Annotated in this window: 54 protein-coding genes (2 of these 54 only partly in view); 30 read left to right on the top strand and 24 right to left on the bottom strand. The window is 70.0% G+C overall.

Translation table 11 applies throughout. The annotated features are described in order from the left end of the window. Together FKR81_RS07160 and FKR81_RS07155 are read right to left on the bottom strand one after the other, a co-directional pair. Positions 1 to 99, bottom strand: partial view of a hypothetical protein gene (locus FKR81_RS07160; RefSeq protein ID WP_146350140.1) — the 5' portion only. 633 nt of this gene lie to the left of the window's left edge; only the first 99 of its 732 coding nucleotides appear in the window; it begins with the start codon at positions 97 to 99; the stop codon falls past the left edge of the window. A gap of 175 nt (positions 100 to 274) precedes the next feature. Continuing rightward, positions 275 to 2,452, bottom strand: coding sequence for a translocation/assembly module TamB domain-containing protein (locus tag FKR81_RS07155; protein ID WP_146350139.1), 2,178 nt, complete (start codon positions 2,450 to 2,452; stop codon positions 275 to 277). An 80-nt stretch (positions 2,453 to 2,532) separates the two neighbouring features. Between FKR81_RS07155 and FKR81_RS07150 the strand changes: the two genes are divergently transcribed. Then, entirely contained in the window at positions 2,533 to 3,714 is a 1,182-nt protein-coding gene (locus FKR81_RS07150) for an AI-2E family transporter (RefSeq protein WP_146350138.1), read from the top strand. Positions 3,715 to 3,717: 3 nt separating this feature from the next. On the opposite strand, the gene FKR81_RS07145 is transcribed toward FKR81_RS07150, so the two are convergent. After that, complete coding sequence (locus FKR81_RS07145) at positions 3,718 to 4,914, bottom strand: GGDEF domain-containing protein (protein ID WP_146350137.1); 1,197 nt, start codon at positions 4,912 to 4,914, stop codon at positions 3,718 to 3,720. Between the two features lie 137 nt (positions 4,915 to 5,051). On the opposite strand from FKR81_RS07145, the gene macS (FKR81_RS07140) reads away from it, so the two are divergent. The 8 genes from macS (FKR81_RS07140) to FKR81_RS07105 are packed head-to-tail and all read left to right on the top strand — an operon-like array spanning position 5,052 to position 13,066. Beyond that, the gene (macS, locus tag FKR81_RS07140; protein ID WP_235921359.1) at positions 5,052 to 6,212 is read left to right on the top strand and encodes a MacS family sensor histidine kinase; all 1,161 of its coding nucleotides are present in this window, start codon (positions 5,052 to 5,054) and stop codon (positions 6,210 to 6,212) included. Then, on the top strand, positions 6,209 to 7,207 hold the full coding sequence (gene macS, locus FKR81_RS07135; protein WP_146350136.1) for a MacS family sensor histidine kinase: 999 nt from the start codon (positions 6,209 to 6,211) through the stop codon (positions 7,205 to 7,207). The genes macS (FKR81_RS07140) and macS (FKR81_RS07135) overlap by 4 nt, the downstream gene beginning before the upstream one ends. An 11-nt stretch (positions 7,208 to 7,218) precedes the next feature. After that, positions 7,219 to 7,866, top strand: a complete 648-nt coding sequence (locus FKR81_RS07130) for a response regulator (RefSeq protein WP_146350394.1) — start codon at positions 7,219 to 7,221, stop codon at positions 7,864 to 7,866. Then, entirely contained in the window at positions 7,863 to 8,429 is a 567-nt protein-coding gene (locus FKR81_RS07125) for a DUF1707 SHOCT-like domain-containing protein (RefSeq protein WP_146350135.1), read from the top strand. The genes FKR81_RS07130 and FKR81_RS07125 overlap by 4 nt, the downstream gene beginning before the upstream one ends. 36 nt (positions 8,430 to 8,465) lie before the next feature. Continuing rightward, entirely contained in the window at positions 8,466 to 9,923 is a 1,458-nt protein-coding gene (locus tag FKR81_RS07120) for an SDR family oxidoreductase (protein WP_146350134.1), read from the top strand. A 36-nt stretch (positions 9,924 to 9,959) separates the two neighbouring features. Then, entirely contained in the window at positions 9,960 to 10,991 is a 1,032-nt protein-coding gene (gene tdh / locus FKR81_RS07115; protein WP_146350133.1) for an L-threonine 3-dehydrogenase, read from the top strand. Next, positions 10,991 to 12,169 (top strand): glycine C-acetyltransferase, encoded by a 1,179-nt coding sequence (locus FKR81_RS07110; RefSeq protein ID WP_146350132.1) that lies wholly within the window; start codon positions 10,991 to 10,993, stop codon positions 12,167 to 12,169. The genes tdh and FKR81_RS07110 overlap by 1 nt, the downstream gene beginning before the upstream one ends. A gap of 12 nt (positions 12,170 to 12,181) precedes the next feature. Beyond that, entirely contained in the window at positions 12,182 to 13,066 is an 885-nt protein-coding gene (locus FKR81_RS07105) for a LysR family transcriptional regulator (RefSeq protein ID WP_146350131.1), read from the top strand. A 621-nt stretch (positions 13,067 to 13,687) separates the two neighbouring features. Here FKR81_RS07105 and ptsP read toward each other — a convergent pair. Continuing rightward, positions 13,688 to 15,319, bottom strand: coding sequence for a phosphoenolpyruvate--protein phosphotransferase (ptsP, locus tag FKR81_RS07100; RefSeq protein WP_146350130.1), 1,632 nt, complete (start codon positions 15,317 to 15,319; stop codon positions 13,688 to 13,690). 47 nt (positions 15,320 to 15,366) lie between these two features. Then, entirely contained in the window at positions 15,367 to 16,215 is an 849-nt protein-coding gene (locus tag FKR81_RS07095; RefSeq protein WP_146350129.1) for a Dyp-type peroxidase, read from the bottom strand. Between the two features lie 76 nt (positions 16,216 to 16,291). Here FKR81_RS07095 and FKR81_RS07090 point away from each other — a divergent pair, with 76 nt between their 5' ends. Together FKR81_RS07090 and FKR81_RS07085 are read left to right on the top strand one after the other, a co-directional pair. Beyond that, positions 16,292 to 17,506, top strand: coding sequence for a right-handed parallel beta-helix repeat-containing protein (locus FKR81_RS07090; protein ID WP_146350128.1), 1,215 nt, complete (start codon positions 16,292 to 16,294; stop codon positions 17,504 to 17,506). After that, on the top strand, positions 17,503 to 18,180 hold the full coding sequence (locus FKR81_RS07085) for a hypothetical protein (RefSeq protein ID WP_146350127.1): 678 nt from the start codon (positions 17,503 to 17,505) through the stop codon (positions 18,178 to 18,180). Before FKR81_RS07090 ends, FKR81_RS07085 begins: the two co-directional genes overlap by 4 nt. On the opposite strand, the gene FKR81_RS07080 is transcribed toward FKR81_RS07085, so the two are convergent. Continuing rightward, positions 18,172 to 19,026 (bottom strand): ribokinase, encoded by an 855-nt coding sequence (locus tag FKR81_RS07080; RefSeq protein WP_235921358.1) that lies wholly within the window; start codon positions 19,024 to 19,026, stop codon positions 18,172 to 18,174. The genes FKR81_RS07085 and FKR81_RS07080 overlap by 9 nt on opposite strands. Positions 19,027 to 19,067: 41 nt before the next feature. After that, the gene (locus FKR81_RS07075) at positions 19,068 to 20,027 is read right to left on the bottom strand and encodes a LacI family DNA-binding transcriptional regulator (protein WP_235921393.1); all 960 of its coding nucleotides are present in this window, start codon (positions 20,025 to 20,027) and stop codon (positions 19,068 to 19,070) included. A 102-nt stretch (positions 20,028 to 20,129) separates the two neighbouring features. On the opposite strand from FKR81_RS07075, the gene FKR81_RS07070 reads away from it, so the two are divergent. Further along, the gene (locus FKR81_RS07070; protein ID WP_146350125.1) at positions 20,130 to 21,908 is read left to right on the top strand and encodes a DUF2339 domain-containing protein; all 1,779 of its coding nucleotides are present in this window, start codon (positions 20,130 to 20,132) and stop codon (positions 21,906 to 21,908) included. Between the two features lie 215 nt (positions 21,909 to 22,123). Next, the gene (locus FKR81_RS07065) at positions 22,124 to 23,146 is read left to right on the top strand and encodes a YVTN family beta-propeller repeat protein (RefSeq protein WP_146350124.1); all 1,023 of its coding nucleotides are present in this window, start codon (positions 22,124 to 22,126) and stop codon (positions 23,144 to 23,146) included. Here the strand turns inward: FKR81_RS07065 and FKR81_RS07060 are convergent. Then, the gene (locus FKR81_RS07060; protein ID WP_146350123.1) at positions 23,143 to 25,269 is read right to left on the bottom strand and encodes an MMPL family transporter; all 2,127 of its coding nucleotides are present in this window, start codon (positions 25,267 to 25,269) and stop codon (positions 23,143 to 23,145) included. The genes FKR81_RS07065 and FKR81_RS07060 overlap by 4 nt on opposite strands. Positions 25,270 to 25,376: 107 nt before the next feature. On the opposite strand from FKR81_RS07060, the gene FKR81_RS07055 reads away from it, so the two are divergent. Then, the gene (locus FKR81_RS07055; protein WP_146350122.1) at positions 25,377 to 26,090 is read left to right on the top strand and encodes a TetR/AcrR family transcriptional regulator; all 714 of its coding nucleotides are present in this window, start codon (positions 25,377 to 25,379) and stop codon (positions 26,088 to 26,090) included. A gap of 3 nt (positions 26,091 to 26,093) precedes the next feature. Here the strand turns inward: FKR81_RS07055 and leuS are convergent, their stop codons facing one another. Continuing rightward, a complete protein-coding gene (gene leuS / locus FKR81_RS07050; RefSeq protein WP_146350121.1) occupies positions 26,094 to 28,886 on the bottom strand; it encodes a leucine--tRNA ligase in 2,793 nt (930 codons plus the stop codon). 250 nt (positions 28,887 to 29,136) lie between these two features. Between leuS and FKR81_RS07045 the strand changes: the two genes are divergently transcribed. Beyond that, entirely contained in the window at positions 29,137 to 29,541 is a 405-nt protein-coding gene (locus FKR81_RS07045) for an SdpI family protein (protein ID WP_235921357.1), read from the top strand. Here the strand turns inward: FKR81_RS07045 and FKR81_RS07040 are convergent. Genes FKR81_RS07040 through FKR81_RS07025 form a run of 4 tightly spaced genes read right to left on the bottom strand, consistent with a single transcriptional unit; the run spans position 29,538 to position 33,525 of the window. Further along, complete coding sequence (locus FKR81_RS07040; RefSeq protein WP_146350120.1) at positions 29,538 to 30,176, bottom strand: hypothetical protein; 639 nt, start codon at positions 30,174 to 30,176, stop codon at positions 29,538 to 29,540. The genes FKR81_RS07045 and FKR81_RS07040 overlap by 4 nt on opposite strands. 47 nt (positions 30,177 to 30,223) lie before the next feature. Continuing rightward, positions 30,224 to 31,300, bottom strand: coding sequence for a class I SAM-dependent methyltransferase (locus tag FKR81_RS07035; RefSeq protein ID WP_146350119.1), 1,077 nt, complete (start codon positions 31,298 to 31,300; stop codon positions 30,224 to 30,226). 47 nt (positions 31,301 to 31,347) lie between these two features. Then, entirely contained in the window at positions 31,348 to 32,943 is a 1,596-nt protein-coding gene (locus FKR81_RS07030; protein ID WP_146350118.1) for a LuxR family transcriptional regulator, read from the bottom strand. Between the two features lie 9 nt (positions 32,944 to 32,952). Beyond that, complete coding sequence (locus tag FKR81_RS07025; RefSeq protein ID WP_146350117.1) at positions 32,953 to 33,525, bottom strand: YqgE/AlgH family protein; 573 nt, start codon at positions 33,523 to 33,525, stop codon at positions 32,953 to 32,955. 231 nt (positions 33,526 to 33,756) lie between these two features. Here FKR81_RS07025 and FKR81_RS07020 point away from each other — a divergent pair, with 231 nt between their 5' ends. Continuing rightward, positions 33,757 to 35,094 carry an MFS transporter gene (locus tag FKR81_RS07020; protein WP_146350116.1) on the top strand — a complete coding sequence of 446 codons (1,338 nt, stop codon included), beginning with the start codon at positions 33,757 to 33,759 and terminating at the stop codon, positions 35,092 to 35,094. Here the strand turns inward: FKR81_RS07020 and FKR81_RS07015 are convergent. Next, entirely contained in the window at positions 35,023 to 35,277 is a 255-nt protein-coding gene (locus tag FKR81_RS07015) for a response regulator transcription factor (protein WP_186762817.1), read from the bottom strand. The two genes, FKR81_RS07020 and FKR81_RS07015, sit on opposite strands and share 72 nt — an antisense overlap. Positions 35,278 to 35,382: 105 nt before the next feature. Continuing rightward, the gene (locus FKR81_RS07010) at positions 35,383 to 36,819 is read right to left on the bottom strand and encodes a CCA tRNA nucleotidyltransferase (protein ID WP_146350114.1); all 1,437 of its coding nucleotides are present in this window, start codon (positions 36,817 to 36,819) and stop codon (positions 35,383 to 35,385) included. Positions 36,820 to 36,861: 42 nt separating this feature from the next. Here FKR81_RS07010 and FKR81_RS07005 point away from each other — a divergent pair, with 42 nt between their 5' ends. The 9 genes from FKR81_RS07005 (at position 36,862) to FKR81_RS06965 (ending at position 46,966) form a co-directional block, all read left to right on the top strand. Next, complete coding sequence (locus FKR81_RS07005) at positions 36,862 to 37,377, top strand: NUDIX hydrolase (protein WP_146350113.1); 516 nt, start codon at positions 36,862 to 36,864, stop codon at positions 37,375 to 37,377. Next, on the top strand, positions 37,374 to 39,644 hold the full coding sequence (locus FKR81_RS07000) for a DUF6049 family protein (RefSeq protein ID WP_146350112.1): 2,271 nt from the start codon (positions 37,374 to 37,376) through the stop codon (positions 39,642 to 39,644). The genes FKR81_RS07005 and FKR81_RS07000 overlap by 4 nt, the downstream gene beginning before the upstream one ends. After that, entirely contained in the window at positions 39,641 to 41,266 is a 1,626-nt protein-coding gene (gene murJ / locus FKR81_RS06995; RefSeq protein ID WP_235921356.1) for a murein biosynthesis integral membrane protein MurJ, read from the top strand. Before FKR81_RS07000 ends, murJ begins: the two co-directional genes overlap by 4 nt. 37 nt (positions 41,267 to 41,303) lie before the next feature. Further along, on the top strand, positions 41,304 to 42,818 hold the full coding sequence (locus FKR81_RS06990; protein ID WP_146350111.1) for a protein kinase family protein: 1,515 nt from the start codon (positions 41,304 to 41,306) through the stop codon (positions 42,816 to 42,818). A gap of 29 nt (positions 42,819 to 42,847) precedes the next feature. Further along, positions 42,848 to 43,465, top strand: a complete 618-nt coding sequence (gene sigM, locus FKR81_RS06985; protein ID WP_146350110.1) for an RNA polymerase sigma factor SigM — start codon at positions 42,848 to 42,850, stop codon at positions 43,463 to 43,465. Beyond that, positions 43,462 to 44,217: an anti-sigma factor gene (locus FKR81_RS06980; protein WP_146350109.1), complete on the top strand. Its 756-nt coding sequence runs from the start codon at positions 43,462 to 43,464 to the stop codon at positions 44,215 to 44,217. The genes sigM and FKR81_RS06980 overlap by 4 nt, the downstream gene beginning before the upstream one ends. Positions 44,218 to 44,295: 78 nt before the next feature. After that, positions 44,296 to 45,276: a thioredoxin-disulfide reductase gene (gene trxB, locus FKR81_RS06975; protein ID WP_146350108.1), complete on the top strand. Its 981-nt coding sequence runs from the start codon at positions 44,296 to 44,298 to the stop codon at positions 45,274 to 45,276. A 26-nt stretch (positions 45,277 to 45,302) separates the two neighbouring features. Continuing rightward, the gene (gene trxA, locus FKR81_RS06970) at positions 45,303 to 45,632 is read left to right on the top strand and encodes a thioredoxin (protein ID WP_146350107.1); all 330 of its coding nucleotides are present in this window, start codon (positions 45,303 to 45,305) and stop codon (positions 45,630 to 45,632) included. Positions 45,633 to 45,826: 194 nt separating this feature from the next. Beyond that, the gene (locus FKR81_RS06965; protein ID WP_146350106.1) at positions 45,827 to 46,966 is read left to right on the top strand and encodes an N-acetylmuramoyl-L-alanine amidase; all 1,140 of its coding nucleotides are present in this window, start codon (positions 45,827 to 45,829) and stop codon (positions 46,964 to 46,966) included. 19 nt (positions 46,967 to 46,985) lie between these two features. Here FKR81_RS06965 and FKR81_RS06960 read toward each other — a convergent pair whose 3' ends face one another. Beyond that, the gene (locus FKR81_RS06960) at positions 46,986 to 47,621 is read right to left on the bottom strand and encodes a GNAT family N-acetyltransferase (protein ID WP_146350105.1); all 636 of its coding nucleotides are present in this window, start codon (positions 47,619 to 47,621) and stop codon (positions 46,986 to 46,988) included. A 129-nt stretch (positions 47,622 to 47,750) separates the two neighbouring features. Here FKR81_RS06960 and FKR81_RS06955 point away from each other — a divergent pair, with 129 nt between their 5' ends. Together FKR81_RS06955 and FKR81_RS06950 are read left to right on the top strand one after the other, a co-directional pair. Continuing rightward, on the top strand, positions 47,751 to 49,067 hold the full coding sequence (locus FKR81_RS06955) for an aminotransferase-like domain-containing protein (protein WP_146350104.1): 1,317 nt from the start codon (positions 47,751 to 47,753) through the stop codon (positions 49,065 to 49,067). A gap of 14 nt (positions 49,068 to 49,081) precedes the next feature. Next, complete coding sequence (locus tag FKR81_RS06950; protein WP_146350103.1) at positions 49,082 to 50,026, top strand: D-alanine--D-alanine ligase family protein; 945 nt, start codon at positions 49,082 to 49,084, stop codon at positions 50,024 to 50,026. A gap of 82 nt (positions 50,027 to 50,108) precedes the next feature. Here FKR81_RS06950 and FKR81_RS06945 read toward each other — a convergent pair whose 3' ends face one another. From FKR81_RS06945 to rsmG, 3 genes are all read right to left on the bottom strand, one after another. Further along, positions 50,109 to 51,059: a ParB/RepB/Spo0J family partition protein gene (locus FKR81_RS06945; protein WP_146350102.1), complete on the bottom strand. Its 951-nt coding sequence runs from the start codon at positions 51,057 to 51,059 to the stop codon at positions 50,109 to 50,111. Continuing rightward, positions 51,056 to 51,931 carry a ParA family protein gene (locus FKR81_RS06940; RefSeq protein WP_146350101.1) on the bottom strand — a complete coding sequence of 292 codons (876 nt, stop codon included), beginning with the start codon at positions 51,929 to 51,931 and terminating at the stop codon, positions 51,056 to 51,058. Before FKR81_RS06940 ends, FKR81_RS06945 begins: the two co-directional genes overlap by 4 nt. Before the next feature lie 98 nt (positions 51,932 to 52,029). Beyond that, on the bottom strand, positions 52,030 to 52,686 hold the full coding sequence (gene rsmG / locus FKR81_RS06935; RefSeq protein ID WP_146350100.1) for a 16S rRNA (guanine(527)-N(7))-methyltransferase RsmG: 657 nt from the start codon (positions 52,684 to 52,686) through the stop codon (positions 52,030 to 52,032). A gap of 212 nt (positions 52,687 to 52,898) precedes the next feature. Between rsmG and FKR81_RS06930 the strand changes: the two genes are divergently transcribed. Together FKR81_RS06930 and FKR81_RS06925 are read left to right on the top strand one after the other, a co-directional pair. After that, on the top strand, positions 52,899 to 53,315 hold the full coding sequence (locus FKR81_RS06930) for a protein-tyrosine phosphatase family protein (protein ID WP_222598190.1): 417 nt from the start codon (positions 52,899 to 52,901) through the stop codon (positions 53,313 to 53,315). A 20-nt stretch (positions 53,316 to 53,335) separates the two neighbouring features. Further along, positions 53,336 to 53,650, top strand: coding sequence for a hypothetical protein (locus FKR81_RS06925; protein WP_146350098.1), 315 nt, complete (start codon positions 53,336 to 53,338; stop codon positions 53,648 to 53,650). A gap of 549 nt (positions 53,651 to 54,199) precedes the next feature. On the opposite strand, the gene FKR81_RS06920 is transcribed toward FKR81_RS06925, so the two are convergent. The 5 genes from FKR81_RS06920 to rpmH all read right to left on the bottom strand — a co-directional run bounded on the left by FKR81_RS06920 (position 54,200) and on the right by rpmH (position 56,569). Continuing rightward, a complete protein-coding gene (locus tag FKR81_RS06920; RefSeq protein WP_235921392.1) occupies positions 54,200 to 54,715 on the bottom strand; it encodes a Jag family protein in 516 nt (171 codons plus the stop codon). Positions 54,716 to 54,803: 88 nt separating this feature from the next. Further along, a complete protein-coding gene (gene yidC, locus FKR81_RS06915; protein ID WP_146350097.1) occupies positions 54,804 to 55,799 on the bottom strand; it encodes a membrane protein insertase YidC in 996 nt (331 codons plus the stop codon). A gap of 4 nt (positions 55,800 to 55,803) precedes the next feature. Continuing rightward, on the bottom strand, positions 55,804 to 56,061 hold the full coding sequence (gene yidD / locus FKR81_RS06910) for a membrane protein insertion efficiency factor YidD (protein ID WP_146350096.1): 258 nt from the start codon (positions 56,059 to 56,061) through the stop codon (positions 55,804 to 55,806). Further along, entirely contained in the window at positions 56,058 to 56,402 is a 345-nt protein-coding gene (gene rnpA / locus FKR81_RS06905) for a ribonuclease P protein component (protein WP_146350095.1), read from the bottom strand. Before rnpA ends, yidD begins: the two co-directional genes overlap by 4 nt. A gap of 23 nt (positions 56,403 to 56,425) precedes the next feature. Next, on the bottom strand, positions 56,426 to 56,569 hold the full coding sequence (gene rpmH, locus FKR81_RS06900) for a 50S ribosomal protein L34 (RefSeq protein ID WP_084579815.1): 144 nt from the start codon (positions 56,567 to 56,569) through the stop codon (positions 56,426 to 56,428). A 379-nt stretch (positions 56,570 to 56,948) separates the two neighbouring features. On the opposite strand from rpmH, the gene dnaA reads away from it, so the two are divergent. After that, positions 56,949 to 57,355: the beginning of a chromosomal replication initiator protein DnaA gene (gene dnaA / locus FKR81_RS06895; RefSeq protein ID WP_146350094.1), read on the top strand. The gene runs 1,105 nt beyond the window's last position; the window shows 407 of its 1,512 coding nt (coding positions 1–407); the start codon lies at positions 56,949 to 56,951; the stop codon falls past the right edge of the window.

Raw genomic sequence — 57,355 nt, 5'->3', positions numbered from 1 at the left:
GAGTGCCCAGGCGACGGCCGTTCCGGCCACCGCACCGCCGACGGCGAGGAGCGCACGGCGAGCGAACCGGCGGATGCCGGCCACTCCCGTCACTCGCACGCCGTCAGCGGACAACCTGGGTACCTCCACGATTCGGGGGAAACGCCGACGATCCAAGTGATCAAGTCGACGGCGTGAGCCTGCCAGTCACGCCTCCCCGAATGCACGCCCAACGCACCCGGTTAACTACATCGTGTGACGAACACAGCGTGTAGCTCGATCTCACGATTCGTAATCAGGCCCGCTTGAGGACGCGTGCGGCACCTGCCGCGGCGGTGGACGCGAGGATCCAGCCGACGGCCACGAGCACCGCGGAGATCCACTGGGACGCTCCGGTGAACTGCCACCTGCCGTCGTGCCCGATGCTGATGATGGGGATCAGCAGGTCGAGCGAGAGCAGCCAGGCGTTCCACACCGGGTCCTCGTCGGCGTTCAGCTTCACCATGGGGTGCGCGAGGAACCAGAGCGACCCGCACAGCCAGAAGATGCCGAGCCAGCAGATCGCCAGCCACGGCCGGTAGCCGTAGCCGACCGTCCAGCGCTGGAGGAAGCCCCAGAACCGGCCCGCCCTGCCGAGCTCGGAGTAGCGACGGCGCTGCTTCTCCAGCTGGACGTGCTGGGCCAGCTCCTCCTCGCCGCCCTCGCGGTAGACGGCGGCGAGCTGCTCGTACGGTCCGGGCGCGAAGTCCGGCTGGATCCTGAGCAGCCAGGCGAGCCGGGTGTGCACGCCGACGTCGGGCTCGGCGCTGATGCCCTCGAACGTGAAGTCGTCGACCTCGACGCCGCCGGTCGCCGCCCACAGGCCGGGGCCGTCGGTCACCGACGTCGCCTTGACCCGGCTCAGCGTCACGCGGCCCTGCGGCGCGTGCTCGTCGGAGATGTGCAGGCGGAGCTGGTGCACGGTGAGGCCGTACGCGTTGAGCGCGATCTCGGTGTTCGGCCCGCCGAGCTGCGAGTCGCTGAACGTCGCCATCTTGCCGACCTCGGCCAGCCGGATCCGGACGCCGCCGACGGCCTTGAAGCCGCGGCTGCACAGGAGGTCCTTGCCGATGGTGGCGACGCGCGCGTCGAGCGACGGCTTGAGCGTGCCGTTGGTCCGCAGCCGGGGGAGCAGCAGCTGGGCGCCCGAGCAGTCGAGGGTGGAGCCGATGGTCGCGTTCTGCAGCCGGATCGAGCCCTTGGCGTTCAGGTCGCGCAGGAAGAGGGTGCCGCCGACGTCGATGCGGTCGGCGAACAGGACGTCGATGCCCGGTCCGTGCAGCATCACGCCGGACATGCTGGCGCTGCCCCTGATCCGCGCGTTCGACAGCCGCACCTGGCCGTAGCAGTGCAGCGGCCTCGAGCGCTTGCCGTCGCCGTTGTGCGTGCCGCGCGCCTCCAGGTCGCCGCGGACGTTGAGGCCGTCCGCGTGCAGCGCGACCGGGATGCGGTTGGTGATGTCGCCTGCCAGCTCCTCGGCGATCTCGCGCGGCCCGATCACCGCGCCGGACAGCCGCAGGTAGCCGCCGACCAGCGCGTTGGGCAGCCGGACGGTGCCGGAGCTGGTGAAGCCGTCGTCGAGCTCGACGTTGCCCTCGACCCGGACGCGGTCGGCGACGAGCGTCGCGGCCTCGTCGGCCAGTCCGTGCGGGATGACCAGCACGCGGTTGTCGACCTGGTGGTTGGAGTGCAGCCGGGCGCCGGTGAACTCGAGGTTCCCGCCGACGCGCGCGCCGTCGAGCAGGATCCGGCCGTCGGTGGTGAACCGGCCGCCCTCGGCGTTGCAGAAGAGGTTGCCGGCGACGACGATCCCGGACGCCTCCAGCGCGTCCGCGCCGGGGTTCATCAGCCGGGCACCGCCGAGGTGCACGCTGCCGCCGATGTTCGCGCCGCGCAGCCGGACCTCGCCGTAGGCCCGCATCGCGATGGCCTGGATCGAGCCGGACACGCGCAGCCTCGCGCCGAGCAGCGCGTGCGACGCGTTGCCGCGCAGCACGGAGCCCGCGAGCCGCAGCGTGCCCTCGACGGCGGCGTCGGTGATGTCGACCGTGCCGTCGGACGTGAAGCCGGCTTCGAGCACGAGGTCGCTGGTGACCCGCAGGTTGCGGCCGGACAGGCCGGGCATGCGGCAGCCGCGCAGGCGCAGCCCGACGAGGTTGGCCATCCGCAGGTCGGGGGTCTGCGAGAACACGCAGTGGTAGAGGTCGATGACGTGCGCGACCCGTGCGCCTTCCAGGTCGAACGGGCCGGCGATGCGCGCGTTGCGCAGCTTCATCGACGGCAGTCCGGTCCGCCGCAGCCGGTAGAGACCGGTGAGCAACCCGGTGACGACGACGCCGCGCACGGTGCCGCCGTCGAGGTCCAGCTCGCGGCCCCCGGCGAACGCGACGCACACCTGGCGTTCGAGTTCGGTGAACTCGTCGGGCTTCAGCACTGTCCCTCCCCCTGTGACGCGTCAATCCGATCATTCCGACATCGGGGTTGGCCAGGGGTTGAGCGGTTACGGTGATCCGCGTGAGCGCACAGGATTCGGACATCAGCAATCGGGTTCCGCGGCTGCTGCGCGTCAGTGCCGCGTTGAGCTGGCGTTTCGTGGTCATCATCGCGGCGCTGTACGTGGTCGCCTACGTCTTCGGGTTCCTCGCGACGATAGTGATCCCCGTCGCCATCGCACTGCTGCTCGCGGCGCTGCTGTCGCCCGCGGTGTCGCAGCTCGTGCGGTGGCGGGTGCCGCGGGGCGTCGCGACGACCGTGGTGCTGATCGGTGGGATCGGGGCCGTCGGCGGCGTGCTGACGTTCGTGATCACCGAGTTCACCAGGGGTCTCCCCGAGCTGGAGTCGCAGGTGTCCGCGTCGCTGGACGCGATCAGGAAGTGGCTGCACGACGGCCCGCTCCAGCTGAGCGACCTGCAGCTGCAGAACTACCTCGACCAGGTGGTCAAGACGGTCAAGGAGAACCAGTCGGCGATCACGTCCGGTGCGCTGACGACGGCCGCGACCGTCGGCGAGGTGCTGACCGGGCTGCTGCTGGCGCTGTTCACCCTCATCTTCTTCCTGCACGACGGTGACGGGATCTGGCGGTTCATGACCCGCGCCGTGCCGTCCGACGTGCGCGACCGCGCGGACGTGGCCGGTCGCCGCGGTTTCGCGTCGCTGGTGTCGTACGTGCGGGCGACGGCCGCGGTGGCGGTGGTCGACGCGCTCGGTGTCGGCATCGGCTTGGCCGTGATCGGCGTGCCGCTGGTGGTGCCGCTGTCCGCGCTGGTGTTCCTCGGCGCGTTCATCCCGATCATCGGTGCTGTCGTGACCGGTGTGGTGGCCGTACTCGTCGCGCTGGTGGCGAAGGGCCCGCTGGCCGCGTTGATCGTGCTCGCCGTGCTGATCGGCGTGATGCAGCTGGAGTCGCACGTGCTCCAGCCGATCCTGCTCGGGCGCGCGGTGAAGCTGCACCCGCTGGCCGTCGTGCTGGCGATCACCACCGGGTTGATCGTCGGCGGCATCTCGGGTGCGCTGCTGGCCGTCCCGCTGCTGGCGGTGCTCAACTCCGGCGTGCGGTCGCTGCTGTCGGAGTCGGACGCGGACATCGATCCGAAACAGGTCGACGTGCTCAAACCCCAGGACACGGGCCCTGCCGACGACGACAGCGACCGCGTCGAGGAGCTGGGCGAGGACTCCAAGCCCGAGAAGAAGAAGTAGTACTCAGGCCATCGAGACCAGGTTGCGGCCGTACGCCTTCGCGGAGAGCAGTGCGGCGTCGGCCGCGACCAGCAGGTCGGGCAGCTCGTAGCCGAACCGGCTGGTGGTGGCGACGCCGATGCTGACGGTCAGCCCGTGCAGCTCGTGCGGGTGACCGTCGGTGGCCATCGTGGGCACGCGCAGCGCCGCGACGGCCTTGCGCATGCGTTCCGCGACGGCCTCCGCCACCTCGGGCGTGGCCTCGGGCAGCAGCACGACGAACTCCTCGCCGCCGAACCGCCCGACCAGGTCACCGCCTCGGACGGTGCCGCGCAGCAGCAGCGCGATCGCGCTCAGCGCGGCGTCACCGGCGAGGTGGCCGACCTCGTCGTTGACCCGCTTGAAGTGGTCGAGATCGAGCAGCATGACCGCCGACGACCTCGCCTGCTCGTTCGCCTTCGTGAGCTCGTAGCGGGCGCGGCTGTCCCAGTGCACCGCGTTGGACAGGCCGGTCTTCGCGTCGCGCTGCGCGGACCGGCGCCACTGCGGGAGCTGCGCGGCGCGTTCCAGCAACGCCATCGGCGGGCCCGCGATCAGCGCGTGCACCGGGTTCGCCGCGGCGACGCAACCCATCAGTCCGCCGATGCTGACGGCGACGACGCCGAGCACCGCGTCGATCGGCTCGCCGACGTTCTGCTCGAACGTGGCCTCCGGGCGGCGCAGCTTCAACCCGAGCGCGATCAGTCCGGCGCGGACCACCAGCACGATCGTCGCGCCGAGCACCATCATCGCGATCTCGGACGTCGGGTGGTGCCAGCCGACCAGGTAACGCGTGCCGAAGACGGCCAGCGCGGTGGCGGAGAGCGTGAAGATCCAGCGGTAGGCCTCCGGCCGTTGCGCGAGCACGCAGTGCAGCGCCGGGCCGAACAGGAGCAGCACCAGGAGGTTGGGCGGGAGGGCGCAGATGCCGGCCGTCAGGTAGCAGAGGTGCGCGGCCCACGGGTTGCGCTCGGTCTCGCGGAGGCGGTGACTGTAGATCGAGCTGCCGATGATCACGGCACCCGCGGTGCCCGCGATCGCGGCGAACCTGCCGATCTCGGACGGTGTCGGTGGTGCGGACGACGCGATGACGTAGCTGATCACCGCGAGCGCCAGGGCGTCGATCACGAGCCAGTAGCAGAGCGCGGGTGTGCGCAAGGTCCACAATGGCCAGTCGCGCACTCTCTGCCCTCCCCCGAAACGGGAGCGCTCACCGGACCGCGCAAGCGTCGCACATTCGGCCGTTCGGCAGAAGACGGCCACCTGGGGGTTAGCCAGCCCACGTTCACGCGGCAGGATGGTGGCGAAAGGAGCACACCGTGCGCGCAAAGCCTGCCATTCCGGGGACCAAGGTGATCGAGGATCCCGTCGCGCCGCTGTGGCGCGGGGTGGTGGCGCTACGCATAGTCACATTCCTCTTCGCGACCGGCGCCGTGATCGTCCAGCAGGACGACTACAAACGGGCGTGGCTGGCGTGGACCGTGATCGGCGCGATGGCGCTGTGGTCGGTCGTGACGAGCAGGCTGTACAGCAGCGAGGCGGGCCGCAAGCGCTGGATCGTGCTCGTCGACCTGCTGCTGACGTGCGGGCTGATGTCGTTGTCGCCGTGGATCCTCAGCGACCGGCAGCTGCTGGAGTGGAACACGCCGCTGATCACCACGATCTGGGCGAGCGTGCCCGCGGTCGCCGCGGGTGCGGTCGGAGGCAAGCGGTGGGGTTTCGCCGGTGGCCTCGCGGTCGGGTTGTCGACGTATTTGTCCAAGGGGCAGATGAGCGTCGACCTGATGCGCGACGTCGTGCTGCTCGCGGGTGCGGGCCTGGTCGTCGGCATGGCGGCGACGACGGCGCGGCGCTCGGCGGTCCGGCTGGCGCAGGCGTTGCGCACGGAGGCCGCCACGGCCGAACGCGAACGGCTCGCCCGCTCGATCCACGACAGCGTGCTCCAGGTGCTCGCACGGGTGCGCAAGCGCGGACTCGAGGTGGGCGGCGAGGCCGCTGAGCTCGCGATGCTCGCCGGTGAGCAGGAGGTCGCGTTGCGCGCGCTGGTCGCCGCCGCGCCGACCGAGTCCACCGTGGACGGCGAGGTCGACGTGCGGCCGGGACTGCAACTGCTGGCCACGCCGAGGATCCAGGTGTCGACGCCCGCCACGCAGGTGATGCTGAAGTCCGCCGTCGCGACCGAACTGACGTCGCTGGTGCGCGAGGCGTTGTCCAATGTGGACAAGCACGCCGGTCCGAGCGCGCGGGCGTGGGTGCTGCTGGAGGACCTCGGCGACGAGGTCGTGCTGAGCGTCCGCGACGACGGCCCCGGCATCCCGGACGGCCGCATCGCCGACGCCGAGGCCGAGGGCCGAATGGGGATCGCGAAGTCGATTCGCGGCCGCGTCGCCTCGCTGGGTGGGACCCTTGAGCTGCAGACCGGACCCGGCGAGGGCACCGAGTGGGAGGTCAGGGTGTTCACGAAGGCGCAGCTCGCGTGACCAAGGACCCGGCCACACCGCTGTGGCGCGGCACCGTCGTGGTGCGCGTGTTCACGCTGTGCTTCGCGGTGGTCCACGTGATCGCCGAGTCGGAGGCGTACCAACGGCCGTGGCTGGCCTGGACCATCCTCGGCGCGATGGCCTTCTGGACCGTGTTCACCGGGTTCGCCTACTGGGGCGGGTGGGGCCGGACCAAGCCGGTCGTCGTGGCCGACGTGGCGGTGATCTGCGTGCTGATGGCGTTGTCCCCGCTGACGATGACGGACCTCCAGCTCCAGTACTGGAACGTGCCGCTGACGACGACGGTGTGGGCGAGCGTGCCCGCGCTGGCGGCCGGTGCGCTCGGCGGGCAGCGCTGGGGTCTGCCCGCGGCGCTGGTGATCGGGCTGAGCACGTACCTCACCGAGGGCGCGCTGACCGTCGGGCTGATGCGCGACGTCGTGCTGCTGATGGGCGCGGCGGTGGTCGTCGGGCTGGCGGCGAGCGTCGGCAGGTCCGCGACGATGGCCAGGCAGTCGTCCAGCCGGATGGCGGAGGCGTTGCGCGCGGAAGCGGCGGCGGGCGAACGGGAACGGCTCGCGCGGTCGATCCACGACGGTGTGCTGCAGGTGCTGGCCCGCATCCACAAGCGCGGACTCGAGGTCGGCGGCGAGACGGCCGAGCTCGCCCGGCTCGCCGGCGAGCAGGAGATCGCGTTGCGCGCGCTGCTCGCGGCACCCGGTGAGTCGACCGAGGACGGCGAGGTGGACCTGCGGTCGGCGCTGCGGGTGCTGGCTACGCCCGCCGTGCAGGTGTCGGCGCCCGCCACGCGGGTCCTGCTGGACTCCGCCGTCGCCGACGAGCTGACCGCTCAGGTGCGGGAGTTCCTGTCCGGGGTGACCGGGCGGGCCTGGGTGCTGGTGGAGGACCTCGGCGACGAGGTCGTGATCAGCATCCGGGACGATGGCGACGGGGAACGGGAAGTTCGGGTGCAGAGGAAGGGGGTGCTCACGTGACGGTTTCGGTGATGGTCGTCGACGACCACCCGATGTGGCGCGAAGGCGTGGCGAGGGACCTGGCCGAACGCGGCTTCGAGGTCGTGGCCACGGCCGGTGACGCCGCGTCCGCGATGCGGATCGCCAAGGCGGTGCGGCCGAACGTGGTGCTCATGGACCTCAACCTCGGTGAGCTGTCCGGCGTCGACGCGACGTTGATGATCACCGGCGAGTTGCCGGAGACCAGGGTGCTCGTGCTGTCCGCCAGCGGCGAGCACGACGACGTGCTCCAGGCCGTGAAGGCGGGCGCGTCGGGTTACCTGGTGAAGTCGGCGTCGGCCGAGGAACTGGTCGAGGCCGTGAACCGCACGGCGGCGGGCGACGCGGTGTTCACCGCCGGGCTCGCCGGTCTGGTGCTCGGCGAGTACCGCAGGATGGCCGCCGCACCGGACGACGCGGAGGACAAGCCGCAGCTGACCGATCGCGAGACCGAGGTGCTCCGGTTGGTCGCCAAGGGGCTCACCGCACGACAGATCGCCAACCGCCTGGTGATCTCGCACCGCACCGTGGAGAACCACGTGCAGTCGACATTGCGCAAACTGCAACTGCACAACCGGGTGGAGCTGGCGCGTTATGCAATCGAGCACGGTCTCGACAGCGAACCGGAGGCAGAGAGATGACCGAACCGAGAGACTTACGCGTCTCTGACGCCGAGCGCGAGCACGTCGTCAGTCTGCTGAACAAGGCCGTCGGGCGGGGGCTGATCACCCTCGACGAGTTCACCTCCCGCACGGACACCGCGCTGGCGGCCGTCACCCGCGCCGACCTCAACGCCGTGGTGGTCGACCTGCCGGGGATGGTGAACACCGAGCTGAGGCCGGTCGTGCCCGCGAGCGAGCGGGTCGAGCTGAAGAACACCATGTCGTCCACCAGCCGCAAGGGCCGCTGGGCCGTGCCGCGCGAGCTGGTCATCCACAACAAGCTGGGGTCGACGGACATCGACTTCACCGACGCCGAGATCCCGTACCCGGTGGTGAGCATCGAGCTGGACGTGACGGCCGGGTCGGTGAAGCTCGTGGTGCCGGACGGCGCCACGGTGAACACGGACGCTCTCGAGATGACCATGGGCGACCTGTCGGACAAGATCGGCGACGGGATGGGGCAGCCCCACTTCGTGCTCTCCGGTGCCATCCGGGGTGGGTCGGTGGCGATCCGGCGGAAGAAGCGCGGCCTGTTCCGCTGATCTGCGGGGCCTGCTCGGGGCGCCGAGTATCGATGTATGCGCTGTCTCGTCACCGGATCGACCGGATACCTGGGCGGACGACTCGTTCCCCGGCTGCTCGCGGCCGGGCACGACGTCCGCTGCCTCGTGCGCGATCCCGGCAAGCTGCGCGACGTCCCGTGGGCCGGTGACGTCGAGATCGTGCGCGGCGACGTGCTCGCCGACCTGGGATCCGCGATGCGCGGCATCGAGGTCGTGCACTACCTCGTGCACTCGCTCAACGACGACGACTTCGCCGACGCCGACCGCAGGGCCGCGCGGAACACCGCGCAGGCCGCTCGCGAGGCCGGCGTCGGCCGGATCGTCTACCTGGGCGGGCTGCACCCGCCGGACGTCGAGCTGTCGCCGCACCTCGCGTCGCGCAAGGAGGTCGGCGAGATCTTCCTGGCCTCCGGTGTGCCGTCGGTGGTGCTCCAGGCAGCGGTGATCATCGGCTCGGGCTCGGCCAGCTTCGAGATGCTGCGGTACCTGACCGAGCGCCTGCCGGTCATGGTCACGCCGCGCTGGGTGCACAACAGGATCCAGCCCATCGCGGTGCGGGACGTGCTGCGCTACCTGGTCGACTGCGTGACGCTGCCGCCGGACGCGAACCGGACGTTCGACATCGGCGGGCCGGACGTCCTGACCTACCTGGAGATGATGCTCCGGTACGCCGAGGTCGCCGGCCTGCCCAAGCGCCGGGTGCTGCCGGTGCCGGTGCTGACCCCGAAGCTGTCCTCGCACTGGGTCAACCTGGTGACGCCCGTGCCGAGATCGATCGCGGCACCGTTGATCGAGTCGCTGGTGCACGAGGTGGTGTGCCGGGAGAACGACATCGCTTCGCTGCTGCCGGGGGCGAACATCGGCTACGACCGGGCGGTCGGGCTCGCGCTGACCAAGATCCGCGACGCCGACGTCGAGACGCGCTGGTCGGGTGCCTCGCTCCCCGGCGCGCCGTCGGACCCGCTGCCCACCGACCCGGAGTGGTCGGGCGGCTCGATGTACACCGACGTGCGCGAGCAGCGCACGACCGCGTCTCCCGAACGGCTGTGGGAGGTCGTCGAAGGCATCGGTGGTGAGCGCGGCTGGTACTCGTTCCCGCTGGCCTGGGCGGTGCGCGGCTGGGCCGACCGGCTGGCGGGCGGGGTCGGGCTGCGGCGCGGACGGCGTGATCCCCAGCGCTTGCAGGTCGGTGAAGCGCTGGACTGGTGGCGGGTCGAGGAGCTGGACCGCGGCCGGTTGCTGCGGCTGCGCGCGGAGATGAAGGTGCCCGGCGGGGCGTGGCTGGAGCTCCAGGTGGCGGGCGCCGACGCGGGCGAGTCCACTTACCGGCAACGCGCGGTGTTCGTGCCGCGCGGGCTGGTCGGGCACCTCTACTGGTGGCTCGTCCTGCCGTTCCACGGCATCGTCTTCGGCGGCATGGTCCGCAACATCACCAGTGAAGCGGAGCTAACAAGTGAATTCAGAAAGTCCTGATGGACTGCACAAGCGGGGTGGGGTGACACTTCCCGCATGAAGGCACTGGTCAAGCTCGCGGCAGGGCCGGGACTCGAACTCACCGAGGTTCCCGACCCCACGCCTGGCCCCAACGACGTGGTCGTGCGCGTCCTGCGCACCGGCATCTGCGGCACCGACCTCCACATCGACTCGTGGGACGACTGGGCGGCGCAGAACATCAAGGCGCCGCTCGTGCTCGGGCACGAGTTCGTGGGCGAGGTCGTCGAGACCGGTGCCGCGGCGTCCAACGTGAAGGTCGGTGACCTGGTCAGCGGCGAGGGTCACCTGGTGTGCGGCCACTGCCGCAACTGCAAGGCGGGCAGGCGCCACCTGTGCGCCAACACCAAGGGACTCGGCGTGCACAGCGACGGCGCGTTCGCGCAGTACGTCGTGCTGCCCGAGCAGAACGCGTGGGTGCACCGCACCGAGGTCGACCTGGACGTCGCGGCGATCTTCGATCCGTTCGGCAACGCCGTGCACACCGCGCTGAGCTTCCCGGTCATCGGCGAGGACGTGATCATCACGGGCGCCGGGCCGATCGGGATCATGGCCGCGGCCGTCGCCAAGCACGCGGGTGCGCGCAACGTCGTGATCACCGACATCAGCGAGCACCGGCTGGAGCTGGCGCGCAAGGTCGGCGTCGACCTCGCGTTGAACGTCGCGGGCAAGACGATCGCGGACGCGCAGGCCGAGCTGGGCATGGCCGAGGGCTTCGACGTCGGCATGGAGATGTCCGGCAAGCCGGTCGCGCTGCGCGAGATGATCTCCAACATGGCGCACGGCGGCCGCATCGCGATGCTCGGGCTGCCCGCAGAGGAGTTCCCCGTCGACTGGAGCAGCGTCGTGCTGAAGATGCTGCACATCAAGGGGATCTACGGCCGCGAGATGTTCGAGACCTGGTACTCGATGACCGTGCTGCTGCAGCGCGGGCTCGACCTCACCCCGGTGATCACCCACCGGTACGACTTCACCCAGCACGCGGAGGCGTTCGCCACCGCTCGGGAAGGCAAGTGCGGCAAGGTCATCCTCGACTGGACGGGAGCCTGATGTACGGCGACATGAAGAACGACCTGCGTGCCGGTCTCGAGGAGATCCGCGCGGCCGGCCTGTACAAGGCCGAGCGGGTGATCGGCACGCCGCAGAACGCCGCGGTGCGCGTCGGCTCCGGCGACGAGGTCCTCAACTTCTGCGCCAACAACTACCTCGGGCTCGCCGACCACCCGCGGCTGATCGAGGCGGCGAAGTCCGCGCTCGACCGGTGGGGCTTCGGCATGGCGTCGGTGCGGTTCATCTGCGGCACGCAGGAACCGCACAAGGAGCTGGAGGCCAAGCTCTCCGAGTTCCTCGGCACCGAGGACACGATCCTCTACAGCTCGTGCTTCGACGCCAACGGCGGCCTGTTCGAGACGCTGCTCGGCGCTGAGGACGCGGTGATCTCCGACGAGCTCAACCACGCGTCGATCATCGACGGCGTGCGGCTGTGCAAGGCTCGGCGCTACCGCTACAAGAACCGCGACATGGACGACCTGGAGCGTCAGCTCAAGGACGCGGCCGACGCGCGGTACCGGCTGATCGCCACCGACGGCGTGTTCTCCATGGACGGCTACCTCGCGCCGCTCGACGAGATCTGCGCGCTGGCCGAGCGGTACGACGCGCTGGTGATGGTCGACGACTCGCACGCCGTCGGGTTCACCGGCCCGACCGGTCGCGGCACGCCAGAGCTGTTCGGCGTGCAGGACAAGGTCGACATCGTCACCGGCACGCTCGGCAAGGCGCTCGGCGGCGCGTCCGGCGGGTACACGTCCGGGCGCGCGGAGATCGTCGAGATGCTGCGCCAGCGGTCGCGGCCGTACCTGTTCTCGAACTCGCTCGCGCCGTCGATCACGGCTGCCGCGATCGCCACGCTGGACCTGCTGAGCTCGTCCGGTGAGCTGCTGGACCGGCTGCGGGAGAACACCGCGCTGTTCCGCTCGCGGATGACCGAGGAGGGCTTCGACCTGCTGCCCGGTGAGCACCCGATCATCCCGGTGATGATCGGTGACGCGGCCGAGGCGTCCAAGATGGCCGACCTCCTGCTGGAGCAGGGCATCTACGTGATCGGCTTCTCCTACCCGGTGGTGCCGCACGGCAAGGCGCGCATCCGCACGCAGATGTCGGCCGCGCACTCGCTCGACGACGTCAACCGCGCGGTGGACGCCTTCGTGGCAGCACGCACCAAGATGTGATCACGTAGTCGTGTGATCGATCCTCGACGGCTCCGGGTGCTGCGCGCGCTCGCCGACCACGGCACGGTGACCGCGGCGGCGCACGCGCTGCACCTCACGCCGTCCGCGGTGTCGCAGCAACTCGCCGCGCTGGAGTCCGAGGCGGGCCACAGCCTGCTGCGCCGCCGCGGCCGCCGGGTGTCGCTGACCACCGCGGGCGAGCTGCTGGTCGTGCACGCGAACGCCGTCGCCGCCGAGCTGGAACGCGCTCAGGCGACGCTCGACTCGTTCTCCTCCGGCACGTCCGGCCGGGTCGAGGTCGCCAGCTTCGCGTCGGCGATCACCCAGGTCGTCGCACCGGCGATCGGCGCTCTGCGAACCAGCGCGCCGTCCGTGTCGGTCGTCGTGCGGGACGTCGAGGGGCACGGTTCGGTGCCGCTGCTGCTCGACGGCGAGGTCGACGTGGCGATCACCGAGGAGTACCGCTCGTCGCGCACCGACCGCCGGGTGACCCGGTTCCCGCTGTACACCGAGCCGTTCGACGTCGTGCTGCCGCCGGGGCACCTCTTCGCGGGCCCGGAGGTGGATCTCCGTGCACTCGCCGACGAGGACTGGGTCACCACGCTGCCCGGCAACCCCGTCCGCGACGTCGTCGTGCTGGCCTGCGAGAGCGCCGGGTTCGAGCCGCGGATCACGCACACCTCTGACGACTTCCGGGCCATCGGCGCGCTGGTCGCCGCCGGTGCCGGGGTCGCCCTGGTGCCGCGCAACGCGTTGCCCGGTGTGCCGGTGCGGGGCAACGCTCCGTTGCGGCGGGTGTTCGCCGCTGTCCGGATGGGCAGCGAGGAGCACCCGTTGATCCGCCTGGTGCTCGAGCAGCTGACACGAGCAGCCCCCAGCTCGCACTGGCCGGCTTGAAGCGAGGTTGACGCAGATCGCGAGCCAGGCTCCTGCGGTCCCGCGTGCAGATCTTCGTCGGTGGCCTTGACGTTGTGGCAGCGGCGTACCCGCCCAGCAGCTTTCACGAGATGCCGGTAGCCGGATTCACGCCGTCGTGGTTGCTGGGGCCGAACGGGCTGGTCGCGTCATCGGAAGCGCGCGTGATCGCGTTGGGCCGCGGCCGGCGCGTCGCCTCGGCGGGCTCGACGAATCGGCGGTGCTGCGGATCGAACCTGCCTCCTGCCGGCCGCAACGCCCGCTGTGGCGCATCGATGGCCTGCTCCTAGATCGCGGTGACCAACCGGGTCGCGGCTGCCATCGGGACTGCCGCCAGCGTCAGCATCGACGCCAGCCGGATGTCGCACACCCCGCCAGTCCACAGATCCGACATCCGCCAGAGATAGCCCCGACCACCCGCTGATCCGCCTGGCGCTCAAGCAACTGACACGAGCAGCCCCGAACTCGCACTGGCCGGCTCGAAGCCGCCCCAGGGCAGCCCCCACCCACCTCTGGGGGGGCGTCCCTGCTCCAGCCTACCAACATAACCGCTGGTCAAGGCGCCGCTCAGCGATCTGTGGACAACTAGCGGCCTGTGGACAACTAGTGCGGGGCGCGGGCGGCGAGCTTCGCTGAGCCGGGGTCGTGAGCGGCCAAAGCACCACGTGCCGCGAGCTGGCACAGGTCCATGCTGGAGGTGGCCAGCTTGGCGCCGACATCAGCCAACGCGGTGTGGTTCATCGACAGACTCGTGATGCCCAACCCGATCAGCACGCACGCGAGCAGCGGGTCGGCCGCGGCCTCACCGCAGACACCGACCGGCTTGCCCAAAGCGACACCGGCCTCGCCGACGAGCGCGATCAGCCGGAGCAGCGGCGGCTGCCACGGGTCGTTCAACGCGGCCACGCCACCGAGCTGGCGGTCGGCCGCGAACACGTACTGCGCCAGGTCGTTCGTGCCGATCGACACGAAGTCGACGACCTGCAGGATCTCGCGAGCGGCCAGCGCCGCGGCGGGTACCTCGACCATGACGCCCGCGCGGGCGATGCCTGCGGCGCGAGCTCGTTCGACGAACCAGGCGGCCTCGGACGCGAGCGCCACCATCGGCGCCATCACGGACACGTCGGCACCGGTCTGCGCGGCGGCCGCTGCGATGGCCGCGAGCTGGCGGTCCAGCACCTCCGGCCGGTCGAACGCGACTCGCAGGCCGCGCACGCCCAGCGCCGGGTTGGGCTCGGGGTCCGGGCTGAGGAACGCGAGCGGCTTGTCCGCGCCCGCGTCCAGGGTGCGCACGACGACCGGCTTGCCTGCGAACGGCGCGAGCACGGCCGCGTAGGCGGCGGTCTGCTCCTCCACCGAAGGCTCGTCGGACGCGTCGAGGAAGCAGAACTCGGTGCGGAAGAGGCCGACGCCCTCGGCTCCGGAGGCCGCGGCAGCGGCGGCGTCGGCGGGTGAGCCGACGTTGCCGAGCACCTTCACGCGGTGGCCGTCCTTGAGGATGCCGACGCCGTTCCACGTGGCGCGCTTGGTGGTCGCGGTGGCGCGGACCTTGCCGTCCGACTCGCGCACGACGCCGGTGTCGCCGTCGACCTCGAGGCCTGCGGTCTCCAGGCTCAGCACGCCCTTGCACGCGACGACGGCCGGGATGCCCAGCGAGCGGGCCAGGATCGCGGTGTGCGAGGTGGGGCCGCCCTCCTCGGTGACCAGCGCGAGCACCTTCGACGGGTCGAGTCCGGCGGTGTCGGCGGGTGCCAGGTCGCGGGCGACGAGGACGCTCGGCGAGGCGAGGTCCGGTACTCCGGGCGGGGCGAGCCCGAGCAGTTCGGCGACGACGCGGTCGCGGACGTCCTGCACGTCGCGGGCGCGTTCGGCCATGTAGCCGCCTGCGGCTTCCAGTGCGGTGACGAACTTCTGCGCCGCCTGGTGAACGGCGCGGGCGGCGGGCAGGCCGTCGTCGACCACGAGCTTCTCCGCCGACTTGATCAGCGACGGGTCACCGGCCATCGCGGCGGTCGTCTCCAGCACCGCGCGGGCGTCGCCCTCGACGTGCTTCGCGCGCTCCATCAGGCGCTGCGCGACGATCTCAGTGGCCGGCCTGATCCGCGAGGCCTCGGCCTTGGGATCGTCGGGACGCGGCCCGGCAGGCGGTTCGGGCAGCGACTCCGCCACCCGGACGACAGGACCGGAGGCCCGGCCAGAACTGACACCGACACCGTTCAGCCGCGCGCTCGACATGGTCTAGACCATACCCTTCGATGGAGAACCGGGGACGTCCAGTGTGACTAAGAAACGGGCGGAATGCGGAACGCCGCCGAACTCGTCGTCGTGGCGAACCTCAGCAGAGCATCACCGTCAACCATCCGAAACATGGTGTTGACGAACGTCTTCAGCTCGCGCTGGAACGAGATGAAGAGCAACCCGTCCGCGTAGTTGTACGAACGGCGCAGCATCAGGCCTGATCCGGACGACAACGGGTGCGCCCGGCGGACGTGCGCGTCGACCGGGATGAGGTACTGCCCGTCCGGCGTCTTCGCCATCAGGTTGACCTCGCCGGGACCGGACAGCGGCAGCGCCTCGTCCTTGCTCCTGCCGAAGATCCGCTCCTGCTCCTCGACCGGCAACGCGGTGAACCCGGCGACGTCGAGCCGCATCCGGCGCACCACCGCGATCGTCGACCCGTCCGGCAGCCACACCTCCTGCGCGAACTCGTCCGGCGTCTTCGGCACCACGATGCCGTCGACGAAGCCGAGCGTGTTCCGGTTGTCGTGCCTGCGGAAGCCCTGCTCCCGCCACCGCAGTCCACCCGAGGGGGAGAGCCGGCCGAACGCGTCCTGCACGGCGAGCGGGTCGTCGCCGCAGATCTGCAGCAACGTCCGCCCGCCGCGGTGCTGCGGCGCGACCTGGTCGCCGGGGAACTCGGGCAGCCCGTCGACACCACTCCCGACGGTGACCGTGACGGTTTCGCTGACCTGCGCCTTCGGCACCTCGGCCGCGTCCCACACGGAGATGTCGCAGTGCAGTTGCTGCGGCGTGACGACACCGGGCTGTCGTTGCGCGGGAGTGGCGCAACCGCTGAGTAGTCCGAGCGCCGCAGCACCGTGGAACAAACGGCGGCGCGAGAGTGGGCTCACCGGCCCAGTCTGACAGTCACTCTGGCGGGTGACGGCATGCGGGACTGGGCCGTTCGGCGCAGTAGGTTGACCGGCTGTGCGTTCGTTGACCGCTCTCGCCGTCGTTGTGCTCGCCGCTGGTTGCGCCTCGGCCGGCACCCCCCGCCTCGGCCCGACCGTCCAGGTTCCCCAGGACGTCGGGACGATCCAGGAGGCCGTCGACCGGGCTGCCGACGGTGCCACCGTCGTGGTGTCGCCGGGGGTCTACAAGGAGTCCGTGCAGATCAGGACGCCGAACCTGGTGCTGCGCGGCAAGTCGCGCGGCGAGGTCGTGATCGACGGGGAAGTGCGGCGCGCCAACGGGATCGTGGTCACCGCGCCGAACGTGACCGTGGAGAACCTGACGGTCCGCAACCACACGCTGAACGGTGTGCTGGTCACCGGGCTGTCCGAGAGCGGGGGGATGGGCCGCGGCAGCCAGGGCTACCAGAAGCTCGACCCGCAGAAGTTCCCTCCGCTGCAGGGTTTCCGCGTCGCGTACGTGACGGCCAGCAACAACGCGCTGTACGGCATCTACGCGTTCGACGCGCAGCACGGCGTGATCGAGCAGAGCTACGCGTCCGGCAGCGCGGACTCCGGCTTCTACGTCGGCCAGTGCAAGCCGTGCGACGTCGTCGTGCGGGACAACGTGGCCGAGCGCAACGCCGTCGGGTACGAGGGCACCAACGCGTCCGGGCAGATGTTCGTGCTGGGCAACAGGTTCGTCGGCAACCGCGTCGGCATGACCTCGAACTCGGACTACCAGGAGGCGCTGGTGCCGCAGACGGACGCGACGTTCGTCGGCAACCTGGTCGCCGCGAACGCCGAGGCGATGTCGCCCGCGCAGGCGGACGGCGCGTTCGGGCTCGGCGTCGGCATCGCGGGCGGCACGAAGAACCTGCTGTCCCGCAACCTGATCACCGGCAACCCCGGCATGGGGCTCGCGCTGGGCTCGTCGGAGGACATGCCGCCGGTGGACAACCGGTTCGCGGGCAACGTGATCACCGGCAACGGCACGGACGTCGTGTACGCGGCCTCCACGCGCGCCCCCGGTTCCGGGAACTGCTTCGACGACGGCAAGTGCTTCAGCGGTCCCGGTGTGGTGCTGCCCAGGGCCGCCGCGCCGCGCGGGATCCCGTTCAACCAGGTCGTCGCGCCACCACCGCAACCGGAGATGCCGAGCGGTGAGGCGAAACCGCGTGACCCGCGGGTCGACTCGTACTCCGTGCCGTCCGCGGACCTGCTCGCCGACCGCGCGGCGGTGCAGCTGTGAAGCGGTTCCTGGTCCTGCTGCTGGTGCTGACGGCGTGCGGTTCCGAGCCCGAGCCGCGTTCGCTGACCACGACCGAGGCCGAACGGCTGGCGCTCGTCCGCTTCACCAACTACTCGGCGGGCGTGCAGAAGTTCACCGCCGCGGTGCCGAGCGCGGGCGGCAAGCTCGTGCTCGACGGGCGGGTCGACTTCGTCAACCACCTCGGGTACGCGGGCATGCGGACCGACGGCCGCACGGACGAGTTCTCGCGCGGCCTGCTGATGTGGAACCTGGGGCGGCTGGCGTTCGCGATGAACCCGTCCGCCGTCGCGGTCGACCCGCCGCCGGACGCGGAGTGGCAGGTGCGCGAGCTGCAGGAGAAGGGTTCCGAGTTGGACGGCGCGCTGCGGCTGCTGGTCAACCTCGGCGCCGACCGGCCGGACAACGCGCAGCTGCTGCTGCAGAGCTCCGCCCGCTGGATGCGGTCCGACAAGATCGGTGACACCACCGTCGACGTGCTCGAAGGCCCGCAGCAGGCGGGCAAGAAGGCGTCCGACACCGCGCGGCTGCGCTACTGGGTCGACGCGGACGGCAAGCTGCGACGACTCGAAGCCCGGCTCGGCGACCAGACCGAGTTCGCCGTCTTCGACTTCACCGGATCCGGTGCGCCGCTGCCGAAACCGCCGTCAATCTAGGTCGGCGGCCGTCGGGTAGGACGGCTGCGCGCCCGCCTTGGCGACCGACAGCGCGGCCACCCGCACCGCGTAGGAAGCCGCTTCCTCCAACGCGTCCCCGGCCGCGAGACGTGCCGACAGAGCACCGGCGAACGCGTCACCGGCCCCCGTCGTGTCCACGACCTCGACGGACGGCGCGGCCACCTCGGTCACGCCCGCAGGCGTCACCACGGCCGCGCCGCGCGCGCCCAGCGTGACCACGACCGACTTGGGCCCCAGGTCCAGCAGCGCGGGGAACGAAGGTGCGAGCTGCGCGGCCTCGTGCTCGTTGACCACTAGAGGGTCGAGCACTGCCAGCGTCTCCGCGGGCAGGTCGGCCACCGGCGACAGGTTCAGCACCGGCCGCACACCGGCGGCCGCGGCGGCGGAAACGGCGTGCGCCACCGTCTCCAGCGGCACCTCGAGCGAACACGCCAGCACCCGCACGGACGACCAGTCCACCGCATCCACATCGGACGGTGCGACGGCCGAGTTCGCGCCGGGCGACACCACGATGGAGTTCTCGCCGTCCGGCGTGACCGTGATGTACGCGATGCCGGTCGGCCGCGAGGACGAGATCAGCAGCGACGTGTCGACACCCGACGACGACAGGGAATCCCGCAGCAGCGAGCCGTAGCCATCGGAACCGACGGCGCCGAGCAACGACACCGACGCGCCGATGCGCCCGGCGGCGACGGCCGTGTTGGCACCCTTCCCGCCCGGCATCACGACGGTGTCGCCGCCCAGCACGGTCTCGCCGCCCGCGGGCCGCCGCTCGACGGTGACGACCAGGTCGGCGTTCGCTGATCCCAGTACGAGGAGAGTCACTTCCCGAACTCTGCCACGTCGTTCTCGATCACGACCGGGAATCAGCACGACGCCCGGACGACGAGCCGGGCGCTGAGGTGGACGTCCTCCGGCTGGTCGCCGTTGACGAGCGCGAGCAGGCTGCGCGCCGCGGCACGCCCCATCTCGACGGTCGGCTGGGCGATCACCGTGACCGGCGGGTCGACCAGCGGGAACCACGGCTGGTCGTCGTACACGGCGACCGCCACGTCGTCCGGCACGCGCAGGCCTGCGCGGCGCAGCTCGGCCAGCGCGCCGAGTCCCATCAGGTTGTCCATGGCGACCAGCGCGGTCGCGTTCCGCTCGACCAGCACGGCCGCCGCCTGGCTGCCGCTGTCCTGCCGGAAGTCGCCGTGCACGACGAGGTCCTGGCTGAGCAGCGGGCCGAGCGCGGCCGCGAACGCGTCGAGGCGTTCGCGGCCGGTGCTGGTGTCGGCCGGTCCGGCGATCACGCCGATCCGGGTGTGTCCGGCGCCGACGAGCCGCCGGGCGAGCTGGGTGAGCGCGTCAGCGCCGTCGGCGCGGACCACGGGGCACGTCGCGCCCCGCACGGTCCGGTCGAGCAGCACGAGCGGCACGCCTCCCGCTACGACCTCGCGCACCAGGCTCGGGTCATCGGTGGCGGGGCAGAGCAGGAGCCCGTCCACCCGGCGGTCGAGCAGGGTGCGCACGTAGGTCGCTTCCTGCTCGGCGTTCTCGTCGGCGTTCCCGATCACGACGCAGTAGCCGTGTGACCGGGCTTCGTCCTCGACCGCTCGGGCGATCTCGGCGAAGAACGGGTTGAGCAGGTCGCTGATGACCAGCCCCAGTGTTTTCGTGCTGGTGGTGCGCAACGACCGGGCCAGTGCGTTCGGCCGGTAGCCGAGCTCGTCGATCGCGGCCAGCACGCGGGTGCGGGTCGCCTGCGTCGGCGCGGCGTGGCCGTTGAGCACGCGCGACACGGTGGCCGTGGAGACCCCCGCGTGCTGCGCGACGTCCCTCATGGTCGTCACGAGGGGCTAGTCAATCGATTACACACTCCTTGGTCAAATCGGATGAGTAGCTGTACTGATGCTTTCCACCCCGCCTGGCCTCACAGTGATCCCATGACAGGTCAGGACCGCTTTGCCGACGAGCTCGCCGCCATCGGGCAGCGCCTCGTCGCGATCAGCGCGGAGCTGCGCGTGCCGCTCCCCGCGCCGGCCCCGATGCCCGCGCCCGTGCAGATGCCGGCTCCTCAGCCGGCCTTCCCGCCGCCGCCACAGCCGGTGCCGCAGCCTCAGCAGGCGTTCCCGCCGCAGTGGGCACCGCCGCAGCCGCCACCGCCGCGCGAGTCCGTGCTGGAGAAGCTCGGCAAGGACGGCGCGGGCAGCAAGCTGCTCGCCTGGGTCGGTGGCGCGATCACCGTGCTCGGCGTCGTGATGCTGCTGGTGCTCGCCGTGCAGCGCGGTTACCTCGGCCCGCTGCCTCGGGTGCTCGCGGGCGCGGTCTTCAGCGGCGTCCTGATCGGCATCGGCCTGCGCCTGCACCGGACGCCCGCGTCGCGCACCGGCGCGTTCGCGCTGGTCGCGACCGGTATCGCCGGGATGTACCTGGACGTCATCGCGGCGACCTCGCTGTACGAGTACCTGCCGGGCTGGGCCGGTCTGCTCGTCGGGCTCGCGGTCGCCGGTGGCGGCCTGTGGCTCGCGATGCGCTGGGACTCGCCGGTGCTGGCGACCGGCGTGGTCGCCGCGTGCGCGTTCTGCGCGCCGGTGCTCACCGACGGGTTCACGCCGATGCTCGTGGCGTTCCTGCTGGTGCTGAAGATGGCGAGCACCCCGATCCAGCTGCAGCGCAGCTGGCCGTCGCTGGCGGTCGCCGGTGGCGTGCCGCCGATCATCGCGTCCATCGCGGCGACCGGGACGCACGTCGGCACCCCCGAGGCGTGGGCGACGGCGGGCATGGCCGTGCTCACCGCCGTGCTGGGCGTCGGCGTGGCCATCCTGACCGTGCGGCGCAGGCCGGACGACGTGGTGCCGGTGCTGCTGGTCGCGGGCTCGGCGTTCCCCGCGCTCATCGCGACGTCGCTGCTGGAGAAGCCCGTGGCGAGCGCGCTCGCCGGTGTGGTCGCGGCCGCGCTGCTCGCGCTGTGGATGGTCCCCGACCTGCCGCGCCCGTTCGCGACGTCGGCCGGTGCGGTCGGCATGCTCGCGCTGTTCCAGGCGACCGTGATCGCGCTGGACGGCACGTCGCGCACCGCGGTCGTGCTCGCCGAGGCGGTGCTGCTGGCGTTCGTCGCGGTGAAGCTGGAGCGCAGGAGCGCGCTGCTGGCGTCCGCGGTGTTCGGTGCGATCGGCCTGCTGATGACGCTCGCGGGTGCGGTTCCGCCGCGCTGGCTGCTCGACTCACCGGGTTTCGTCGCCACCGCCGATCTGGTGGCCGGGATGGTGACCGCGCTCGTGCTCGCGGTATTCGCGGGAGTGCTGCCGTGGGCCGCCACGAAGTTGAGCGTCGTTCGCGAGCCCGGAAAGCACCCGGTGCCGTGGTTCGCCTCCGGTGTGGTGTTGCTGTACGGCGCGGCTGGATTCGTCCTGTGCGCCGCATTGCTGTTGTCGCCGGACGAGACCGGCTTCCTGTTCGGTCACTCCGTGGTCACGGTTTCGTGGACGATCGCGGCGCTCGTTCTGCTCGTGCGCGGTATCGACGTGCTCCCGCTGCGGGTCGCCGGACTCGTTCTCGTGGGCGCGGCGGTGCTGAAACTGCTGCTCTTCGACCTGGCCGCGCTGGATGGAATCGCGCGGGTCGCGGCCTTCCTCGGCGCCGGTCTGGTGCTCCTGACCGCGGGCACGCGCTACGCCAAGTTGGTTGCGAACAGAAAAATTTCCGCGAACGGCTGGTCGTAAGGGTCCAAAGTGGTATTTCATGCGTCAATCTGTTGATGGGGGACGGACCGCCCGGCGTCGCGCACGCCGGGAGGAGCCCGGTGCCGGTCGTTTCGCCCCCCGAGCGATCGGCGCCGGGCGCTTTTAGAGCCCAGATACTTCGACGGGGGAATTAGTTCACTCTCCAGGGTGAAGGAAGTGGATCGAAAGCACCCGGAAGTGTTCCCATTCGCGACATGGCAAGAGCACGCCTGGTGGCCGTGTTGTTGACGCTGTCGGCGGCCGTCGCGGCGATTGGTGTCGGATCGCAGACACCGGTGAATCACACAGCGAGTGGATCGTCGGGCCGCGCCTACGTGGTCGGACGAACCGGGCTCGTCCAGGTGATCGACACGGAGCACGGCACGATCCTCTCGACGGCGGACACGACCGGCCGCGCGACCGGCGTCGCCGTGTCGCCGGACGGCGAGCGGCTGTACGTGGTGAACGGCTGGTCCGGCTCGATCGCGGTGGTGAACCCGCGCACGGGCGCCGTGGTCGACCGGATGCACACGCAGGTCCAGCTCGCCCAGGCGGCGATGCGGCCGGACGGCGAGCGGCTGTACGTGACCGCGGCGGGCAGCGTGGCCGTGGTGGAGCCGCAGACGTTCCGGCTGGTCGCGGCGATCAGGGTCGGCGGGCAGCCGCAGGGTCTCGCGGTGTCGCCGGACGGGCGGGTGCTCTACGTGGCGAACGCGCAGGACGGCACCGTCAGCGTCGTCGACACCGAGACCGCCAGCCAGCTCAGGACGATCAAGGTCGGTGGGCTGCCGCAGCAGGTGGCGATCTCGCCGGACGGCGCGTTCCTGTACGTCAGCGGCATGCGGCTGGGTGCGCAGACGCCCGGCACGCTGACCGTCATCGACACGGCGAAGAGCGAGGTCGTCGGCTCGATCCCGGTCGGGAAGGGTGCGGGCAGCGTCGCGGTCACGCCGGACGGCGCGACCGTCTACGTGGCGCTGCCGAAGGAACGCGCGGTCGCCGTGGTCGACGTGGCGACGCGGACCGTGCGCCGGACGCTGGCGATCGCGGCCCCCGGCGTCGCGACGGCACCGGGGGACCGGCGGATCTTCCTGGCCACCGGCTCGACGACCACCGTGCTGGACAGCGCGGACGACGCGGTCCTCAGCAGGTACTCGTTGAGCTCGACCGGGTTCGCCGGTCCCCGCGGCCGCGACTTCGACGCGACCATGATCGCTTTCGCTCCGACGGCTGGTTAGCCGACCGGTTGCGGGGTGCGCTCGAGCCGGGCGAGCTCCTCGTCCGGGTCGTCGCCCTCGTGGATCGCCATCCGCTCCTGGATGCGGCGCAGCGGGCCGGGAGCCCACCAGACCGCGTTGCCGAGCATCTTCATCACGGCCGGGACGAGCAACATGCGGACGATCGTCGCGTCGAGCACCAGCGCGAGGATCATGCCGACGCCGACGAACCGCATCATCGCGACCTGCGAGAACGCGAACGCACCCGTGACGACGATCAGCAGCAGCGCGGCGGCGGTGATCACCCGGCCGGTCTTGGCGAGACCCGTGGTGACCGCCTCCTCGGTCGACGCGCCCTTGCCGCGCGCCTCGACCATGCGGGACAGCAGGAACACCTCGTAGTCCGTCGACAGGCCGAACACGACGGCCGCCATCAGCACGACGATGCCGGACTCCAGCGGTGCGGGCGTGACGCCGAGCCACGACGCGCCGTGGCCCTCCTGGAAGATCCACACCAGCACGCCGAACGTCGCCGACAGGCTGAACGCGCTCATCAGCACCGCCTTGAGCGGCAGCACGACCGAGCCGAACGCCAGGAACATCAGCACCAGCGTCGCGCCGACCAGCAGGGCGATCATCAACGGCAGCTTCGCCGCGATCGCGTCGAGACTGTCGCTGACCACCGCGGTGTTGCCGCCGACGTACATCTCGGCACCGACCGGCGGTTCGAGCGCGCGGACGTCCTTCAGCGCCTGCTTGGACTGCTCGCTCAGCGCGTCGCTGTCGAGCCCGGCGGACAGCAGCCACGTGCCGTCCTTCGGCTCGGCACCCGGCCGGACCTCGCCGACGCCCTGGACGTCACCGATCCTCTTCATGAGGTCCTGCATCGCCACCGGGTCGTCGGCGCCGGTGATCACGATCTTGAAGCCGCTGCTGGACAGCGCGGAGAAGTTCTTGTTGATCGTCTCGACGGCGACCCGCGCGGAGTTGCCCTCGGGCAGGACCTTCTCGGTGACCTGGCCGAACTGGACGCCGAGGAACGGCGCGCCGAGGCCGAGCAGCACGGCGACGATCGGCACCGCGATGAGCACCGGGCGCTTCATGACCTTGCCCGCGAGCTTGCGCCAGCCGTTCTCGCTCGGCTGCTTCTTCCGCCACGGCAGGGACAGCTTGTCGACCCGGTGGCCGAGGATGCCGAGCAACGCGGGCAGCAGGGTCAGCGAGACGACCGCCGCGATCGCGACCGCGGACATGCCGCCGTAGCTCAGCGACTTGAGGAAGCCCTGCGGGAACAGCAGCAGGCCGGCCAGCGCGATGACCAGCAGCGTCGCCGAGAACACGACGGTGCGACCGGCCGAGCCGACGGTGCGGCGCACGGCGTCCTCGGTGCTGCGGCCCGCGGCGAGCTCCTCGCGGAACCGGCCGACCATGAAGAGGCCGTAGTCGATCGCCATGCCGAGCCCCAGCAGGCTGGCGACGTTGACCGCGAACGAGTTGACCGTGACGCCGAGCGAGATCGCGTGCAGCACGCCGAGCGAGCCCATGATCGCGAGACCGCCGACGAGCACCGGCAGCGACGCGGCGACGAGGCCGCCGAAGATGACGACGAGCAGGATCAGCACCAGCGGCAGCGAGACGGCCTCGGCCTTGGTGAGGTCGTCCTGCGACATCTCGCTGATGGCCTTCTGCGTCGGCACGAGCCCGCCGACCTGCTCGGTGAGCCCGTCGATGTCGAGCAGCGGCGCGAGGTCCTTGTACAGCTTGATCTGCGTGTTCGAGTCGCTGGACGTCAGCGTGATCGCGACGAGCGCCTGCTTGCGGTCGTCCGACGGCACCGGCCCGACGGCCTTGGACACGAGGTCCTTCGACAGGCCGCCGACGTGGTCCGCGATCTTCTTCTGCACCAGCGGATCCGCGATGTCGCCGCCGTAGACGACGAACACGTCACCGCCCTGGCGGCCGAACGTCTGCTCGGCGATCTGGTTCGCGCGGGCGGCCTCGCTGGTCGGGGCTTCATAACCACCTTGACTCAGCTTGTCGAACACGCCGAGTCCCCACACACCTCCGACGACAGCGAGCAGTACCGTCGCGACGAGCACCACCCAGCGGCGGCGGTATGCCAGCGACCCCCACTTCGCGAACATGCGCGTCCCTCCTGGGTTACGGTTGAGTAAAAGGCGTCAACTTTGTAAACACCGTTCACTGAACCGTACGTGGTCACGGACGGGGCTTACAACCCGATGGAGTGAATATGACCGAGGCCACTCGCCGAGAACGGCTACGCGCTGAAACCGAGCGTGAGATTCGGCAGGCGGCTCGCACACTCCTCGTCACACAGGGTCGAGAAGCTGTCACGCTGCGTGCCATCGCCCGGGAGCTGGGGATCACCGCCCCCGCGCTCTACCGGTACTACAACTCGCACGAGGACCTGCTGCGCCAGCTGTGCGACGACATCTGCCAGGACATGTCGCACGAGCTCTACAAGGACATCGCCGACCTCGGCGAGGACCAGGTCCGCGACCAGGTCAGGGCGGTGTGCCACGCGTTCCGCCGGTGGGCGCTCGCGCACCCGCAGGAGTTCTCACTGGTGTTCGCGTCGCCGCAGGACGCGCTGGGGCCCAAGCCCGACCAGTTCGGCTCGGTGTTCCTCGAGGTGGCGGCACGGCTCATCGCCAGCCACCCGGCACCGGAGCAGGAGCACGCCGACGTGCCCTCGACGTTGCACGGCGACCTGGCGTCGTTCCAGGAGGTGCTGATCCAGGCCGTCGCTTCGCACGGCTGCGAGGTGAGCGCCGCGGAGCTCAGCCTGGGCGCGATCTACCACATCGTGCAGTCGTGGGTCCGGCTCTACGGGCACGTCGCGCTGGAGGTGTTCGGACGCTTCCCGTTCGCCGTGGCCAACCCCGAGCCGATGTTCGACCGCATGATCGATCAGATGCTGACGGACATCGGCTTCGGGGACTAGCGGTTACAGCACGACGTTGACCAGGCGGCCGGGCACCACGATGACCTTCTTCGGGGTCCCGCCCGCGACCAGCTCGGCCACCTTCTCCTCGGCCAGCGCGGCGGCCTTGACCTCGTCCTGTCCGAACGAGGCGGGCACGACGACCCGCGACCGCACCTTGCCGTTGACCTGGATCGGGTACTCGACGGTGTCCTCGACCAGGTACTTCTCCTCGGCGGCCGGGAACGGCCCGTGCGCCAGCGAGTCCGCGTGGCCCAGCTTGGCCCACAGCTCCTCGGCGACGTGCGGGCTCAGCGGAGCCAGCATCAGCGCCATCGCCTCGGCCAGCACGCGCGGCGTGCCCGCGGAGTAGTGCTTGGTGACGAAGTTGTTCAGCTCGATCAGCTTCGCGCCCGCCGTGTTGTAGCGCAGGTTCGCGTAGTCGTCGTGCACGCCGGCGATCGTCTTGTGCAGCAGCCGCAGCGCTTCCTCGGACGGTGCGTCCTCGGTGACCCTCGTCGACCCGTCGGCCTCGTCGACCAGGTTGCGCCACAGCCGCTGCAAGAACCGCTGTGCGCCGACGACGTCCTTCGTGGCCCAGGGACGAGAGACGTCCATCGGGCCCATCGACATCTCGTAGAACCGGAAGACGTCCGCGCCGTACGTCTCCGCCATCTCGTCCGGCGTGACCACGTTCTTCAGGCTCTTGCCCATCTTCCCGTACTCGCGCTTGACCTCTTCACCCTCGTAGAAGAACTTGCCGTCCTCCTCGGTGACGTGCTCAGCGGGCACGTAGGAACCACGCGCGTCGGTGTACGCGTACGCCTGGATGTAGCCCTGGTTGAACAGGCGGCGGTACGGCTCGTCACCGGACAGGTGGCCCAGGTCGAACAGCACCTTCTGCCAGAAGCGCGAGTACAGCAGGTGCAGCACCGCGTGCTCGACGCCGCCGATGTACAGGTCGACGCCGCCGGGGTCGTTCGAGCCGTGCTGCTCGGTGCGCGGACCCAGCCAGTACTTCTCGTTCTCCGCGTTGACGAACCGCTCGGTCTCGGTCGGGTCGACGTAGCGCAGCTGGTACCAGCACGAACCGGCCCAGTTGGGCATCGTGTTCGTGTCGCGGCGGTACTTCTTCGGCCCGTCGCCCAGGTCCAGCTCGACCTCGGTCCACTCGGTGGCGCGGGACAGCGGAGGCGACGGCTCGCTGTTCGCGTCCTCCGGCTCGAACGTCCGCGGCGAGTAGTCGTCGACCTCGGGCAGCTCGATCGGCAGCATCGACTCGGGCAGCGCGATGGGCGCGCCGTCCTCGTCGTAGACGACCGGGAACGGCTCACCCCAGTAGCGCTGCCGCGAGAACAGCCAGTCGCGCAGCTTGTACTGGACGGTGCCCTCGCCGCAGCCCTGCTCCTCCAGCCACGTGATGATCGTCTTCTTGGCCTCGGCGATGTCCATGCCGTCCAGGCTGAGTCCATTTTCTTGGCGCGAGTTGATCGCGGGGCCCTGCCCCGTGTACGCGTCGCCCTCGAAACCCTCGGACGGCTGCACGGTGCGGATGATGGGCAGGTCGAACTTCGTCGCGAAGTCCCAGTCGCGCTGGTCCTGGCCGGGCACGGCCATGATCGCGCCGGTGCCGTAGCCCATCAGCACGTAGTCCGCGACGTAGACCGGGATTTCCTGGCCGTTCACCGGGTTCACCGCGTAGGCGCCGGTGAAGACGCCGGTCTTCTCCTTGTTCTCCTGACGGTCCAGTTCGGACTTCAGGGACGCGGCGCGCCGGTACGCGGCGATGTCTGCCACGCGATCGGGCGTCGCAATCTGGTCCACCAGCTGGTGTTCCGGTGCCAGGACCATGTAGGTCGCGCCGAACAACGTGTCCGGACGGGTCGTGAAGACCTCAATGTTCTCGTCTCCCACCGCGAATCGGACTCGGGCACCGTGCGAGCGGCCGATCCAGTTCCGCTGCATGGCCTTGACTTTTTCCGGCCAGTCCAGCCGGTCCAGGTCGTCGATCAACCGGTCGGAGTACGCAGTGATGCGCATCATCCACTGGCGCAGGTTCCGCCGGAAGACCGGGAAGTTGCCGCGCTCACTGCGACCGTCGGCCGTGACTTCCTCGTTCGCCAGCACCGTACCCAGTCCGGGGCACCAGTTCACCGGCGCCTCGGACAGATAAGCCAGACGGTACCGCCCCAGCTCCTGCTGCTGGTCCTTTTTGGTCAGCTCGGCCCAGGGACGACCGTCCGAGGTGGACCGCGAGCCGTCGGCGAAGGCGGACTCCAGCTCGGTGATCGGACGAGCCTGCTTCAGATCCGCGTCGTACCAGGAGTTGAAGATCTGCAGGAAGATCCACTGGGTCCACTTGTAGTAGCCGGGGTCGATCGTCGAGATGCGGCGCCGCTCGTCGTGGCCCAGTCCCAGCCTGCGGATCTGCCGCAGGTACGTCTGGATGTTGTCCTCAGTGGTCTTGCGCGGGTGCTGGCCGGTCTGCACCGCGTACTGCTCCGCGGGCAGGCCGAACGCGTCGAAGCCCATCGTGTGCAGCACGTTGCGGCCGTTCATCCGGTGGTACCGGGCGAAGACGTCCGTGCCGATGAAGCCCAGCGGGTGCCCCACGTGCAGGCCGGCGCCCGACGGGTACGGGAACATGTCCTGGACGAACAGCTTGTCGTCCGGGACGTCGCCCTTGAGCGGTCCAACGGGGTTGGGCGCGTGGTAGGTGCCGTGCTCTTCCCAGTACTGCTGCCACCGCTGCTCGATCTTGCCTGCCAGCTCTGCGGTGTAGCGGTGGGCGGGGATCTCCGCCGCGTCGGTGCTCATCGAACGTCCCTCTCCATCAAGTACCTGCCCCTGACATGACGAAACCCCTCAGCCCAGACAGGCATGAGGGGTTGCCGCGCCGACCGTCTTCCGATCAGGTCTGCGCGGCTAAATAAGGAGCAGGCGGGCCGTGCTCATGTCCTCAACGGTATCAGCGCGCCGCAAGGCCGGAGCCCTCGGGCATGGCGTGCAGCACACCGCGGCGGGCCCGATGCGACGGTTCCGGCGGGTCGGACCTACCCTCGAACGCGTGAACATCGTGCTGCCTGTCGTACTCGGCCCGCTCGGCGTCGTCCTCGCGGCCGTCGGAATCCTGGGTCTGCAGGGCAAGCTCCACCGCAACCGGTTCGTCGGGGTGCGGACGGGCGCGGCGCTGCGCGACGAGGACACGTTCCAGCTGGCCAACCGGGTCGCCGGTCTGCCGAACCTGGTCGCGGGCCTCGTGGCACTCGGTGCCGGCCTCGGCACGTTCCTCGTGCCCGCCGCCGCCGTGACGGTCGGCCTGATCGGACTCGTCGGCGCGCTCGCGATCGCGGTCGCCGGTGGGGTCATGGGCCACCGCGCCGCCGAGGCGCTGCCGGCTCCCGAGGCTCCCAAGGGTTGTGGCGGCTGCGCCTGCGGTGGCGGCGGCTGCTCGCCTCTCGCGGGTCTCTAGGGCTCCCAGACGTCGACCGTGAAGGCGTAGTCCTTCAACGGCGGCAGGGACGAGCCGTCGGGTGCGACGGGCGTCACCTCGTCGATGGCCAGGTGGACGATCTTGCCCAGCTTGGTCTTCAGGCACAGGTGCTTGCCCTTCACCAGCGGCATCTCGTTCCTGATCAGCTCGTGAGTGATCGGATTCCGCAACGGGTTCGTCTCGCTCGCCTGCGCGCAGTCCTCGGCCGACGAGGGCGGCGTGTCCAACTGGGCCATGCCACCCTCGACGACCATGATGCCTGTGCACGACTGGTAGCTCAGATCAGCGGTTTCCCGGTGGATCTCGGGGACGTTCGGTGCGACCTTCATCGTGTCGAAGTCGATCTCCGCCTTGCCCATGCAGCCCTGCCCCGGTGATGGCAGCGTCAGCTGCTTCCCCGACACGACCTTCTTGCCAGCCGATCCGGCCGACGACGCCGTCGTGCTCGCGGACGCCTGTGTCGTGGTCGTCGTCGTACCGGCCTGGCTCTGATTCTTGCTGGTTCCGGCTAAGTTGATCACCGCGACGACGATCGCGAAGATGCCCGCGATCACCGCACCGACGATCGGCCCGACCCAGCTCCGATCCTTCTTGGTTTCTTCCTTCGCTGCCACCGATGTTCCCCTCGCTCGACACGGGCGGGCGTCATGGTGGCACGTGATCACCCGCCGTTGGCCTTTGATTCACGTGAAACCACGAACACGGCGTTCGACGGGTCTCCCGGCGCGTCGTGCCGGACGGCCTGTCCGAAACCGGCGTCGCTGAGCATCGTCCGCGCCAGCTGTTCGCCCCACGCCGTGCCGAGGCCCGCTCCGCCCTCGGCCAGCGACACCGTCAGGCAGTGCAGCGTGCTGACCGAGTACAGGAACCCGGCCATCGGGTTGCCGATGTTGTCCTCGAGGTTGCTGGACGCGGCGGGCTCCGCCATCAGGTAGGTGCCGTCCGGCGCGAGTGCCGAGTGGATCGCCCGCAACGCGCCCGCTGGATCCGCCTGGTCGTGGATCGCGTCGAAGGTCATGATCAGGTCGAACGGCGTGTCGACCGCCAGCGCCGCCGCATCGCACACCTCGAACCGCACGTTGGGCAGCCCGAGCGCTTCCTCACGAGCGACCGCGATCGCCTCGGCCGAGATGTCGTAGCCCACGAACACCGAGGCGGGGAACTCCCGCGCCAGCACGACCAGCGCGTGCCCGCTCCCGCACCCGACGTCGGCCAGCCGGCAGCCCGCGACGAGCCGCTCGCGCAGTCCCGGCACGAGCGGCACGTACGACGACACCAGGTGCTGGTCGTAGATGCCGCGGCTGAGGCTGTCCATCACGCCGGTGAACTCCGGCCGGAACGCCGAGTACGGCACGCCGCCGCCGGTGCGGAACGCGTCCGCGACCTCGTGCACGTGCTTGCCGAGGTGCGTCGTGAGCTGGGCGAGCACGGCGAGGTTCTCGGCGCCGGCCCCGGTCAGGCACGCGGCGTGCTCGGCGGGGAGCGAGTAGGTCCCGTCCGAGTACGTGAAGATCCCGGCCGACGTCAGCGCGCCGAGCCACTCCCGCACGTAGCGCTCGGACAGCCCGGCTCTCGCGGCCAGCTCACCGGAAGTCAGGGAAGAGCCGTCCGCGGCCGCCTCGAACAGGCCGGTGCGGTACCCGATGTCGACCATGAAGGTCAGCATCCCGTCGCTGTAGAGGCCGAAGACGCGTCCCGCGAACTCCTCGACCCGTTGTTCATCAAGGGCGATGGTCATGCCACCACACTGGCACCGACCAGCGGAAACAGCATCGGTGAGCTCACCTATTCACCGGCGGACATGCGCACCGCCTCGGCCGCAGCTTCCGCCCGTCCGCGCAGGCCGAGCTTCGCCAGCACCCGCGCGACGTGGTGCTCGACGGTCTTGCGGCTCAGGCACAGCCGCGCGGCGATCGCCGGGTTGGACAGCCCCTCGCCCAGCAGCACGAGCACCTCGCGTTCCCGCTTGGTCAACGCCCCCGCGCCGCGCGGGCCGAGCCGGGCCGCGTGCACGCCGAGCGAACGCAGCAGCGCCGCGGCGGCGTCGGCGTCACCGGAAGCACCCAGCTCCTCGAACACGCCCAGCGCGGTGAACGCCTCGGACTCGGCCACCTCGGGTTCGGCGAGAGCGGCGATCAGCATCCGGGTCCTGGCCGCCTCGAGCGGCATCTCCAGCTTGAGGAACGCCGACAGCGCGCGGTTCAGCGCACGGGTGTCACCGGTCGCCCTGCCGACCAGCCGCTCACCGCGTGCGGAGATCACCAGGCAGTCCAACGACACCAGCGCACGCCCGCGTTCGGCGGCGGCGGACGCCTGCCCGGACGCGATCTCCGCCTCGCCGAACAGCTCGTGCAGCAGTGCGCTCTCCAGCGGCGCCGCGACCTCGTCCAACCGGCGCCGCAGCACCGACACGGCGAGGCTCGGATGCCCGCGCACCAGGTGGATCCGGGCCACCACACCGGCGGCGGACCCGTGTTCGGCGAAGTCCGCGACCAGTCGTTCGGCCTCCTCGACCCGGCCCTGCGCCAGCCGCAGCTCTGCCAGGTACGTGAGCGCCTGCCGCTGGTAGACGGGGACGGAACCGCGCGAGATCTCGATCGCCGCCCGCAGCTCTTCCTCGGCGCGCGGCCAGTCGCCGGTCGCGACCAGCACGCTGCCGTAGTACATCCGGCACTCGGCGTAGAGGAACGGGCAGCCGTAGCGCTGCGTGAACCGGTCCGACGCGCGGATCCACTCGACGACCCGGCCGAACTCGGCGGACTGCGTGCACGAGGTGATCATGTTGCAGCTGCAGAGCACGACCGTGTCCAGCGACGAGCCCTCACCGGCGAGCGACCCGGCCATCGACTCGTCGAGCCAGGTCAGGCCCTCGCCGACCCGGCCCTGGCGCACCAGCGCGGCGCCGATCTCGCTCAACGAGCACAGCTCGAGGTCGCGGTCACCGGACGAACGGGCGTGGTCGAGAGCCGCGCGGGCGAACGACTCACCGGCGACCGGATCGGCACCGACGAACGACCGCACCAGCAGCAGCCAGCCGCGCACCTCGTCGAGGCCGGACTCCTCGATCAGCCGGGTGGCGCGGGCGAGCCAGCCGAGCGTGACGGCCTCGTCGCCGACGTGCTTCCAGTGATCGGCGCAGAGGCCCAGCGCGGTGACCGCGGCCATGACCAGGTCGACGTCCCTGAGCAGCACGTACGCGCGTTCCCGCCGGGCCATCGAGCCGGCGAGGTCACCGAGCCACCACAGCGCGTCGGCCAGTCCGGCCAGTGCCGCGGGGTGCTCCTCGAGCTCGAGGGCGGCGGTGAACGACCGCGAGGCAGCCGCCCAGTCGCCGGTCCGCAACGCGCCTGAGCCCTCAGCGACGAGCGCCTCGGCCTCCACGTGCCAAAACTAGTTCAGCCGAACGTCCGTCGGGAAGGTGGAGAGCAGCGCCAGCGGCATGCCCTGCCTGCGCAGCACCCGCCCCCACAGGTCGGTGTTCGCCGGGCTGAGTATGTCGTCGGGCAGCCCGGACACGACCATCCAGTCACCGCGGTCGATCTCGCCGGCCAGCTGTTCCTCGCCCCAGCCCGAGTAGCCGGCGAACACCCGCAGCCCGCGGACCTTCGGCGCCAGGTCGTCCGGATCCGAGTCGAGGTCGATCAGCGCGACCGGCCCGTGCACGCCGACCAGCCCGTCGATGGACTCGAGGTCGAAGCCCGTGCGCAGCGCGGCCAGGCACAACGCGGTCTTCTGCTCGACCGGTCCGCCGATGTAGATGGCCTGCGGCTTGGTCGCGTGCGGACCCCACGCCGGCAGCACGTCGTGCACCGCGACCTCGGACGGACGGTTCAGCACGACGCCGAGCGTGCCCTCCGGCCGGTGGTCGATCACGTACACGACCGTGCGCTTGAAGTTCGAGTCGGTCAGGCTCGGGGCGGCAACCAACAGGGAGCCTGGCTCGACTTCGTCATCGGGACGCACGCCGCCATGATTTCATCCGTGATCGCTGGAACAAGTCAGGGCCGCGCCACGTTGTAGCTCTTGTCGGATGTCTTCGTGTCCCCCGGGCTCAACAGACAACCGCCTTCGCGGAATACCGTTCGGCTGGAACCGCGTCGTGCCAATCGCCGTGAGGCGACCGGGCATCCGATCCAGAGGAGCCGGACCCTTCGAGGGTCCGGCTTCGCTGGTTTTTGCGCCTAGGCTGTCGGGGTGACGACGGCTGTTGCCAAGCACCACTGGGGTTCCCGGCGGTTCATCGGCATACCCGAATTCCGCAGGCTGCTGGCGACGAGGCTGGTCTCCCAGTGGGGTGACGGCCTGTTCCAGGCAGGTCTCGCGGGTGCCGTCATCTTCAACCCGGAGCGCCAGGCCGACCCGCTCGCCATCGCCGCCGGGTTCGCCGTGCTCCTGCTGCCGTACTCGCTGGTCGGACCGTTCGCGGGCGCGCTGCTCGACCGCTGGGACCGGCGCCGGGTGATCACGATCGCGAGCCTCGCCAGGGGCGCGTTCGTGCTGCTCACGGCCATCGCCGTCGGCACCGGCCTGGCCGGTCTGCCGCTCTACTTCTCCGCGCTCGTCGTCACGGGCTTCAGCCGGTTCATCGGCGCAGGCCTGTCCGCCTCGCTGCCGCACGTCGTCCCCGAGGACCACCTCGTCGAGGCGAACGCGCTGTCCGCGACCCTCGGCGCGCTGGTCGCCGTGTTCGGCGGCGGCTGCGCGATCGGGCTGCGCGCGCTGCTCGGAGCAGGCGACGGCGGTTCCGCGTGGACGACGGCCACCGGCGCCATCGCCTCGGTCGCCTGCGCCTGGGTCGCGAGCAAGTTCGTGGCTGGCGTGCTCGGTCCGGACGAGGTGGACGAGCCGAACCGCACCGTCACCGCCGTGGCGCACGGTCTGTGGGACGGCGCGAAGGCCGCGTGGCGCACGCCGAGCGTCGTCGGCGCACTGGGCGCGCTGCTCGCCCACCGGGCCGCGTTCGGCATGTCGTTGCTGATCACGCTGTTGCTGATGCGGTACTCGTTCACCGACATGGGCCTGCTCAGAGCGGGCATCGCCGGTCTGGGCGAGGTCGCGATCGCCGGCGGCGCGGGCATCTTGCTCGCCGGTGTCACGACCGACCGGATCGTCGACCGGCTGGGCACCAGGAACACGATCTGCGCGGCGTTGATCCTCGCGGCCGTCTCGCAGCTCGCACTCGGGTTGCCCATGACGCTGCCGACGATCCTGCTCGCGGCGTTCGTGATCACGTTCTCCGGCCAGGTCGTGAAGCTCAACGTCGACACGGCCATCCAGCACGACATCGGCGACGAGGTGCGCGGCCGGGTGTTCGCCCTCTACGACACCCTCTTCAACACCACCCAGGTCGTCGCGGTCACCATCGCGGCCGCGGTGGTTCCGATGGACGGGCGCTCCCCAGGGCTCATCCTCACGGCCACCGCGTTCTACCTGATCGGCCTAACGACGTACCTGCTGTTCCTATCGCGGCAGGGGCAGGCGCAGCATCCCGGTCTCATGGGCGAAGACAACCGCGGCCATTCGGTCGGTTAGGTCGAGTCGGCGCAGGATGTCGGCCACTTCGTCGGCGACGACCTGCATGCCGATGCCCAGCACCCGCGCGATCTCGTGGTCGGCGAGCCCCCTCGCGAGACAGCGCAGCACCCCGCGCTGCCGAGCGGTGAGCTCGTCGAGCTCGTGCACGTCAGGACCAGCGGAAAGCCCCCACGCGGTCATCGCAACCACCCCCGTGCGCCTGGCACCCTGCCCACAGCGCACAGTCATAGTGACGCGACCCGCTGTCACCTCGCTAACGCGTGGATTTCACCGGGCTACGTTGAGTTACGAAGCAGGTGGCGTGATCCCCTGAATGCGCGCCCACTGCAGCAACTCGGCGATCGCCTCGTCGTGGTCGAGCGGACCGCGGTCCAGCCGCAGCTCCTTGAGGAACTTCCACGCGGCGCCGACCTGCGGCCCCGGCGGCAGGCCGAGCAGCTTCATGATCTCGTTGCCGTCGAGGTCCGGGCGCACGCGCGCGAGGTCCTCGTCGGCCGCGATCCGGGCGATCCGCTCCTCGAGACCGTCGTAGGTCCGCTGCAACGCGTTCGCCTTGCGCTTGTTGCGGGTCGTGCAGTCCGCGCGGACGAGCTTGTGCAACCGGGTCAGCAGGTCGCCGGCGTCGGTGACGTAGCGGCGCACCGCCGAGTCCGTCCACTCGCCGTTGCCGTAGCCGTGGAACCGCAGGTGGAGGTACACGAGCTTGGCGACGTCCTCGACGATCTCCTTCGAGTACCGCAGCGCGCGCAACCGCTTGCGCACCAGCTTCGCGCCGACCACCTCGTGGTGGTGGAACGAGACGCCGCCGCCGGACTCGAACCGCCGGGTGTCCGGCTTGCCGATGTCGTGCAGCAACGCGGCGAGGCGCAGCACCAGATCGGGTGAAAGATCATCATCTTCAAGATCAATTGCTTGGTCGAGCACAACCAGCGAGTGGTGGAAGACGTCCTTGTGCTGATGGTGTTCGTCGACTTCCAGCTTCATGGCCGTCAGCTCGGGCAGGACGATGTCCGCGAGCCCGGTGTCGACCATGAGCTCGATCCCCTGACGCGGGTGCGCGGAGCAGAGGAGCTTGGACAGCTCCGCCTGCACGCGCTCCGGCGTGATGCGCGCGAGCTCACCCGCCATGGACCGCATCGCGTCGACCACGCGCGGCGCGGCCGTGAAGCCCAGCTGGGCCACGAACCGGGCGGCGCGCAGCATGCGCAGCGGGTCGTCGCCGAACGACTCCTGCGGGGTCGCCGGGGTGTCCAGCACACGCGCCTCGACCGCGGCCATGCCGCCGGTCGGGTCCACGAACTCGCGCTTGACCACGTCGAACGCCATCGCGTTGACGGTGAAGTCGCGGCGCACCAGGTCACCGTCGATGGTGTCGCCGAACGTGACCTCGGGGTTGCGGGTGACGCCGTCGTAGACGTCCGCGCGGAACGTGGTGATCTCCACGGTCAGCCCGTTCTTGCTGGCGCCGATGGTGCCGAACGCGATGCCGGTGTCCCAGAGCGAGTCGGCCCAGCCCTTCAGGATCCGCTGGATCTCGTCGGGACGGGCGTCCGTCGTGAAGTCGAGGTCGTTGCTGGACCGGCCGAGCACGGCGTCGCGAACGCTGCCTCCGACCAGGTACAACCGCTTGCCCGCGGCGGCGAACCGCTCCGCGAGCTCGTCGGCGACGGGGGAGACGCGCAGGAGTTCCACTACAACATTCTGCTGGGTCGATCGAGACACGAGAAACCAGCGTACTTACCTCTCGTAAGTACGATCGGCCGTATGCCCCCGTCAGCCGGTCGTTCCGGAGGTACCAAGCCGGGGCGCCGCAAGAGGCGCCGGGGTCGAAGGCTGAAGACGGTGGACGAGACGTCGGCAGGCGGACTCGTCCTCGACGGTGACAACAACGCGGCCGTGATCGGCAGGCTGGACCGCAGGGGCAGACTGTTGTGGTCGTTGCCCAAGGGGCACATCGAGGCTGGTGAGACGGCCGAGGAGACCGCGGTGCGCGAGGTCGCCGAGGAGACCGGTATTCATAGCAGGGTTCTTCACCCTCTCGGGTCCATCGACTACTGGTTCGTCGCCGAGGACCGCAGGGTGCACAAGACCGTCCACCACTTCCTGCTGGAAGCGCTGGGCGGAGAACTTTCCGACGAAGACGTGGAGGTCACCGAGGTGGCGTGGGTGCCACTCGGCGAGCTGGACGAGCGACTCGCGTACGCCGACGAGCGCCGACTGGTCCGCCGAGCCGCCGAACTGCTCGCCGGACGCTCCCCGAACGGGGCTGAGTCCGCGTGAGGAAGCTGCTGAGCACAGCCGCTGTTGCCGGGTTCCTGTTCTGGATCACGGCACCCGCGGCGGCGACAGCCACAGCCGTTCCGTCCGAGTCGGACCGGCTGCCGTTCACACCCGTCCCCGCGACCCAGGTCTGGGCGACCCGCCAGGCGTCCGCGCAACCCGGCCAGCAGCCGCCGCAGTTCCTGCGGCTCGAGGTCGCCACGCTCAGCCAGCGCGTTGTGCTCAGCGACTCCGCGCCCACCGTCACGATCACCGGCAAGGTCGTCAACGTCGGTGACCGCAAGATCGACAACGTGGTGCTGCGGCTGGAGCGCGGCGAGGCGCTGACCAGCGAGGAAGACGTCCGCAACGCGTTGCGCGAACCGGCGAGCGCCGAGTTCGTGCAGCCCAGGTTCACCGAGATCGCCAAGGTGCTCGAGGCGGGCGAGACCAAGGACTTCAGCCTCGAGGTGCCGCTGCGCGGGCCGGAGTCGTCCACGCTCGCGATCGAGGAGCCGGGCATCTACCCGATCCTCGCCAACGTCAACGGCAAGCCGGACTTCGGCGGCCAGGCGCGGCTCGCCGCGCTGAGCACGCTGCTCCCGGTGCTGGGCGTGCCCGGCGCCGCGAGCAAGGAGAAGCCGGCCGCGCCGCCGAAGGTCACCATGCTGTGGCCGATGGCCGACCGGCCGCGGCTCGTGCACAGCGCGGGTCCCGGCGAGTCCGTGCTGGTCGACGACGAGCTGACCGGTTCGCTCTCGGTCGGCGGACGGCTGTACAGCCTGTTGCAGGCCTACGAGTCCGCGGTGCCGACGATGAGCACCTCGCTGTGCCTCGCGGTCGACCCGGACCTGCTGCGCACCGTCGAGGCGATGAGCACCGGGTACAAGGTGCGCGGCGGCGCCTCCGGCAAGGGCAAGGAAGAGGCCGCGCTGTGGCTCGACCGGCTGCGCCTCGCCGTGGCGGGCCGCTGCGTCGTCGCACTGCCCTACGCCGACGCCGACCTGGTCGCGTTGTCGCGGGGCAAGCTCACCGACCTGGCCTCGATCGCGCTGGACAGCGCAGACGTGATCCGCGACGTCCTCGAGGTCCAGCCGCTGCCGAACCTGGCGTGGCCGGAGGACGGCGTGCTGGACCAGCAGACGTTCGACGCGCTGGTCGCCAAGGGCGTGAAGACGCTGATCATGGACCCGTCCGGGCTCACGGACGCGCCCGGCACCGGCCCCGTCCTGCTGCCCGGTGAGCAGAAGGTCGCCGTGACCAGGCTCGACGCGATGGTGTCCGACGCGCTGCACGCCGGCGTCGACCGCTCGCGCACGCTCGGCGGCGTCACCACGCCGGTCGAGAACCAGCCGGTGTCGGTGCAGAACGCGCTGGCCGCGCTCGTGTTCCGGGCCGGGTTCCAGGGCGAGGGCCGCAACGTCGTCATCGCGCCGCCGCGCCGCTGGAACGCGCCGGTGACCGAGATGAACGAGTTCATGAACACGCTCCAGAAGCTGCTCAGCGGCGGCTACGCCGTGCAGGCCGGCCTCAGCGAGCTGTTCTCCGCCGCCGCACCCGTGCCTGGCAAGATCAGCTACCCGGTCGAGGCGGGCGCGCGGGAGATCTCGCCGTCGGTCGTCAGCTCGGTGGCCAGGCAGTGGGGCACGATCCAGGGCATCTTCGAGGAGATGGCCCAGGCCGACTCCGGGTCCGCCGAACCGAAGGACCTGGTCGCGCCGTTGCGGCTCGGGCTCCTGCGCGCCGTGTCCGGCGCGTGGCGGTCGAACGAGGCGGGCGCGCGCAGCGCCGCGGAGATCAGCTCCGCCGAGCTCGGCGACCTGCAGAAGCAGGTGACGATCACGCCGCCGAACAGCCCGATCCTGCTCGGGTCCGGCGACAGCCCGATCCCGGTGACCCTCACCAACAAGCTCGACGTGCGCATCAACGTGCGGATCGTCGTCGCGGACACGCCGGGCATCCGCCCGCGGGAGCTCGCCGACCAGGTCCTGCCCGCGCGCGGCGAACGGCTGGTGCGGGTGCCGGTCGACGTGCTGCGCTCCGGCCGGTTCAGCGTGAACGTCCGGCTCACCACCCCGGACGGCGTCGCGCTCGGTGACACCGTCAAGCTTGAGGTGTCCTCGTCGGCCTACGGCACCATCACCGTCGTCATCACCGCCACCGCCGCGATCGCGCTCGTGCTGCTGTCCGGGCGCCGGATCTACCGGCGAGTCCGCACGGCACGTGAGGCCGCGGCCCAGGCACCGCAGATCGAGAACGTCACACCGGAGAAGTCGGGCACGAGTTGAGCGAGACAGCCACATCTGAGAAGCCCAAGTCCGTTGCCCGCGCCAGCGGGGGCATGGCGATCGCGACGATCGTCAGCCGGGTCACCGGCCTGCTGTCCAAGCTGCTGGTGGCGTCCGCACTGGGCGTGACGATCGGGCTCGACGCCTACACGATCGCCAACACGCTGCCGACGGTCGTCAACGAGCTGCTGCTCGGCGGCGTGCTCACCAGCATCGCGATTCCGCTGCTGGTGCGGGCGCAGAAGGACGACGCGGACCACGGCGAGTCCTACGCCCAGTGGATGATCACGATGGGCACCGTCCTGATGGGCGTGGCCACGGTCGTGTCCGTCGCGCTGGCACCGCTGCTCACCAGGCTGTACATCCCGGCGGGCAAGGAAGCCTCCGCCGAGCTGGCCACGGTGTTCTCGTACCTGATCCTGCCGGGGATCATCTTCTACGGCCTGTCCGCGCTGATCGGTGCCGTGCTCAACGCGCGTGAGGTCTTCGGCCCGCCCGCGTGGGCGCCGGTGCTGAACAACCTCGTGGTCATCGCGACGGTCGTCGTCTACATGATCGTGCCCGGTGAGATGTCGCTGAACCCGGCGCGGATGGGCGACGTCAAGGTGCTGGTGCTCGGCATCGGCACCGCGCTCGGCGTCGGTGTGCAGACCGCGATCATGGTGCCCGCGCTGCGGCGCATCGGGTTCAAGCTGCGCTGGCGGTGGGGCTGGGACCGCAGGCTGTCGGAGTTCGGCGGGCTGGCGTTCTGGGTCCTGCTGTACACCGTGGTCAGCCAGGTCGGCATGATCGTGACGCTGCGCGTCGCAGGCGCTGGTGACGAGGGTGGCGTCGGCGTCTTCACCTACGCGTGGCTGCTGTCCCAGGTGCCGTACGGCGTGCTGGGCGTGTCGCTGCTGACCGCGCTGATGCCGCGCATGTCGCGGGCCGCGGCGAACCACGACCACGACGAGCTCGTCCGCGACCTGGCTCTGGGCAACCGGATGTCGTCGGTGCTGCTGATGCCGATCGCGGCGCTCATGACCATCGCGGGCCCGGCGATCGGCGTCGTCCTGTTCTCCTTCGGCAAGACGGACCCGGCCGCCGCCGAACGGATCGGCATCGCGCTGGCGTTGTCGGCGTTCGGCTTGGTGCCGTTCGCGATCACGATGATGCAGCTGCGCGTGTTCTACGCGCTGAAGGACGCCCGCACGCCGACCCTGATCAACGCGGTCATGGTCGCGTTCCGGGTCGCGATCAGCCTCTGGTTCCTGAACGTGGCCGACCCGGACGAGGTGGCGGTGGCCGCGTCCATCGCGATGTCGCTGAGCTTCGTCGTCGGCGCGATCGTCGGCCAGGTGTGGCTGCGGATCCGGCTCGGCAGGCTCCGCACCGGCTACACGGTCTGGACCGTCTGCCTGACCATCGTGGCGTCCGCGATCGCGTGCGCGGTGGGCATGCTCGCGGCCAAGGCTCTGATCAGCCTGTTCGGCATCACCGGTCCGGTATCGGCCGCATGGGTGAAGGTGGTCGTCGAGTCGGTGATCGTGCTCGGGCTGAGTTTCGGTCTGTTGGCCCTGTTCCGGGTGCCGGAGATGAAACCGGCGGTCGACAAGATCATCCGGTTGGTGCGGCGGCGGTGACTCCGGGCCGTGACGACCTTGACGTACCCTCGTGCCCGTGAGTAGCGGAACGAGCGCCGCCCTGGTACCCGGTGGGGTCATCGGAACTGGTCGCTACCGGCTGCTCGCCAAATCCGGCGCCGACGACCGATCCCGTGCCGAGCTGTGGCGCGCGAGGGACGGTCAGCTGAACCGCGACGTGGCATTGACGATCATGCTCGGCGAGCTCTCGGACACCGAGGCGGCCGGTCGCGCGCGGCGCACCGTCGAACGGGCGATGCACGCCGCGTCGTTCACGCACCCCGGTGTCTCGCGCGTGATCGACGTGCTGACGCCGGGCAACGGCATCCGCGCGGACGAGGGCATCCTCGGCATGGTCGTCGCGGAGTGGACGCAGGGCACGGACCTGATGGACCTCGTCGCCGAGGGCCCGCTGCCCGCGGGTGCCGCGACCAGGCTCCTCGAACCGCTCGGCGCCGCCATCGAGGGCGCGCACCACGCCGGCCTCGTGCTCGGCGCGGACCACCCGCAGCGCATCCGCGTGACGTCCGACGGCAGGCTGCGGCTGGCGTTCCCCGGCCCGCGCCCGGACGCGATCGCCCGTGACGACGTCAAGGGCCTCGGCGCGATCCTGTACCTGCTGCTGACCGGCCGCTGGGCGCTGCCGGGCGGCCCCGACGGCATCCAGCCCGCGCCGACCGGCCCGGACGGCAGCGTCGTCGCACCCAGCACGCTGCAGCCGTACGTGCCGCACGAGCTGTCGTCGGTGGCGGTGCGCTCGCTGGAGGACACCAGCGTCGGCGGTATCCGCACGTCCGCCGCGATCCTGCAGGTGCTGGACCAGATCGCCGCCGAGGAGCGCGAGACCGCGCTCATCACGCCCGTCTCGGACGACGCCGACGACGACGTGGTGTGGACGACCCAGCGGCCGACGCAGAACAAGGAGCAGCGCAAGAAGCTCCTGATCAGCGTCGCGGTGCTGGCCATCGCGACGCTCGGCGTGATCGTCTGGCTGAGCGTGCAGATCGTCGGCTTCTTCAGCGACGAGCCGAGCAAGGGCGGCGGCCCGACCGTGATCATCGGCCAGACGCAGCCGAGCGGGCAGAGCAGCGTGGCGGCGCCGACGCCTGCCGGTCCCGTTCAGCCCGCGTCGATCGGCATCTACGACGTCACGAACCAGCCGGACAACTCGCGTGAGGCGAACAAGGCGGCCGACAACAACGCCAACACGTTCTGGTCGACGGACAACTACTTCCAGCCGTTCCCGGCGATGAAGCCCGGCATCGGCCTGATGGGGTCGTTCGCGGAACCGGTGCGGCTCGCGTCGATCACGATCACCTCGCCGAGCAAGGGCACGAAGGTCGAGATCAGGCTCGCCGCCTCGGCCGACGCGCCGCTGGAGGAGACCAAGGTCATCGCGTCCGGCGAGCTGTCGGCCGGGCAGACGCAGATCCAGCTGGGGGAGCACGAACCGACCCAGCACGTGCTGATCTGGATCACCTCGCTGAGCAACACCGGTGCGGGGAACAACAAAACGGAAGTGCGGGAGATCCTTTACACCCGTGCGCAGTAACGGGTGATCACCCTCGCTATCCTCCGTTCGTGACCGCCGCAGCCAGTTCGGACGCAGACCTCATCTCGGCTCACGCCGCAGGTGACCCCTACGCGTTCTCGGAGCTGGTCAAACGTCACCGGGACCGGATGTGGGCAGTCGCGCTGCGCACGCTCCGCGACCCGGAGGAGGCGGCGGACGCGCTCCAGGAGGCGTTCATCTCGGCCTTCCGCGCCGCGTCGTCGTTCCGCGCTGAGTCACAGGTGACCACCTGGCTTCACCGGATCGTGGTCAACGCCTGCCTCGACCGGATGAGACGGCGACAAACAAGACCAACAGTCCCGCTGCCCGAGGCGGGACCGGGCGAGCCCGTCGCCCCCCGCGACGCGATGTCCGAGCGCGAGACCCGGTTGATCATCCAGGACGCACTGGCCGAGCTGCCGGAAGAGCAGCGCGCGCCGATCGTCCTCGTCGACGTTGAGGGCTACTCGGTCGCGGAGACCGCGAAGCTGCTCGGCATCGCCGAGGGCACGGTCAAGAGCCGGTGCGCACGGGGCCGGGCGAAGCTCGCCAAAGTTCTCGGACACCTCCGGAACCGAAGTGCAGATGCGAACGTCCCAGCTGACGGTGTGAATGTGCAACAGCAACGTCAGTGGGAGGACCGATGACCGGCACCGAGCGGACGCCTCTTGATCCGCCCTGGTCGTTGGACCTCCTCGCGGACCTGCACGCCGGAGTGCTCGACCCGGAGGCCGATGCGCGCCTCCGTCCGAGGGTGATGGCGGACCCCGAAGCGCGGTCCGTGCTGGCGGCGCTGGACGCCACGATGGCCGACCTCAGGTCGTTGCCGCCGATCCCGATGCCGCGCGCGGTCGCGGACCGGATCGACGCGGCGCTGGCCCAGGAGGCCCGGCCCGCGGCGCCGGTCGTGAGCCTCGACGAGGCCCGCAAGCGCCGGAACCGCAGGCTCGGCATGGGTGGTGGCGTCCTCGCGGCGGCCGCCGCGGCCATCGGCATCGCGCTCGTCGTGGTGCCGGGCGGCGACCAGGCCGACCAGCCGCCGGGCGCGCAGCCGACGCAGGCGTCGAACACGCCGGTCGGTTCGGCCCAGCCGCCGATGGCGGTCAAGGAGACGGAGCTCGGCGCGGCGGTCCCCGAGGTGCTGAAGGCGCAGAACTACGGCCCGCTGGACAGCCAGGACCGCCTGGTCGGCTGCCTGAAGGGCGGCGGGATCACCAGCACGGCCAAGCCGCTCGGCATCAGCCCGGTGAGCCTGGACGGCCGTCCGGCGGTCATGGCGATCCTGCCGGGTGGAGCGGTCGCGGGGCAGTTCCGCATCGTCGTGCTGGACCCGGAGACGTGCGGTCCGGACAACCCGCAGGGCGTCATAGCGGACACCACCATCAAGCCGACCAGGTAGTAGCGCAACTCACGGAATTAGCTCCACATACGATCCGTTGTGCGAGACAGACGACGAGATCGAGGAGTTGCTGAGGCCGTGAGCGTGCGCAACGTCATCATCATCGGGTCCGGCCCGGCCGGCTACACCGCTGCCGTGTACGCCGCGCGTGCCCAACTCGAGCCGCTCGTCTTCGAGGGCTCGCAGTACGGCGGCGCGCTGATGACCACCACCGAGGTCGAGAACTACCCCGGTTTCCGCGAGGGCATCATGGGCCCCGAGCTCATGGAGGAGATGCGCGAGCAGGCGCAGCGCTTCGGCGCCGAGCTGCGCTCCGAGGACGTGGAGTCGGTCGACCTGACCGGTCCGGTCAAGAAGGTCACCGCGAACGGCACCGAGTACGAGGCCAAGGCCGTGATCCTGGCCATGGGTGCCGCGCCCCGCTACCTCTACGTGCCCGGTGAGCAGGAGATGCTCGGCCGCGGCGTCTCGTCCTGCGCGACCTGCGACGGCTTCTTCTTCCGCGACCACGACATCGCGGTGGTCGGCGGCGGCGACTCGGCCATGGAGGAGGCGACGTTCCTCACGAAGTTCGCCAAGTCCGTCACGGTGATCCACCGCCGCGAGGAGTTCCGCGCTTCCAAGATCATGCTGGAGCGCGCGCGGAACAACGAGAAGATCAAGTGGCAGCTGAACTCACAGCTCACGGACGTCCTCGGTGACGGCACCGTGTCCGGTGTGAAGCTCAAGGACACCCGCACCGGCGAGGAGTCCGAGCTGCCCGTGACCGGCGTGTTCATGGCGATCGGCCACGACCCGCGCAGCGCGTTGGTCAAGGGCCAGGTCGAGCTGGACGGCGAGGGTTACGTCGCGACCAAGGGCCGGACGACCTACACGAACCTGGACGGCGTGTTCGCTGCTGGCGACCTCGTCGACCACACCTACCGCCAGGCCATCACCGCGGCCGGCTCGGGCTGCTCGGCCGCGATCGACGCGGAGCGCTGGCTCGCCGAACAGGGCGAGGCGCACGCGGAGATCGCTGCGGAGGCAGTCGGCGGCGGTTACGGCAAGGGCAACTGAAGATCTACATCATCTAGGGAGACAACATGGCAGGCGCCACCGTCACGGTGACCGACAAGTCGTTCGCGGACGACGTCCTGACCAGCGAGAAGCCTGTCCTGGTCGACTTCTGGGCGACCTGGTGCGGGCCGTGCAAGATGGTCGCTCCGGTGCTCGAGGAGATCGCGGCCGAGCACGCCGAGAAGATCACCGTCGCGAAGCTCGACATCGACGCCAACCCGTCGATCGCCCGCGACTACCAGATCATGTCCGTGCCGACCCTCATCCTGTTCCAGGGTGGTCGCCCGGTGAAGCAGATCGTGGGTGCGAAGCCGAAGGCAGCGCTCCTGAAGGACCTGTCGGACGTTCTCGCCTGACAAAATTCGAGTGCAACGCGCAACGTGACCCGTCCGTCTTTCGATAAGACGGACGGGTCACGTTTGTTCGTACTACGAACGTGGTCTTGAGACCACTGTGAGTAGCCCTGCATCGATCACTCTGCGCGGCAGGGCACAATAAGACGTCACGTTTCGCGCCGACGGAGTTCGGCGCCCTAGTCGAGCGAGGGTGCATGCCGCTACTCCGCCGCGGGGACATCGGAGCAGAAGTAGCCGAGATCCGGTCGACCCTGACCAGGCTCGGGCTGCTGGCTCCGACCGACCCACAGGCGCCGCCGGTGTTCGACCAGATCGTCGAGCACGCCGTGCGCGCGTTCCAGCAGCAGCGGGGGCTCATCATCGACGGCATCGTCGGCCCGGCCACCTACCGCGCGCTGCGGGACGCGACGTTCCGCCTCGGCGACCGCCCACTCGCTTTCCTGATGTCCCAGCCGACGACCGGCGACGACGTCCTGGCCCTGCAGGAACGCCTGTTGGAGCTCGGGTACGACGCCGGCCGCGCGACCGGTGTGTTCGGCCAGCAGACCGAGCTGGCGCTGCGGAACTTCCAGCGCGACTACGGGCTGCAGTCGGACGGCATGTGCGGTCCGGAGACGATCCGGGCGCTGCGCCAGCTCCAGCCGAAGGTGCGCGGCGGCCGTCCGGTGCTGCTGCGCGAGCAGGAGCACGTGCGCATGGCCGGTTCACGGCTCAGCGGCAAGCGCATCGTGATCGACCCCGGTCACGGCGGCCACGACCGCGGCATCGTCGTCGACGGCCTGTCCGAGGCGGACCTGATGCTGGACCTCGCGCGCAGGCTCGAGGGCAAGATGGCGGCCACCGGCATGGAGGGGCTGCTCACGCGTGGTCCGGCGAACTGCCCGGACGAAGCCGAGCGGGCCAAGTTCGCCAACGAGGCGGGCGCGGACCTGATCCTGTCGCTGCACTCGGACGGCAACGGCTCGGCGCACGCGCAGGGCGTCGCGTCGTTCCACTTCGGCTCGGGCAACGGCACGTCGTCGACCGTCGGCGAGGCGCTGGCGGGCTTCATCCAGCGCGAGCTGGCCGCTCGCACGGGCATGCGGAACTGCGGTTCGCACCCGAAGAGCTGGGACCTGCTGCGGCTGACCCGCTGCACGGCGGTCCGGATCGAGGTCGGCTACCTGACCAACGCGGACGACCGCGTTCGCCTGGCGACGCCCGGTTTCCGGGACGTAGTGGCCGAGGGCATCCTGGTCGCGGTGAAGCGGCTCTACCTGCTCGGCAAGGACGACCAGCCGACCGGCACGTTCACGTTCGACGACCTGCTGCGCTACGAGGTCGCAAAGGGCTGAGAAGCCCGCTGAGAGGCGCTCAGACGGGGCGGAAGCTGGGCTCGGCCGTGGAGACCGTGACCGAGTTCAGCAGCCGCTCCAGCGCCGCCTCCACGTCTTCCTTCCACGTGATGGCGCTGCGCAGCTCGAGCCTCAGCCGGGGCCAGCGCGGGTGCGGCCGGACCGTCTTGAAGCCCACCTGGAGCAGGAACTCGGCGGGGGTGACGCAGCCGCCGCCCTCTTCTTCGTCCGGCCTCATGTCGCCGAACGCCTCGACGGCCTTCACGCCACGACGCGTCAGATCCTTCGCCACGGACTGGACGAGCACGCGCCCCAGTCCGCCTCCGCGGAACTCCGGGAGGACCTCCAGCGACGTCATGAGGACCGCGTCCGGGCTCACCGGGGAGGTGGGGAAGGCGGCCGCGCGCGGCACCGCGGCAGGTGGTGCGTAGAACACCGAACCAGCGGGGATGCCGTCGCAGTAGATGAGGCGTCCGCAGGAACCCCACTCCAGCAGCACGCTGGAGACCCAGGCTTCCTTCTCGAACTCGGTGTCGCCGAACTCATGCGCCTGTTCGCGCAGGTGAGGGGCAAGTTCCCAGTAGACGCACGTCCGACAGTGCTTGGAGAGGTGCTCCAGGTTGTCCAAAGTGACGCCCACAACGCGTCGCGACACCCCGACCTCCACTCCCCGCACGTGAACCCATACGAGGGTAGACGGATGTGACGGAACCCGGAAGGCACATGCCCTGAACGGGACGACAGTTACACTCGCTCGGGACAATCCCCCTTGCAGGAGCGCCCCATGACAGTGCCCGGACAGCCCGCGAAGCAGGGCCCCAGAAGCCTCGACCCGCACATGCGTCGCTACGCAGCGCGCACGGTAGGTATGACGGCATCCGAGATCCGGGCGCTCTTCGCAGTCGCATCCCGGCCCGAGGTCGTGTCGCTGGCAGGCGGCATGCCGCACCTGGCCGCGTTGCCGCTGGACAACCTGTCGCAGGAGATCGGCTCGCTGATCGCCACCGACGGTCTCGTGGCCCTCCAGTACGGCTCCGCGCACGGGATTCCCCTGCTGCGTGAGCAGATCTGCGACGTGATGGCGCTGGAGGGCATCAACGGCCACCCGGACGACGTCGTCGTGACCGTGGGCTCGCAGATGGGCCTCGACATGGTCACCCGGATCTTCTGCGACCCCGGTGACGTGGTGATCGCCGAGGGCCCGTCGTACGTGGGCGCGCTCGGGTCGTTCACGGCGTACCAGGCGCAGGTCGTGCACGTCGCGATGGACGCCGACGGCCTGGTGCCGTCGTTGCTCCGCGAGGCGCTCGAGGCCTGCAAGCGCACTGGTCAGCGCGTCAAGTTCCTCTACACCATCCCGAATTTCCACAACCCCGCCGGCGTGACGCTGGCGGTGTCTCGGCGCGCCGAGATCCTGGAGATCTGCCGCCAGTACGGCGTGCTCGTCGTCGAGGACAACCCGTACGGGTTGCTCGGGTTCGACGGTCAGACGTACCCGGCGCTGCGGTCGATGGACCCGGACAACGTCGTGTACCTCGGGTCGTTCTCCAAGACGTTCGCCGCCGGTCTGCGCGTCGGCTGGGTGCTGGCGCCGCACGCCGTGCGGGAGAAGCTGGTGCTGGCCGCCGAGTCCGCGACGCTGTGCCCGCCCACGCTGAACCAGATGATCGTGTCCCGGTACCTGTCGACGCAGGACTGGAAGGGGCAGATCAAGACCTACCGCGAGGCGTACCGGGAGCGGCGTGACGCCGCCATCTCGGCGCTGGAGCAGCACATGCCGCAAGGTTCCACGTGGAACAAGCCCGAAGGCGGGTTCTACGTGTGGCTGACGGTGCCGCCCGGCATCGACACGAAGGCCATGCTGCCGCGCGCGGTGACCCAGCGGGTCGCCTACGCGTCCGGTACCGGGTTCTACGCCGACAAGTTCGGCAGCCAGCAGCTCCGCATCTCGTACTGCTACCCGACGCCCGAGCGCATCCGCGAGGGCATCCGCCGGCTGGCGAACGTCATCGAGGACGAGATGCAGCTCCACGCGACGTTCGGCGCGACTCCGGGCCGTGAGCTGTCCGGACCGCAGACCCCGTCGCCCGACACCGCCTGATCAGGAGTACTTCTGTGGCTGACCGCTGGGTCGCTGTGTTGTCCGGTGGGCTTTCCCACGAGCGCGAGGTCTCCCTGCGGTCCGGCCGCAGACTGTCCGCCGCACTGCGGTCGGTCGGCCTCACCGTGGAGGAGTGGGACGCGGACGCCTCGCTGCTGACGCGGCTGCGTTCCAACCGCCCGGACGCCGTCGTCGTGGCGCTGCACGGTGGTGAGGGCGAGAACGGCTCCGTGCAGTCGGTGCTGGAGATGCTCGGCGTGCCTTACGTCGGCACGGACTCTCGCGCGTGCCGCCGGGCGTGGGACAAGCCCACTGCGAAGGCTGAGCTGGCCCGTGCGGGCCTGGCGACGCCGGAGTGGGTCGTCCTGCCGCACGCCACGTTCCGGGAGCTGGGTGCCCAGCCTGTGCTCGACGCGATGGTCGAGACGCTCGGCATGCCGTTGATGCTGAAGCCGGACCAGGGCGGGTCGGCGCTCGGCGCTCAGGTCGTTCGCGACCCGGCTCAGCTGCCCGCCGCGATGGTCGGCTGTCTCGCGTACGGCGAGACCGTTCTGGCCGAGCAGTTCATCGAGGGCGTCGAGGTGGCCGTCGCGGTCGTCGACGGGCCGGACGGGCCGTACGCGCTGCCGGCTGTCGAGATCGTTCCGGAGAGCGGGGTGTACGACTACACCGCTCGCTACACCGCGGGACTGACCGACTTCCACGCGCCGGCTCGGCTCGACCCGGTTTCGGCGAAGGCCGTCGGTGAGTTGGCGGTCGCCGCGCACCGGCTGCTCGGCCTGCGCGACGTCTCCCGCACGGACGCGATCGTCGGTGTCGACGGGACGGTCCACTTCCTCGAAGTGAACGTGTCGCCCGGTCTGACCGAGACCTCGCTGCTGCCGATGGCGGTCGAAGCGGCCGGGGAGTCGCTCGGCGACATCTACGCCGGCCTCATCGAGCGGGCAGTTTCCCGCTAGTTTCTTGGTGACTCCCCGCACTGTTGATGTTGCGGGGAGTCATCGTCACCGTGACATTAGTCCCTGGGGTAACCCCTTGGGTCTACTCCGATGTCCGATTTGTCGCTTCTGGGCTCATCAGTCCGATGATCCTTTGAAGATCATCAACTGACCCGAATTCGACGACGATTCGGCCTTTTCGCTGCCCGAGTTCGACCTTCACGCGGGTTTCGAAGTTGTCCGAGAGGCGCTCGGCGAGCTCCTGCAGACCGGGCGCGTGCATCGGCTTGCGGGGAGCGGGCTTCGGCTTCGCGGGCGCCTCGTTCTTCGCGAGCGTCACCGCTTCCTCGGTCGCCCGGACGGACATGCCCTCCGCGACGATCCGCGCCGCCAGCTCCTCCTGGACGTTCGCGTCCTCGAGACCGAGGAGCGCACGCGCGTGGCCGGCGGACAGGACGCCCGCGGCGACCCGGCGCTGGACGGGGATGGGGAGCTTCAGCAGCCGGATGGTGTTGGTGACGACCGGGCGGCTGCGGCCGATGCGGTCGGCGAGCTCCTCGTGCGTGACACCGAACTCCTGAAGCAGCTGCTGGTAGGCGGCCGCCTCTTCGAGCGGGTTCAGCTGGACGCGGTGGATGTTCTCCAGCAACGCGTCGCGCAGCATCACGTCGTCGGCGGTCTGCCGGACGATCGCGGGGATCGTCTTCAGCCCGGCCTGCTGGGTGGCGCGCCAGCGGCGCTCGCCCATGACGAGCTCGTAGGAGTTCTCGGACAGCTCGCGGACGACGATCGGCTGCATCAGGCCGAACTCGCGGACCGAGTGCGCCAGCTCGTCGATGGCGTCCTGGTCGAACACCTGACGCGGCTGCTTCGCGTTGGTCCGGATCGCCGTCACCGCGATCTCGCGGTACACGGCGCCCGCGACCTCACCGCTCGGCACCGGCTTGGCGCCGTTGCCGGTCGGCCGCATGGCGCCGGGCGCACCGGGTGGGGGACCGCTCGGGATCAGTGCGGCGAGACCGCGGCCGAGCCCACCCTTGCGCTGTTCCGTCATGCGGACTCCTCCCTGGCCCCGTAAGCCGCGATCTCCTTGGCTGCGTCGAGGTAGCTCATCGACCCGCGTGAACCGGGGTCGTACGTCAGAACTGTCTGACCGAATCCTGGTGCCTCGGAGACCTTCACGCTGCGTGGAATGACGGTCTTGAGGACGGTGTCGCCGAAGTGGCTGCGCACCTCGCTGGTCACCTGGTCGGCGAGCTTGGTCCGCCCGTCGTACATGGTGAGCAGGATGGTGGAGATGTCGAGATTCGGGTTCAGGTGCTGCTGCACCAGCTCGATGTTGCGCAGCAGCTGGCCGAGTCCCTCCAGCGCGTAGTACTCGCACTGGATCGGGATCAGCACCTCCTGGGCGGCGACCATCGCGTTGACGGTCAGCAGGCCGAGGCTCGGCGGGCAGTCGATGAAGACGTAGTCCGGTTGGAACTGGTCGAGCGCCTCGGGGCTCAGTGCCTCCTTGAGGCGGGACTCGCGGGCGACCATGCTCACGAGCTCGATCTCCGCACCGGCGAGGTCGATCGTCGCGGGGACGCAGTAGAGGTTCGGCGACGTCGGGCTCACCTGGGCGGCCTCGGAGATCGAGATCTCGCCGATGAGGACCTCGTAGACGGACGGCGTGCCGCTGCGGTGCTCGACGGCGAGCGCGGTGCTGGCGTTGCCCTGCGGGTCGAGGTCGATGACGAGGACCTTGAGCCCGTGGATGGCGAGCGCGGCGGCGAGGTTCACCGTGCTGGTCGTCTTACCGACGCCGCCCTTCTGGTTGGCGACTGTGATGACGCGCCGATGCCGGGGCTTGGGGAGCAGGGAGTCGTCGGGGTGCAGCACGCTGGCCGCACGTGCCGCTTCTTCTGCGATTGGGGTCCACACCACGGGGCCGTCTCCGTTGCTGCTCGCTGCGGGCTGGGTCGGCTTCTTCTGGGGATCGGTTTCACGTGGAACATCGGCTGCCTGAAACTCCGGGTACACGGTCACCGATCCCTCCTGGCTTGCTTGTTCTGCCGATCGATGAGAACCACCGTCGTCGGCACATCCAGTACGTCTGCTCCCACCACCGTGACGCGTCCGCCGGTACCACCGGCCTTCTGCACCGCGTCCCGGTCACGTTCGAGTTCTTCTGCGGCGCTCTCACCCTTGAGCGCCACGAGCTGGCCGCCGCCCCTCAACAGGGGGAGGCACCACCGCGCGAGCTTCTCCAACGGCGCGACCGCGCGGGCGGTCACAACGTCGCTGTTCTTCAGTTGCTCGCGCACGGCCACCTCCTCGGCACGTCCCCGCAACACCGTCACCGATGTCAGCTCGAGTCGCTCGACGACCTCGTTGAGCCAGGCAACCCGGCGGGCCATCGGCTCCAGGAGCGTGAGCCTCACATCTGGCCGCGCGATCGCAAGCGGGATACCCGGCAGGCCCGCGCCCGAGCCTACGTCGACACACCGACAGTGCTGCGGAAGCAACTCCGCGATGACCGCCGAATTGAGCACGTGGCGATCCCAGATCCGGTCGACCTCGCGCGGACCGATGAGTCCACGCTCGACTCCGTGCTCCGCAAGCATCCGTGCGAACTCCGTCGCAAGCTCAGTCCGGTCACCGAAGACAAGCTTTGCGTTGTCGGGCAACTCCCCGGCCATGTTCTCCGTCCGTGGCGTTTCACGTGAAACCACGCGGCGGCTAGGACGATCCGGCGGCCGGTGGATAGAGCTGGCGAATGCCAGGGCACCATCATGACGGACAGACGGTGGGCGATGCCAAATCGGTGCGCCGTTTCACGTGAAACAGAGGAAGAAATTTGCGTCCGGTCATCTACACGGTCCAGCAGACAGGCGCTGGCACCATCAGCACGATGGGCAAGCCACGCTCGAACCAGTGGCTCGACGGCGACATGGTCGCGCTCCGCGAACTGGGCGTCGACGTCCTCGTGTCCGCGATGACCCCCGACGAACGAGCCAAGTGGGGCCTGGCCCTGGAGGAGAAGGCGGCTCTCGCAGCCGGCCTCGAGTTCGTCGAGATCCCGATCCCGGACCGCCACGTCCCGGACCGCGAGGCCATCGCCGACACGATCGCGCACCTGACCGAGCAGTACCGCGCGGGCAAGCACCTCGTGTTCCACTGCTGGGCCGGCATCGGCCGCTCGTCGTTGCTCGCGGCCAGCGTGCTCGTGTCCGACGGACTCGCGCCGGACGAGGCGTGGGACCTCATCTCCGCGGCGCGCGGCTACCCGGTACCCGACACCGAGGAACAGCGCGCCTGGCTCCGCTGAGCTTCGATCTGGGGGACACCATGCAGCCAACCATCTACACGGTCCAACGCCCCGGCCCCGGCACCATCAGCACGATGGCGCACCCGCGCGGCTTCGACCGGCTCCAGGACGAGATGGCCGGCCTCCGCGCGCTGGGCGTCGACATCCTCGTGTGCGCGATGGAGGTCGACGAGCGCGCCGAGTGCGGTCTCACCGACGAAGCTTCCGCCGCGCTCGCGTCAGGTATCGAGTTCGTGGAGATCCCGGACTGCACGGTCCCGGATCGTGGTGCGATCGCGTCGGTGATCGCGGATCTCGCAGGGGGAGTACCGCGCGGGTCGACAAGTCGCCTTTAGCCGAGAGGGCGCCAACAGCCGCTCGTCCTTGCGCGTCGGACAGCGTCCTGGTGCGCGGCAGCGTGGCGCCGGACGCGGCCTGGGACACCGCAGGACTCCGTGCGCAATCGCCTCGGTGGCCACGGATCTCGCAGGGGCACCGCGCGGATCGACATGTCGTCTTTCGCGGCTGGGACGCCAGCGGGCGCTCATCCCTGCGTGCGGCCCGCGGGTGTCTGATGCGGGACACCGCGGCGCAACGAGCCAGGCTCCGCGCCCGCCTCGCACCTGATGCCAGCCACCTCATCGCAGTCGAGTTCGAGGGTCCCCCGCCGGGGGACCCCCTGCTTTTAGCCTGCCACGGAGCACCGACAATTCCGGGCTCGCCGGCCGGGTCAACGGCCCGTTCACCGCACGAGTCAGGCCCCAGCGGCGCGAGCGCTATCCCCGCCTCAGCCCGACCGACCTGGCTGCGCGATCCGCCACCGACGCCGAGCGCGGCCTGGGGAGCGCAACAAAACGGCCCCTCGGTTTCACGTGAAACCGAGGGGCCGGAAGGCTGGACCGAGGTCAGTCCTTGGGGAAGATCACCACGCGGCGCTGGGGCTCCTCGCCCTCCGACTCGCTGTGCACGCCGTCGACCGGCGCCACTGCGTCGTGGACGACCTTGCGCTCGAACGGGGTCATCGGGTGCAGGCGGGCGCGTTCGCCGGAGGCGAGCACCTTCTCCGCCGTCGAGCGGCCGAGCTCCGCGAGCTCGTTGCGGCGGTCCGCGCGCCACTGGGCGATGTCGAGCATGAGGCGGCTGCGAACGCCGGTCTCCTGCTGGACGGCCAGGCGGGTGAGCTCCTGGAGCGACTCGAGCACGTTGCCGCGGGGGCCGACCAGCTTGGTCAGGTCCTCGCCGCCGTCGATGCTGACGATGGCGCGGCCGCTCTCGACGTCGAGGTCGATGTCGCCGTCGTAGTCGAGCAGGTCGAGCAGGCGCTCGAGGTAGTCGCCCGCGATGTCACCTTCCTGAACGAGCAGGTCCTCGGTGCGGGACGGGGACTCCGAAGCCTCAGTGTTCGAACCTTCAGCGTTCAAACCCTCTGATGCTTCGTCAGGCGTGTCCACGTCGGTCGCCTGCAAGGTCTCCGACACGATGGTCTCCTCTCCGGGGCAGAAAGCCCGATCAACGGCGCTTCTTGGTGCCCGGTTTCTTGCTGGTGGATCGGCCTGAGGTCAGGCCGGGAATCTCGGTGGACGCGGAGCCGTTGGTCTCGGGCTTCGCTTCCGGCGTCTCAGCAGCAGCAGCGGGCTGCGAGGGCTTCTTCTTGGCCGGCGCCTGCGGCTTCTGGCCGGGCTTCGGAGCGAGGGCCTGACGCGTGGTCGCGGTCGTGGCCTTCTTCTCCTCTTCCTCGCTGTCGATCCGCTTGTAGACGATGTGCTGCTGGCCGAGCGTCCAGGCGTTGTTGGACAGCCAGTACAGCAGGATCGCGACCGGGAAGAAGAAGCCACCGACGAGGACGCCCAGCGGGAAGATGTAGAGCGTCAGCTTGTTCATGATCGCGGTCTGCGGGTTCTCCAGCGCGGCCTCGGTCTGGCGAGCGACGGAGTGGCGCGCGGTGAAGTGGGTCGCGATGGACGCCACGATCATCAGCGGCACGGACACCAGGATCACCGACGTGCGGCTCGTGGCGAACTCGGCCAGCTGGTTCGCAGGCATGGTGATGAACGTCGACAGGTTCGCGCCGAACAGCTTGGCGTGGACGAACGAGTCAACGCCCTGCGCGTCGAAGAAGTAGACCTCGCCCCAGCCGGGCTTGAACGAGCGCAGCACGTGGAACAGACCGATGAACACGGGGATCTGCACCAGCATCGGCAGGCAGCCGCCGAGCGGGTTGACGCCGTGCTCGGACTGGAGCTTCTGCATCTCCTGTGCCTGGCGCTGGCGGTCGTTCGGGTACTTCTTCTTGATCTTCTGCATCTCCGGCGCGAACTCCTGCATCTTTCGCATGGAGCGCACCTGGCCGACGAACGGCTTGAAGAGCAACGCGCGGAGCGTGAAGACGAGGAAGACCACGGACAGCGCCCAGGCGATCCCGCTCGAATCACCGAAGATGTGGCCGAAAACCCAGTGCCAACACCAGAGGATGAAGGACACCGGGTAGTAGATGAAGTTGAGCACGGAGCTACTCCTCGGTGGGGATGTCGGGGACCTGCCGCCTCGGCGGAACGGGGTCCAGGCCTCCAGGGTGCCAGGGTCCGCAGCGCAGGAGCCGGCGCAGAGTCAGCCAGGAACCGCGCAGCGCACCGTGGACGTTCAACGCCTCCACCGCGTACGCACTGCAACTCGGGTGGAAACGGCAGGTCGGTGGCAGCAGCGGGGAGATGAACCGCCGGTACAGGTGCACCGGCAGCAACAGCACCTTCGCGGGGAGAGTGCTCATCTCTGCAACCTGCGCACCGCGGACTCGAAGTCCGCTGCCAGTTCGGCCGACGTGGCGGTTGCCGCGGCGGGCAGCGCGCGGACCACCAGTGACGTCCCGGTGGGGAAGTCAGCGAGCCGTGCGCCGACGACGTGCCGCAGTCGCCTGGACACCCGGTGTCGCACGACGGAGTTCCCAACGGCCTTGCTCACGACGAAGCCCACCTTGGAGGCAGTCTCCAAGGTGGGCACGTCAGGCGTCAGGGCGTGGACGACCAACCGGGGCCGTCCTGCGCGGCGGCCTCGGCGAACCACCAGGCCGAAGTCCTGGCTGCGGGTGAGCCGGGCAGCCGCGGGAAGCACGACGCTGCGCTTACCGACCGCGGTCAGGCGGACAGGCGGGCACGGCCCTTGCCACGGCGCGCGGCCAGGATGGCGCGGCCGGCACGGGTGCGCATGCGCAGCCGGAAGCCGTGCGTCTTCGCGCGGCGGCGGTTGTTGGGCTGGAAGGTGCGCTTACCCTTGCTCACGGTCGAATCTCCCGGTGCTTCACTACTACAAGTACAAGCTCATGTGGTTGTCCCCGTCACAAGGAGACCTAGGCGCGACAAAGGCGCCCGTCGCAAGCGGGAGACCTCTCGAGGGTACGCAGGCGGAGCCGCTGACTACAAATCGGGGTCCCCTACGAGCGTCGTCTTGTGAGCCATGCCGCACCTTGTTACCGTGCTTCCCTCGCGCACGGCGGGCCTGGCGTGGGAGCCGCCACCGCCCTCAGACGTAGAACGCGGTCACACAACGCAGACACGATGCACCGTTTCGTGCACAGTTGTGGATAACTCTGTGGATGCCTCTATTCTCCGTGTCCACGTGTGGAGTCACTGGCTCCGTCGAGGGGAGGGGAGCGCGGAGGTGTCGAACCAGCAGGTCGACCTGGGTCTCGTGTGGGCCGAGGTGGTGCAGGAGCTCGCCACGAGCCACCTGTCCCCCCAGCAACGCGCCTGGATGCGAGTCACTCGTCCGATCGGGCTGCTCGACGGGACCGCGTTGCTCGCAGCGCCGAGTGACTTCGCCAAGGAAGCCATCGAGCGCGCGCTGCGCGATCCGATCACCGACGCGCTGAGCCGCAGGCTCGGCCGCACGGTCTCGCTCGCGGTGAAGGTCGACTCCCCGGAGCCGACCGCGCCGCCCACCACGCCGATCCCGCTCCCGGTCACGAACGGCGAGACGCCGGTGACCGATGAGAGCGACGGCGACTCGGACACCGACGAGGTGGACGAGGAGAAGGACGCGCTCGCCACCGCATCCGAGATCTGGCC

This window comes from Lentzea tibetensis (genome assembly GCF_007845675.1).
Lineage (GTDB): Bacteria > Actinomycetota > Actinomycetes > Mycobacteriales > Pseudonocardiaceae > Lentzea > Lentzea tibetensis.
This window is presented reverse-complemented; position numbering and strand designations above follow the sequence as displayed.

Coding starts and splice junctions, on each gene's coding strand:
- FKR81_RS07130 (WP_146350394.1), top strand. CDS start 7,219: ATGGTCGTCGACGACCACCCGATGTGGCGCGAAGGCGTGGCGAGGGAC.
- tdh (WP_146350133.1), top strand. CDS start 9,960: ATGAAGGCACTGGTCAAGCTCGCGGCAGGGCCGGGACTCGAACTCACC.
- rsmG (WP_146350100.1), bottom strand. CDS start 52,686: ATGGCCGGGGAGTTGCCCGACAACGCAAAGCTTGTCTTCGGTGACCGG.
- FKR81_RS06945 (WP_146350102.1), bottom strand. CDS start 51,059: ATGACGGAACAGCGCAAGGGTGGGCTCGGCCGCGGTCTCGCCGCACTG.
- trxA (WP_146350107.1), top strand. CDS start 45,303: ATGGCAGGCGCCACCGTCACGGTGACCGACAAGTCGTTCGCGGACGAC.
- leuS (WP_146350121.1), bottom strand. CDS start 28,886: ATGAGCACCGACGCGGCGGAGATCCCCGCCCACCGCTACACCGCAGAG.
- FKR81_RS06955 (WP_146350104.1), top strand. CDS start 47,751: ATGACAGTGCCCGGACAGCCCGCGAAGCAGGGCCCCAGAAGCCTCGAC.
- FKR81_RS06980 (WP_146350109.1), top strand. CDS start 43,462: ATGACCGGCACCGAGCGGACGCCTCTTGATCCGCCCTGGTCGTTGGAC.
- FKR81_RS06965 (WP_146350106.1), top strand. CDS start 45,827: ATGCCGCTACTCCGCCGCGGGGACATCGGAGCAGAAGTAGCCGAGATC.
- FKR81_RS07065 (WP_146350124.1), top strand. CDS start 22,124: ATGGCAAGAGCACGCCTGGTGGCCGTGTTGTTGACGCTGTCGGCGGCC.
- ptsP (WP_146350130.1), bottom strand. CDS start 15,319: ATGTCGAGCGCGCGGCTGAACGGTGTCGGTGTCAGTTCTGGCCGGGCC.
- FKR81_RS06930 (WP_222598190.1), top strand. CDS start 52,899: ATGGGCAAGCCACGCTCGAACCAGTGGCTCGACGGCGACATGGTCGCG.
- yidD (WP_146350096.1), bottom strand. CDS start 56,061: ATGAGCACTCTCCCCGCGAAGGTGCTGTTGCTGCCGGTGCACCTGTAC.
- FKR81_RS07015 (WP_186762817.1), bottom strand. CDS start 35,277: ATGACCGCGTGGGGGCTTTCCGCTGGTCCTGACGTGCACGAGCTCGAC.
- FKR81_RS07035 (WP_146350119.1), bottom strand. CDS start 31,300: ATGACCATCGCCCTTGATGAACAACGGGTCGAGGAGTTCGCGGGACGC.
- FKR81_RS07070 (WP_146350125.1), top strand. CDS start 20,130: ATGACAGGTCAGGACCGCTTTGCCGACGAGCTCGCCGCCATCGGGCAG.
- FKR81_RS07125 (WP_146350135.1), top strand. CDS start 7,863: ATGACCGAACCGAGAGACTTACGCGTCTCTGACGCCGAGCGCGAGCAC.
- FKR81_RS07005 (WP_146350113.1), top strand. CDS start 36,862: ATGCCCCCGTCAGCCGGTCGTTCCGGAGGTACCAAGCCGGGGCGCCGC.
- FKR81_RS06925 (WP_146350098.1), top strand. CDS start 53,336: ATGCAGCCAACCATCTACACGGTCCAACGCCCCGGCCCCGGCACCATC.
- FKR81_RS07075 (WP_235921393.1), bottom strand. CDS start 20,027: ATGAGGGACGTCGCGCAGCACGCGGGGGTCTCCACGGCCACCGTGTCG.
- FKR81_RS07110 (WP_146350132.1), top strand. CDS start 10,991: ATGTACGGCGACATGAAGAACGACCTGCGTGCCGGTCTCGAGGAGATC.
- FKR81_RS07060 (WP_146350123.1), bottom strand. CDS start 25,269: ATGTTCGCGAAGTGGGGGTCGCTGGCATACCGCCGCCGCTGGGTGGTG.
- FKR81_RS07120 (WP_146350134.1), top strand. CDS start 8,466: ATGCGCTGTCTCGTCACCGGATCGACCGGATACCTGGGCGGACGACTC.
- FKR81_RS07055 (WP_146350122.1), top strand. CDS start 25,377: ATGACCGAGGCCACTCGCCGAGAACGGCTACGCGCTGAAACCGAGCGT.